The following is a 47437-nucleotide window of genomic DNA, read 5'->3' on the forward strand; positions in this document are numbered from 1 at the left end:
GTTGTGCCGACGACACCACACCTACAAGGGCCACGGCATCCTGCACTGGACCACAAGACTCGAAGCGTCAACCCCAGACTTGTCATGCGCGTGACAAGTTGTTGAGCCGACGGGCGCCTTCACCGTCCGATGTCTTGTGCGATCCGCTGACGGTCCACCATGCTGCGGGTAACTCTCGGCTGAAAGGCACTGGCATGGCTCAGCGTTCGCTCTTCCAGATGGTTTCACGGAGCATTCTCCCGCCAGCCGTAGCCGTGGTGCTCGTCGTGGGGAGTCTCCTTGCAGGCGCGGCCTCGGCCTCCGGCGAGGAGGCGGCTGCTGGCCACTACGGTTCGGTTGCCGACCTGGACGAGGTCTCAGCAAAGGCCAACGTTGACGTGCAGCTGCAGGCGGTCTGGTGTAGCGGAGGCTCGTGCAACTGGCGGACGGTGGACACCAAGAGCGACAACGTCTACGCCGGTGGGGGCAGTGGAAATCGCGCGGCTGTTCGGGAGAATTGCGCTGGTAGCACGACCGTCGGGTGGAGGCTGCGCGTCGACGTAGATCTGATCGGGGTAGCTGATCCTTCCGGGTGGACCAACAGCGCCGGAAAGGACCTCGCGTGCTACCCCTCCTCATAGGAACGGAAGCGGAATGAGCCACATGGCGCCAGGAACGAGCGACGCGAGGCGAGTCGTCGGCCTCGGCGCAGTCTGCGATCTCGTGGAGACCCTCGATGGCGGGCGGACGGTCCAGTTCAGCGTGGGCGAGTTCGTCGATCTGGCTGACGGTACGCAGGTCACGCTGCACGACGACCGCGGATTCTCATCCAGCTGGCGAGGATTGGGCCCAGACGATGTGATCGGTCGTGACGGTCTGCACGAGAGCGAGACGACCTTGATAGCCAACGTGCTGACAGTCGTGCTGCCCGATGGCGACAACGAAGAAGAGCACCCATGGAACTGGTTGACCCGGCTGGCCCGCGCCCGGGGGCTGGACGTCACAGAGTCCGAGCTGCGTGCGCTGCCGTACCGTGTCGTCCTCTCGCCAGCTGTCATGGCGCTGACTCGACAGGGCTGAGCGCAGTCAGCACGGCCACGGGGATCGTGAGCCACAACGACCCCAACGCGGCAGAGTGGTAGACGTCGCGCCCCGTCGAGGCGTGCGCAGCGAAGAGAATCGCCGTCGCGGCGACCATGTAGAGCGCCGCCGGCCCGTAGGTGCGGACGGGGTGCCGCACCGGGCTCCACATCCTGCGGTCGCGGAACCTACCCTGTCACCCCTGACGTCGGCCGGCCGCGAAGTAGACGAGCGGGCCGATCGGCTGGACGAACAGCGCAAGTGCCCAGACGGCCTTCGGCCCGCGCACCTGAGGGGACGGGCGACGAGCGAGGTCGCGCAGCGCTGCCGCCGTGAGCGCTGCCTCGACCGCCCCGACGACGCTGATCGCCCTTCGCTGGTTGACGGGCAGATCGGACCACTTCTTCTGTGCCATGGCCTGACGTTAGCTGAACTGCTCGCGCAGGCTCCGCTTCAGCAGCTTGCCGCTGGCGTTCAGGGGCAGGGCGTCCACGAACGCGACGGCCGTCGGGCACTTGTAGTGGGCCAGGCGCTCACGGGCCCACGAGATCAGCTCGGCCTCGGTCACCTCGGCGCCGGGCGCGGGGACGACGACGGCCAGCGGCGACTCGCCCCACTTGGCCGACGGGACGCCGACCACGGCGACCTGGGCGACGGCCGGGTGCTCGGTCAGCAGGCTCTCGACCTCGGCGGGGAAGATGTTCTCGCCGCCCGAGACGATCATGTCCTTGATCCGGTCGTGCAGGTAGAGGTAGCCGTCGGCGTCGATCGAGCCGCCGTCGCCGGAGCGCAGCCAGCCGTCCGGGGTGATCGTCGCGGTGGTCGCCTCCTCGTTGCGCCAGTAGCGCTTCATGACGTGGGCGCCGCCGATCCACACCTCGCCGCGCTCGCCGACCGGCTTGTCCTCGAGCGTCACGGGGTCGACGATGCGGATCGGGATGTTCGGCATCGGACGCCCGACCGACCGCAGCCGCTGCGCCGTCTCGGGCGTCGGACGGTGGTCGTCGGGCGACAGCATCGTGACGCCGCCGGTCGACTCCGTCAGCCCGTAGCTCTGCAGGAACTTGCAGCCCAGCAGGGCCGTCGCCTCGCGCAGGACGGGCTCGGGCATCGGTGACGAGCCGTAGACCATGTACCTGAGCGCCGACCAGTCCGCGGTCTGCGCCTCGGGGATCGCGATCAGGAACTGGATGACGGTCGGCACCGCGACGGCGTGCGTGACCTTCTCCTCCTGCAGGATCTGGCACAGGTCGGCCGGCGACGTCGGGTTGCGCAGCAGCAGCGCGCTGCCGTTGACGTTGCTGACCAGGGCCAGCCCGAGACCCGAGACGTGGAAGAACGGCACCGGCGCCAGCGCGATCGACGTCGTGTCGAGCTCGAGCACGTAGTGCATCGCCGCGATGGCCTTGCCGAGGTTCGGCCCCGTCAGCTCGATGCCCTTGGGGCGTCCGGTCGTGCCGGACGTGTAGAACATCAGCGCCGTCTCGTCGGGCCCGCGCGAGTAGCCCGGGTCGTCGTCCGAGACGCCCTCGAGCCAGGCGTCGTACGCGACGCTGTGCGGCCCGGCCTCGACCGTCACGACGGTGCGGACGCTCGGGACGGCGGCAGCGGCCTCGGCGAGGCGCTCCTCGCCGCGGCCCAGCACCACGACCGACGGCTCGCCGTTGCCGAGGATGTACTCGATCTCGGCCACCGCCAGGCGGAAGTTCAGTGCCGTCGGCACGGCGCCCATCTTCGAGGCGCCGTAGAGGACGGCGAGGAACGACGGCGCGTTCTCGCCGATGTAGGCCACCCGGTCGCCGGCCTGCACGCCGTCGCGCAGCAGCGCCTGCGCCACGCGGCTCGCGTGCCGGTCGAGCTCTGCGAACGACGTCACGCCGGACGGCTGGATGATCGCGGGCAGGTCGGGGGTCGCCGCGGCACGACGTCGCGGGACGTCCTCGAGCCGCTCGACCCGCGAGCCGTCCGCGTGCAGCGCGTACTCGGGATCGCGGTACTCCGGCGGGACGGGGGTCAGGACGTGGGAACCCAGCTGCGTGCTCATCGTGCCTCCATCTGGAACGGTGCGAACACCGGCGGTTCGAAGATCCCGGCCGGCGCCTCGACGACCGGACGGATCGCGCGCAGGGCGGGGCCGGCGGTGACGTACTGGCCGGCGGTGGTGCGGCTGCCGGGCTCGTCCGGCTCGACCATGTTGAGCGTCACGACCATCTCGGGCTTGCCGTAGAAGTGGATCGTCCACTCGTCGCGACCCGCGTACTCGGGCAGGTCGGGCTCCATCGTCCAGATGATCGCGAGGGTCAGGAACGGCTTGCCGCCGACCATCGCGTGCCAGCGCCACTCGGTGCTGCCGACCGTGCCGGCGGGGATGTGACCGGCGGCGACCTCGAGGTCGCGGCTCGCGGGGACGACCCGGTGGTCGGGCTTGACCTCGTCGTACGTGACGCCCATGCGCTCGCACATGAACGCGATCGTCTCGAGGTACAGCGATGCGTAGAGCGTGGGCAGCGGTCCCGACCCGTCGAGCTTGGCGGGGTCGGAGCCCATGCCCATGACGGTGAACGCGAAGTCGGGGTCGGGCATCTTGCGGGCGTCGAGCACCTCGTCGATCGTGATGGCGTCGAGCTCGTACGACGCGCCCGTCAGGCCCAGCGCCAGGCGCTCGCCGATGATGCCGGGGCTGACGCCGATGCCGAACAGCGTGCTGTCGCCCTCGGTGCACGCGTCGAGGAACATGCGCTCGCGCTCGCTGCCGTGCGCGCGGGGGAAGTGCTGGCCCGCCGTCGTGATGACGTTGATGCCGGCGCGCAGCAGCTTCAGCAGGTCGGCGTCGTGCTTCTCGTACGGCACCTGCAGGCGCGGCGCGTGCATCAGGACGTCCGGACGGGTGGCGATCAGCTCGTCGACGTCGCGGGTCGCGATGACGCCGGTGGTGTCGCGGCGGGCGATGTCGCCGGCGTCGCGGCCGACCTTCTTGTCGCCGTAGACGTACAGGCCCACGAGCTCGAGGTCGGGACGGTCGATGACGCCGCGCAGGATCGTCTTGCCGACCGCGCCGGTCGCCCACTGGGCCACGCGGATCGGGGCGCTCATGCCTTGGTCCGCAGCTCGGTCGCGAACAGCAGCTTGCCGAGGCCGCGCTCGTAGCGGACGGGGTCCATCGCCAGGCGTGCCCGCGACTCGACGGCCATGCGGTCGGTGTCGGTGGTCCACTCGCCGCGCGACATGGCCTTCAGGCCGGCCTTCGCGATGTCGCGAGGGTCCTCCTTGTCGCCGTCGACGTGCGCCGCCATGCGGGTGTCGACCGAGCCGACGATCAGCGACGTGACGGTGATGCCGTCGGGCTCGAGCTCGGCGCGGGCGATGCCGCCCAGGTAGAGCGTCGCGGCCTTGGCGGGGGAGTAGCCACCCATGAACGCGGTCGGCGCGATCGCCGCGACCGACAGGACGTTGACGATCGAGCCGCCGCCGTTGCCGGCGATGACCGGCGCGAACGCGCGGATCGCGGCCAGGGGGGCGAAGTAGTTGACCTCCATCTCGCGGCGGGCCGCGTCGGGGTCGGCGGCCTTCACGAGGCGGTCCTGCGCGTGCAGGCCGGCGTTGTTGACCAGCACCGTCGCGTCGCTGCAGTGGGCGGCGGCCGCGGCGACGTCGTCGGCGCTCGTGACCTCGAGCTGGACGATCTCGGCACCCGTGGCCCTCAGCTCGTCGGTGACGTCGGACGTGTCGCGCACGCCGGCGTAGACCTTGGCCGCGCCCTGGGCGAGGGCCTCCTGCACGAAGGCCAGACCGATGCCGCGATTGGCCCCGGTGACGACGAGGACGGCTCCCTCGACAGGTGCTCCGCGCAGCGTGCTCATGGATGTGGTCCTTCCGGTTGTGGGGCGCAAGCATGGTTGACGACTCGCTCCGTTTACTGTAGTAATCTGTATCACACTGTTAACTGAAGTGTCACGCACAGAGAGGTCCCCGGTGTCCCCACACACAAGCGTCCTGACCCTCGACGAGGTGTCGATCGAGTTCGGCGGCATCACCGCGCTCGACGGCGTCACGTTCGACGTCAGGGCCGGCCAGATCTGCGGCCTGATCGGTCCCAACGGCGCCGGGAAGACCACGCTGTTCAACTGCATCACCCGCATCTACCAGCCCAGCGGCGGCCGCATCACGTGGAAGGGCGACGACCTGCTGAAGGTGCGCCCGCACGCGCTGGCGTCCGCCGGCATCGCCCGGACGTTCCAGAACCTCGCGCTGTTCGGCGGCATGACGGTCTTCGAGAACACGATGGCCGGCGGCTCGTCCGTCAAGGGCGGCAAGCGTCAGATGCGCGACCGCGCCTGGGCGCTGATCGAGCGCCTCGAGCTCGTCGACGTCGCCGACCACCACGCCGCCGGCCTGCCGTTCGGCACGCTCAAGCGCGTCGAGCTGGCCCGCGCCCTCATGTCGGAGCCGCAGCTGCTGCTGCTCGACGAGCCCGCCGGCGGGCTGACGCACAGCGAGGTCAAGGAGCTCGGCGACCTGATCGTGTCGCTGCGCGACGAGTTCGGCTTCGCGGCCCTGCTCGTCGAGCACCACATGGGTCTCGTGCTGGGCATCTCCGACCACGTCGTCGCGCTCGACTTCGGCCACAAGATCTTCGAGGGCACGCCCGCCGAGGTCAAGGACAACCCCGCGGTCGTCGCGGCCTACCTGGGACGTGCCGCATGACCCTCCTGACCATCGAGGACCTGCACGCGGGCTACGGGCCCAGCGACGTCCTGCACGGGCTGTCGATGACGGTCGAGGCCGGCGAGGTCGTCGTCGTGCTCGGCGCCAACGGTGCCGGCAAGACCACGACGATGCGCGCCATCGCGGGCCTGATCGGCCGCCGCGGCACGATCGAGCTCGACGGCGTCCCGCTGGGCCGCCGCCCCGAGCAGGTCGTCGGCAGCGGCATCAGCCTCGTGCCCCAGGGCCGCGGGACGCTCGGCCAGCTCAGCGTGCTCGACAACCTGCTCGTCGGCGCCGCGCTGCGCACCGACAAGGACGGCGTCCAGGCCGACATCGACCGCTGGTGCGAGGTCTTCCCCGTCCTCGGACGGCGGCAGGGCCAGCTCGCCGGGTCGCTGTCGGGAGGCGAGCAGCAGATGCTGGCCGTCGCCCGTGCGCTCATGTCGCGTCCGCGCCTGCTGCTGTGCGACGAGCCGAGCCTCGGTCTCGCGCCGATCGTCGTGCAGGAGCTGTTCGCGACGCTGTCGGAGATCAACAAGACCGACGGCACCGCGCTGATGATCGTCGAGCAGAACGCCGAGCTCGCGATGGACCTGGCCAGCCGCGTCTACCTGCTGGACGTCGGCACGATCGCCGCGACCGGCACCCCCGCCGACTTCCGGGCCGACGACGCCGTGCGCGCCGCCTACCTGGGCTACTAGGAGACAAGAGATGGAACTCTTCCTCGAACGACTCATCTCGGGTCTCACGAACGGCTCGATCTACGCCCTGCTCGCGCTGGCGCTGGTCGTGGTGTTCCGTGGCACCGGGACGCTCAACTTCGCGCAGGGCGAGCTGGCGCTGTTCACGACGTTCGTCGCGTGGTGGCTCACGACCCAGTCGATCCCCGTGTGGATCGCGATCGTCGCGGCCCTCGTGCTCGGCTTCGTCATGGGGGCGCTGATCGAGCGGACGCTCATCAGGCCCGTGCAGAGACGCAACGACATGGCGGTGCTGATCGTCGCGCTGGGCCTCTTCACGGGGCTCAACTCGCTGGCCGGCCTGCTGTGGGGCTCGGAGACCAAGATCATGCCGAGCCCGTTCCCCAACGGCCTGGACGACTACGTGTCGATCGGCGGCGCCCGGCTCTACTTCGACGCCCTCGGCGTCTGGGGTGCGCTCATCGTCCTGATGTTCCTCATGACGCTGCTGTTCAAGAAGACCAAGATCGGCCTGCACATGCGGGCCGTGGCCGACAACCCCGAGTCGGCGACGCTCGCCGGCGTCCGCACGAGCCGCGTCCTCGCGATCGGCTGGGGCCTGTCGGGAGCGATCGGAGCGCTGGCCGGCGTCCTCGTGACGCCCCTGGCGCCGCAGCAGCTGGGCCTGACGACGATGTTCTCGATCTTCATCGCCGCCTCGGCCGCAGCCCTGTTCGGCGGGCTCGACAGCCTCGTCGGCGCGATCGTCGGCGGGCTCGTGATCGGCGTGCTCGAGGCGATGCTGACCGGCTACATCTCGGTCATCGGCGGCTCGCTGCAGCAGACGTCCGCGCTCATCATCATCGTCGCGATCCTCTTCGTGCGACCCAACGGCCTGTTCGGCACCCAGAAGCTGGTGAGGGTATGACGACCATCGACACCCCCAAGAAGACCGCCGCTCGGCGTCCCTCGGGGACGCCCAAGGCCCGGCGACGCATCGTCGTCGAGGGGTCCGCCAAGCACCGCGGCATCCAGGCGGTGTCGGCGCTGCTGGTCGTGCTGTTCCTGCTGTGGGCGGCCTCGCAGCCGCTGTTCCGCGTCGGCCAGTTCACCAACGTGTTCATCATCGCGATCGCGATCGTCGGGCTGAACCTCGTGACGGGCTACACCGGCCTGCTGTCGATCGGCCACTCGGCGTTCTTCGGCCTCGGCGCCTACACGACCGGCATCCTCATCACGAAGTACGAGTTCGCGCCGATGAGCACGATCCCCGTCGCGGTCGCGCTGAGCTTCGTGGTCGGCCTCGCGGTCGGTCTGCCGTCGCTTCGCATCAAGGGGCTCTACCTCGCCCTCGTGACGTTGGCCGTCGGCGTGTCGTTCCCCGAGATCGTGCGCCGCGCCGAGGACCTGACGGGCGGGGCGACCGGCCTGGTCATCCGCTCGCGGTTCCTCGCGCCCCCGGAGTGGACGGGCCTGGTGCGCGCCGAGCGGGGCATCTGGATGTTCTGGCTGTCGGCCGTGACGCTGATGCTCGTCATGCTGCTGGCGCGCTTCCTGGTCCGCAGCCGGTTCGGCCTGGCGATGATGGCCTCGCGCGACCACGAGATCGCGGCGGCCGCCAACGGCGTCAACGTCGCCCGCACCAAGATCCTCGCGTTCGGCATCTCCGGCGCCATCACGGGTCTGGCCGGCTCGCTGTTCGCGCAGTACATCGGCGCGCTGTCGCCCGACGGCTCGTTCACGCTGCTCAAGTCGATCGAGCTCGTCACGGGCCTCGTGCTCGGCGGCATCGCGACGCAGATCGGGCCCATCGTCGGCGCATTCGCGGTCGTGTTCCTGCCGTACTACACGGCGTCGTTCACGTCCGGTCCGCTCTCGGGCGTCGTCTTCGGCGCCCTGCTCATCGCGATCGTCTTCGTGATGCCGGAGGGGATCGTCGGACGCCTGACGCTGCTCAGCCGCAAGGTCGTCACGTTCCTGCCGGCCGACCACCCGTCACGCCGGAAGGGGGAGCGGCCACCCGAAGAACCCACCTGACCTCATCTCTCTCGGGACACCGCACCACCCACCAGCACCACCACCCCTTCACAGAAATTGGGAACACATGAAGCGACTCGCACAGATGGTCTCGGCCGTGGCCGTGTCCACGCTCGTCCTGACGGCCTGCGGCTCCAACTCGGGCGGCTCCGACGGCGGAGGAAGCGGAGGCGGTGACGCCTCCGAGGTCGTCTCGGCCGACGACTGCGCCGACCCGGACGCGGCGACCGAGGAGATCACCAAGACGCTCAAGGTCGGTTGGACCGCCGCGACGTCCGGCCCCCTGGCCGACGCCGTCGGCAACGTCATCGAGGGCATGGAGGCCCGCTTCGCGGTCGAGAACGAGGCCGGCGGCATCGACGGCGTGCAGCTCGAGGTCGTCGTCAAGGACGACGCCTTCAACCCCGAGCGCGCCAAGGCCAACGTCGGCGAGCTGATCCAGAAGGACAAGGTCCACGTCATCGACACGTTCGGCTCGGGCCAGCTCGACGCGATCGCCGACGACCAGAACGACGCCTGCGTGCCGCTGCTGTTCGCGCAGGCCAGCGTGCCGGCGTACCGCGACATCGAGAACTTCCCGTGGACGACGGAGTACCTGCCGTCGGCCGACGTCGAGATGGGCGTCGTCGTCGAGAGCCTGAAGAAGAAGTACCCGGACGGTGCCACCGTCGCGATGGCGGTCAACCAGACCGAGTCGGGCCAGGGCGTCGCCGACGGCTTCACCAAGGCCGTCGAGGGCACCAACCTCAAGATCGTCGCCGAGGAGCCGCTGACCGACCCGAAGACCGCGGCCTCGACGCTCAAGGCCAGCAACGCCGACATCCTCGTCGACGCCGGCGTCACGACCGACTGCCTCGCGCTGAGCCAGGCCATCGGCCGCGTCGGCTGGAAGCCCGACACCGTCATCCAGCCGTCCAACTGCGCCGACGGCGCGACGCTGTACGAGCCCGCCGGCGACGCCGCCGACGGCCAGCAGATCCTGCGCTGGCTCAAGGACCCGAACAACGTCGAGTTCAAGGACGACGCGGCGGTCAAGGAGTACATCGAGCAGGCCGGCGCCAACGGGGCCGACTCGCCGCTGAACAGCTACACGGTCAACGGCTGGGCGATCGCCGACCTCATGGTCGACAACTTCAAGCGCGCCGCCGCGTCCGACGACGGTCTGTCGCGCCTGTCGATCATGCAGGCCGCCCGCACGCAGGATTACCAGCCGCCGATGTTCATCGACGGCGTCAAGTTCACGATGACGCCGACGCAGGCGCTCGGCATCCTCGCGTTCAAGCCGTACACGTGGGACGCGGCGGGCAAGACGTTCGTCGCCGCCGGGGACGTCATCGACATCTCCGACGACTACGACAAGTAGGGAGTGACGATGACGCGAGGACTGCACCCCCAGGACAAGGTCGACGACTACACCGCCAAGGGATGGTGGGCCGACGAGACCGTCGACCAGCTGTTCCGGCAGCAGGTCGCCACCAGGGGAGGTGACCTCGCGGTCGTCGACCCGGCCAACCGGCCGGCGCTCCTCGGCACCGAGCCGCGTCGTCTGACGTGGGCCGAGCTCGACGGCGAGACGACGCACCTGGCGTCTCGCCTGCTCGAGCTCGGCCTGCGGCGCGGCGACGTGCTCGGGGTGCAGGTGCCCAACACCGTCGAGCTCGTCGAGGTCTACCTCGCCGCCTGGACGGTCGGCGTCATCGTCTCGCCCCTGCCGATGCAGTACCGGGAGGGTGAGATCGTCGGCATGGCCAACCAGGCCGAGTTCGCCGCCTTCCTCTCGGTGCCCCACTTCGGCGGCCGGTCCCCGGTCGCCGAGGTGGCGGCGGTCCGCGCCGAGCTGCCGAGCGTCCGGGCCGTCATCGCGTACGCCCCCGACGTCGAGGTGGTCGGCGGCCTGCCCGCGGACGTCCTGCACGTCGCGCCCCGCGCGGCGACCGACGACGAGGCCGAGGCCGTGCAGGTGCACGTCGCGCTCGACCCCAACGATCCCAACGACTGCCTGACGATCTGCTGGACGTCGGGCACCGAGAGCGAGCCCAAGGGCGTGCCACGCTGCCACTACGACTGGCTCGCGATCAGCTGGGCGACGGTCGACGCGCCGTCGGTCGTCCCCGAGGACGTGCTGCTCAACCCGTTCCCGATGGTCAACATGGCCGGCATCAACGGCATGTTCCTGCCGTGGCTGCGCGTCGGCTGCGTGCTGGTGCAGCACCACCCCTTCGACCTGCCGACGTTCCTCGGCCAGATCGCGACCGAACGCGTCACCTACACCGTCGCGCCGCCCGCGCTGCTGTGGATGCTGCTGCACGACGACGAGCTGCTGGCCTCGGTCGACCTCAGCAGCCTGACGCGCATCGGCTCGGGCTCGGTGCCGCTGCAGCCCGTCATGGTGCGGGGCTGGCAGGAGCGGTTCGGCATCGGCGTCATCAACTTCTTCGGCTCAAACGAGGGCATCGGCCTGCTGTCGAGCCCCGACGACTTCCCCGACCCGGACGACCGCGCGCAGTACTTCCCGCGGTACGGCGCCGAGGGCATCACGTGGTCGTCGCGCGTCGCGGAGTGGGTCGGCGTCAAGCTCGTCGACGTCACGACGGGCGCCGAGATCACCGAGCCCGGCGTCAGCGGCGAGCTGCGCATCAGCGGGCCGACGGTGTTCGCGGGCTACCTCAACGGCGACCGGCGTCCGACCCCGTTCGACGACGAGGGCTACCTCATGACCGGCGACCTGTTCGAGATCGCGGGCGACCGCGGCCAGTTCCTGCACTACCTCGACCGGGCCAAGGACCTCGTGATCCGCGGCGGCATGAACATCGCCCCGGCCGAGCTCGAGGGGCTCATCGCCGACCACCCGGACGTCGTCGACGTCGCCGTGATCGGCGACCCGGACGAGCTGCTGGGCGAGCGCGTCGCGGCCGTCGTGACGCTCACGCCGGGCGCCGAGCTGACGCTCGACGAGCTCGTGACGTTCCTCAAGGGCAAGCGCATCGCCTCGTACAAGCTGCCCGAGCGGCTCGACGTGCGCGGCGAGCTGCCCCGCAACCCCGTCGGCAAGATCCTCAAGCGCGAGCTGCGCGTCACCTCGACCCAAGGAGTCACCGCATGACCGACGACGAGAAGCTGGCCCTCGCCCGCGAGATGTTCGCCGCCTGGGACGAGCTCGACTGGGACCGGGTCGTCGACCTGTTCGCCGACGACGGCGTGCTGCACAGCGTCATGCAGGAGCCCGTCGTCGGACGCGACGCGATCGCCGGACGCATGGCGATCCTCGGCAGCAAGTGCGAGCGGCTGACCCTGCACGTCAAGGCCCTCGGCATCATCGACGGACGCGTGTTCGTCGAGCGCGTCGACGACTTCGACTTCGACGGCCACCACGGCGAGGTGCCGGTCGTCGGCGTCCTGCGCATGGCCGACGGCCGCGTGACCGAGTGGCTGGAGTACTACGACCGTCCCACCCTGCTCGCCGGGATGGGCATCTCCGACGACTTCGGCCACTGATGGGGGCGGGCACGTGGGCGTCCGACGTCGTCGCGGCGATGACGCGGGCGGGGGACGCCACGGCGTTCCGTGGTCACGGGGTCGTCCGCTCGCACCGCGAGTCGCGTGACCGGGCCGTTCGGCTCGCCCACGCGCTGCGCGAGCGCGGCGTCGGGCCCGGCGACCGGGTCGCGCTCGTGGTCGAGGACCGCGCCGACTCGGTCGAGGCCTACCTCGCGGTGGGCCTGACCGGCGCGACGGCCGTGCAGGTCAACGACCGGCTGCAGACGTCCGAGATCGCCGAGATCCTCGACCTGAGCGCGCCGCGACTCGTGATCCACACCGCGGGGCACGGCGACCGGCTCGCCGACCTGCTGGCCGGTGCCGGCGTGGGCGTGGTCGGCATCGGGTGGGACGGGTACGAGGACGTCGTCACGTCCGGCTCGACGGTCGACCCGGGCGTGCAGGTCGGGCCCGACGCGGCCGGGATCGTCGGCTTCACCAGCGGCACGACGGGGCTGCCCAAGGGGGTCGTGCACACGCACCGCAACCTCGAGCGGATTGTGCGGCACATGCCCGCGCACGACGGGCTGCGGTGGGGGAGCCGGTGCGCCTTCACCGGCACGCTCGCGTTCGCGGCCGGCATCTGGGGCGTCGTGCTGCCACACCTGTACGTCGGCGGCGAGCTGTCGTGGATGGCCGGCGTCGCGCCCGACGAGTGGGTCGACCGCATGGTCTCCGAGCGCACCAGCTTCACGTACGCGCCGACCCCGCTCATGACGGCGTTCGCCGCCTCGGTGCGGGCGCGCCCCGAGGTGCTCGACCACCTCGACGGCGTGCTGCACTCCGGCTCGTCCGCGCCGCGCGAGGCGGTCGCCGACCTCGTCGACGCGATCGGCCACCGCTACGTCGAGACGTACGGCATGACCGAGACCGGCGCGCCCGTCACGGCGACCGTCCCCGACGACTGGCGACCCGGCTCGACGGCGACCGACGCGTTCAGCTCGGCGGGGCGGCCGACCGCGATCTCGTCGATCGCGATCCTCGGGCCGGACGGGTCCGAGCTGCCCACCGGCGAGGTCGGCGAGATCGTCGTCGAGAGCGAGACGCTGTTCGCCGGGTACCTCGACGCGCCGGGGCTGACGGCCGAGGCGATGCCCGACGGACGGCTGCGCACCGGCGACCTCGGATCGGTCGACCAGGGCGGGCACCTCTACGTCCGGGGCCGGGCCAAGGACATGATCGTGACGGGCGGGATGAACGTGTACCCGGCCGAGGTCGAGCGGGTGCTCGCGCTGGCCGACGGGGTCGGCGAGGTCGCGGTGTTCGGCGTGGCCGACGCGCGCTGGGGCGAGACCGTCACCGCCGTGGTCGTCGCGCGCCCGGGCCGGTCGGTCGACGTCGACGCCGTGACGGCGTTCGCCCGCGAGCGGCTCGCGGGCTACAAGAAGCCCACGTCGATCCACGTCGTCGACGAGCTGCCGCGCAACGCGAGCCTCAAGGTCAAGAAGGACGTCCTGCGACACCGGTTCGAGCGCGTCGATGGCTGACGTGCTCCCGCCGCCGCTCGCCGGGCTGCGGCTGCCCGTCGTGGCGGCGCCGATGTTCCTCGTGTCGGGGCCCGACCTCGTGATCGCGGCGTCGACGGCCGGCATCGTCGGTTCGTTCCCCGCGCCCAACTGCCGCACGCTCGACGAGCTCGACACGTGGATGGGCACGATCGTCGACGGCGTCGCTGGCGCCCCGTGGGCCGTCAACCTCGTGACGCACCGCACCAACGAGCGTCTCGCCGACGACCTGCGGCTCGTCGCCGAGCACCGCCCGCCCGTCGTCATCACCGCGCTCGGCTCGCCCCGGCCCGTCATGGACGTCGTGCACGGCTACGGCGGGCTCGTCATCGCCGACGTCATCGACCTGGCGCTGGCGCGCAAGGCGATCGCGGCCGGCGTCGACGGGCTCGCGTGCGTGTCGGCGGGCGCCGGCGGGCACACGGGGCACCTGTCGCCGTTCGCGTTCGTGTCGGCGGTGCGCGAGGAGTTCGACGGCATCGTGACGATCGGCGGCGGCATCACCGACGGCTTCGGCGTCGCGGGCGCGATCGCCGCCGGGGCCGACCTCGTCTACATGGGCACGCGGTTCCTCGCGACCTCCGAGAGCATGGCGCAGGCCGAGTACAAGCAGATGGTCGTCGACCACGCCTCGGGCGACCTGGTCGTCAGCGCGGGCATCACGGGCACGCCGGCGTCGTGGCTTCGGCCGAGCCTCGCCGCGAACGGGCTCGACCCGGACGCGCTGGTGCACGAGGGCGGGCGCACGTACAACTCGTCCGACGCCCCGCAGAAGAAGTGGAAGGACCTGTGGGCCGCGGGCCAGGGCCTGCAGACCATCCACGAGGTGCAGCCCGTCGCCGACGTCGTCGCCGAGCTGGAGAAGGACATGAGGCGGGCCGCGGCCCGCCTCACCCCCTGGGTCAGTTGACCTGGCGGTCGTGGCCCTTCCAGAACTCCTCGCGCAGCTTGAACTTCTGCAGCTTGCCGGTCGCGGTGCGGGCGAGCTCGTCGCGGAAGTCGATGCGCTTGGGGCACTTGTAGCCCGCCAGGTGCTCGCGGCAGTGGGCGATCAGGCCCGCCTGGTCGACGGCGTCCTCGTCGGGGTCGAGCACGACGAGCGCCGTGATGAGCTCGCCCCACTTCTCGTCGGGGATGCCGATGACCGCGACCTCCTTGACCGACGGGTGCGACATGAGGGCGTCCTCGACCTCGATCGACGACACGTTCTCGCCGCCCGTGATGATGACGTCCTTCTTGCGGTCGGCGATCGTGACGTAGCCGTCCTCGATCGTGCCGCCGTCGCCGGTGTGGAACCAGTTGCCGGCCTGCGCGTCGGCCGTCGCCTCGGGGTTCTCCCAGTACGACGCGAGGTTGTGGTTCGACTGCGCCAGCACCTCGCCGGAGTCGTCGATGCGCATGCGCACGCCGACGGCCGGGGCGCCGGCACGTCCGAGGTTGACGGCCTGCTGGTGCGGGTCGAGGTCGTCCCACTCGGCGCGCATGCGGCTCATGGTCAGCAGCGGCGACGTCTCGGTGAGGCCGTAGATCTGGATGAACTCCCAGCCGAGCTCGTCGCGCACCCGCTCGATCGTGCGCGTCGGAGGCGGGGCACCGGCCACGATGATGCGGACGCGGTCGCGTCCGGGGATCTCGCCCTCCCACGTCTTCGCGGCGTCGAGCGCCGAGGCGACGACGGCCGGCGCGGCGCACATGTAGGTGACGCCGTGGCGCTCGATGCGGCGCAGGATCTCGGTGCCGTCGATCTGCCGGATCACGACGTGCGTCGCGCCCATGCCGGTGGCCGTGAACGGGTGGCCCCAGCCGTTGGCGTGGAACATCGGCAGCGTGTGCAGGTAGACGTCGCGGTCGGACACCGACGCCTGCCACCCGAACACCGTCGCGTTGAGCCACAGGTTGCGGTGCGTCAGCTGCACGCCCTTGGGTCGGGCGGTCGTGCCGGACGTGTAGTTGATCGTGGCGGTCGCGTTCTCGTCGCCGTCCCACGGCTGCGGCTCGGCCGACGAGGCCCAGATCTGGTCGTCGTCCTCGCCCAGGACGAAGGCGCGGACCCCGTCGATCTCGTCGACGAGGTGGCGCAGGTCGGGGTCGACCAGCATGACCTCGGATCCGGAGTGCTCGATGATGTAGCGGATCTCGGCGACCGCGAGCCGGAAGTTGACCGGCACCAGCACGCGTCCCCAGCCCGAGACGCCGTAGAACGAGGTCAGCAGCCGGGCCGAGTTGTGCGACACGATCGCGACGCGACCACCGACCGGCACGCCCATCTCGTCGAGCGTCGCGGCCTGCGAGCGGGCGCGGCGGCCGAGCTCGGCGTACGTGATCTCGCCCCACGAGTCGGCGGGCTGCTCGGGCTCGTCGATCACGGCGACGCGGTCGGGGTAGACCGTGGTCGCGCGATCGAGGAAGTCCATGACGGTCAGCGGGTAGTGCACGGTGGCCTCCTGTGGCGTGGGTCACCCCATTGTGCCCATGTCGCCTAGGCTCGGTCGCATGGGTCCGTCGGTGTCACGTGAGATCGCCAGTCCGCCCGAGGTGGCGTGGCGCCTGCTGACGCACGTCGACGACTGGCCACGGTGGGGGCCGACGGTCGCCGGTGGCACGGTGCCCGGTGGCGTCATCGGGCCCGGCGCCACGGGCACCGTCCGCACCGCCGTGGGGGTCAGCCTGCCGTTCACGATCACCGAGTTCGAGGACGGACGCTCGTGGGCGTGGTCGGTCGCCGGCGTCCCCGCGACGAAGCACCGCGTCACGCCGACGGACGGCGGGTGCGTCGTGTCGTTCGAGGTGCCGTGGTGGGCGCCGGGATACCTCGTGGTGTGCGCGCTGGCGCTGGTGCGGATCGAGCGGCTGGCCGCTGCGTCGTAGGGTGGGCCGCATGGCCATCATCGCGACGCTCGACCTCCGCTTCGACCCCACCCAGCTGGACGAGGCACGGACTGTGATCAACCGCGTGCTCACCGAGACGCGTGCCTTCGACGGCAACCTCGGCGTCGACGTCCTGGTGGACGCCAACGACCCCTCGCACTGGATCGCGTACGAGACGTGGGAGTCGCCCGAGGCCGACGCCGCCTACCGCGAGTTCCGGGCCGGACCGGGTGCCGTCACCGACATGCCGCCGCTGCTGGCCGCCGCCCCGGTGCTGACGTGGTTCGAGGTCGACGACTCGCTCTGAGCCGTCAGTCGTCCTCGGGGGTCGAGACCCGCACGGCCTCGCCCTCCGGGTCCTGGACGCCGCGGAACCGGCGGTAGCTGTAGACGATCGTCGCGAGAGCGATGACGCACGAGCCGATGAGCGTCGCGCCGGTGCCCCACCCGCCGACGAGCCACCACTTGTCGGCCACGGGCCACCAGCCGGGTGCGTCGGGCCGGATGCCCCAGAAGACGCCGATCGCGGCGAGCGCGAGCGCACCGGCGACGCTGCCGAGGATGCGCGGCCACGTCTGGACGCTCTGCGCGGCCGACTTCAGCGCCACGACCTCGATGGGACGCACGCGCCGCTCGGCCCACTCGTACTGCTGCGACAGGATCGCGAGGCCGGCGAAGACGCCCAGCAGGCCGGGGCCGGGGAGGATCAGGGCGGCGATGCCGGCGACCAGGAGGAGCCAGCCGAGGGCCTCGAAGGCGATGCGGCGTGCCGTGCTCGTCGTCGTCATGCGAAGACGCTACAGGGCAGCGCGAGCCTGCGCCGAGCGGAATGCGGGGCGTGATGGGATGGCCCCATGCGATTCGCGGCGGTGGCACTCCTGCTCGTCCTGGGGGCGTGCAGCGGCGGATCGTCGGAGCCTGCCGGCCAGGCGACCACACCTGCGCCGGCCGCGGGCGCGCCGACCAATCCGCCGCCGACCGGCACCCCCGTGCCGGAGGCGCTGTCGGACTTCCGCTGCGAGGCCGACGGCACCGGCACCTACACCGCGACGGGCGCGCTGGCCAACGACACCAAGGCGCCCGTGACGTTCCAGGTGACGGTCAACGTCGGCCTGCCGGCCGCGACACCGCAGGCCGCCGTGACGAAGCAGGTGCCGAAGGTCAAGGCGGGCGGGTCGACGACGTTCGAGATCGTCAAGATCCCCGTCGCCGCCGAGGGCGGCACGTGCCACGTGCAGGTCGTCACGACGAAGTAGCTGCCGGCGTCGAGGTCACGATCGCGAGCTGGACGGCCCCGAGCAGCTCGTTGCGGTCCCCGAACGTGCTGTCGCGGATCGTGAGGTCCTGCCAGTGGCCGACACGGAAGAATCTGGCCACGCCCGACCGGAGGCCTTCGAGGAAGCTGTCGCACGTCGTCTCGTCGAAGCCGTTGACGACGATCTGCGACGGCGACAGCAGGCACACCGTGGAGGCGAGGGCCTTGCCCAGGGCGAAGCCGGCGTCGTTGACGGCTCGGCGGGCACCGACGTCGCCGCGGTCGAGCAGGTGGACGAGCCCTGCAAGGTCATGCAGTCCCGGGTGGGCAGCGGTCAGGTCGTCGACGATGGAAGGGATCGCGACGACGGTCTCGAGGCAGCCGCGGTTGCCGCACCGGCACACCCGACCGTCGGGGCGCACCGAGAGGTGACCGAGCTCTCCAGCCGTACCGGAGAACCCGTGCACGAGTCGACCGTTCGAGATGACCCCGGCGCCGATGCCCGAGCCGACCTTGACGTAGACGAGGTCGTCACCGGCACCCGACGCGGCGAAACGCTGCTCGGCGAGCGCACCCAGGTTGGCGTCGTTCTCGATCGTCACCCCGACCCCGAGGCACGCCTCGAACGTCTCGACGATGTCGATGCCGTTCCATCGCTCCATCACGATCCCCTCGGTGACGGTGCGGGCGTCGGGTGCGATGGGTGCGGGGACGCCCACCGCCGCACCGACGAGGTCGCCGAGTCCGCGTCCACACCGCTCGAGCGCCACGGAGACGAGTGAGACGCACCGCATGATCGTGTCGTGCGGCGAGGTGTCGACCGGGAACGAGCTGGTCTCCTCGGCGATGACGGCCGCGTCGACCGTCGCGATCGCGACCGTGACGTGGCTGTGCCCCACGTCGATGCCGGCCACGAGGCCGGCGTCCTCCGACCATCGCAGGACGGCGGGCGCCCGTCCCCGACCGCCCGATTCGGGACGCTCGCGCGTCTCGAGCACCAGCCCCTCCGCCACGAGGTCGGAGACGACCAGGCCCACGGTCGCCCGCGACAGACCCGAGCGCTCGACCAGCTGGGCGCGGCTGCACGGAGAGATCTGCCCAAGTGCGGCCACGACCCGCCGGCGGCTCGCCGGGTGAGTGCCCGATGTGGCACGTCCCGCCATCGAGCCCCCCTCCCGATCGATGATTCGGCCTGAACCTGACAGAAGTCTCGCTGTGCGTTCACTTCTCACACTTCAGTTGACAGAGTGTCACGAGGTGACGACGATCACATGAACGACTCGCCGGTTCGGTGGGCCCTGAGGGGTGGAGAAGCGCATGGACAGTCAGATCACGAGACGACGCAGGGCGACGGGGGTGACGTTCGCGGCGGCCGTGAGCGTCGTCGTCGGACTGCTCGGAGCGGCTCCGGCGTCGGCCGTGGAGGCCGTCGGACCGACCGTCACCTACACCGGCGACGGGCCGACCGGCTACTCGGCCACGTTCCGCTACGACGCTCCCGACGACGTCACGTCGGTGCAGGTCTACGGCGAGTGGCTGTTCTCGAAGCCGTCGTCGATCGTCTCGCAGACGACGGCCGACCTGCGAACCGGCAAGGACTGGCAGCCGGGGGACGTGCTCGCCGGCTACAGCAACGCCTGGCGGACGATCGAGATGACCAAGGACACGGACGGCATCTGGACGTACACGACACCGCTGCCGTCCGGCACGTTCTCGTACTCGTTCACGCACGGGTGCACGACCCCGAACGCGTCGGGCTGCACCAAGTATCCGGATCCGGAGAACCTACCGCTGTCGGCCGACCTGCCGGGCGCCACGCAGCAGACGCTGAGCCAGGTGTACGTGCCGCAGAGCTCCAAGTTCCCGACGTACGACAACGACTACCAGGCACCGACCTCGCCCGCCCGCACCGGCATGTTGGTCAACAGCAGCTACGCCTCGCCCCTGCCGACGGACGCCGCGGCGACCCGGCGAGTCACGGTCTACCTGCCCGCCGGGTACGACAAGAACCGGGCCGCGGCCTACCCGACGCTCTACCTCAGCCACGGTGGCGGCGGCAACGAGACCGACTGGGCGACGCAGGGCGTGGCGCAGTACATCCTCGAGAACGCCGTGAAGGACGGTGAGGCCCAGCCGGCCGTCCTGGTCATGACGAACTTCAACGGCCTGTCGGGCAACCAGGCCTACGCGAACGACCTGAGGAACAATGTCATCCCCTTCGTCGAAGCCGGCTACAACGTCTCGAAGAAGTCCGACGATCGAGCCTTCGCCGGTCTGTCGGCGGGCGGTGCCCGAGGTCTGACCCTGCTGTACGACAACACGGACCTCTTCGGCTACTACGGCCTGTGGAGCTCCGCCGCGGCCTACACGGCGCCGACCGCCGAGCAGCTGCAGCGCATGAAGTCGGTCAAGGGCAGCATCCACAGCGGTGCGGGCAAGCAGGACTTCCTGATCGACATCAATGCCAGCTCGATCGCCCGTGCCAACGGCCTGCGCGCCCTCGGGGTCGACGTCACGTCGTTCGACGTCGACGGCATCCACTCGTGGGACGTGTGGCGTCAGCTGCTCGACAACTTCGTGCGGACCAGCGCGTTCAAGACGACCGACACCTCGATCGTCCCGGCCGCCGTCGCGACCCCCGGTCGGTTGACGTCGCTCGTGGCCAGCGTCTCCGCGGTGACGACGACAGGCGCGACGCCTACCGGCCGGGTCGCCTTCTACGCCGGCGGCACGGCTGAGAGCAACCGCCTCGGCAGTGCCGCTCTGGGTGTCGATGGTCGGGCGACGCTGAGCACGACGTTCGCGTCCGCCGGCAGCGTGCCGGTCGTCGCGGTCTACGAGGGCGACGACCTGTTCGAGGGCTCCACCGCGCCGCAGGTCACGCAGGTCGTCTCGGCGGGACTCGGGTCCGCGTCCGTGTCGTTCAAGATCTCGCCCAGCTCGGTCAAGGTCGGTCGCAACGCCAAGGCCACCGTGGTCGTGTCGGCGCGCGGCGGCGGCTCTCCGACCGGCACCTTCGCGATCAAGAAGGGGTCGAAGACCCTCAAGACCGTGACGCTGCGGGCCGGCGACAAGGGCAGGCGGACCGTGACGGTGCCGAAGCTGCCGAAGGGCAAGCACACGCTGGTCGTCGTGTACTCCGGCAACGACACGCTGAAGGGCAAGACGTCGACGAAGCGGGTGCTGCGCGTCAGGTAGCGCGGGACCGCGCCCACGCGTCGACGTCCGCCGGGACGTCGATGCGTGGGCGTTCGGCCGCCTCGGCTGCCAGCCCTGCCACCCACGGGTCGAGTGGCTCGTCGGTCGTGCCCAGGCGTTGCCGGTAGTCGTCCGCGAGGGCGGCGGCGACCTGTGCGGGGGTCAGGTCGGACCGCACGTCCCTCAGACCACCGATCGTCGACTCCTGCAGCTCGTAGCCCAGGGCCTCCGAGACCGCGACGATCACGTCGTGCACCCGGTCGGACGTCGCGACCTGCACGACGGTGCTGAACAGCGAGCCGGTCGGCGTGATGCGCTGGGCCGAGCCGACGACCTTGAACCGTCCGCCGACGTTGACGCTGAACTCACCGGGGCAGTACTCGCCCTCGACCTCGCCGACGCGCGCGTCGACGCCGAGCGACCTCAGCACCCGGGCGTGGTGGTCGGCGTTGAGGGCGAACGAGTCGCGGCCGTTGACGTGGTCGACCACGACGGCGCCCTCGTCGTACGCGACCATCCGGCCGCCGGGGGAGCGGACGGCGGTCGCGAAGCCCGCGGCGTGCGCGATCGCCGCAGCGCGCGCGATGCCCGGCGAGCGGGTGTCGCGGCGGGTGAACGCGACGGTCGGCCCGTGGGGGACGTACACGTGCACGAGCTCGCCCCACGGGGCGTCCGTCGTGCGCAGCAGCAGGGCCGGCACGGTCAGCTCGGCGACCGCCGGCCACGTCGCGTCGGCGGGGTGGCCGACGACCAGGTGTGCGGTCAGGACGCGGGGACGTCGGCGTCGGGACCGCGGGCGATGCGGCCGAGGATGTCGACCAGCACGGCCCGGTCGCCGGCGCTGACGCCGTCGAGGGCACGGGCCTCGGCCTCGTCGCGGGCGACCGCGAACGTCGCGTAGACGCGTCGGCCGGCATCGGTGATCTGCGGGATGCGGACGCGGCGGTCGGACGGATCGACCGTGCGGACGACGAGCTCCTGCTTCTCGAGGCGGTCGAGCACCGTGATCAGGGTCGTCTTGTCGACGCACACCACACGGCTCAGCTCGAGCTGCGTGCGCTGCTGGCCGTCGTCGAGGGCCGCCAGCACGAGCCAGTCACGGGCGTCGTTGAGACCCATCTCGACGGCTGCGCGGTCGAGGTAGATCGTGACCTGGTTGACGGCCGCGTGCAGCAGGATCGTGAGGTCGTTCGGGAAGCTCTCGCACGCCGTCATTGGCTTGGTCGTCGTCCGATCGGTCTGCACTGCTCCCATGCCCGGACGATATCCCCTCGCGACAACGTGGTCAACGTCGGATTAGTCACACTCAGATCATCTCGACTCGGACGATCTCGAATCGTACGGTGTGGACATGACCTCTCCTCTCTCCACGACGTCCACGGACGTCGACCCGCGGCGATGGCTGGCGCTCGTCGTCATCGCGGTCGCGCAGCTGATGGTGGTGCTGGACGCCAGCATCGTGAACATCGCCCTCCCGTCCGCCCAGGAGGCGCTCGGGATCTCCGACGCCAACCGCCAGTGGGTCGTGACGGCCTACGCCCTGGCGTTCGGCGGACTGCTCCTGCTCGGCGGTCGCGTCGCCGACTTCGTCGGCCGCAAGCGCGCCTTCATCATCGGCCTGGTGGGCTTCGGCATCGCCTCGGCGGTCGGCGGCCTCGCACAGAACCAGATCGAGCTGTTCGGCGCCCGCGCGCTGCAGGGTGCGTTCGCCGCGCTCATGGCTCCCGCTGCCCTGTCGCTCATCACCGTCACGTTCACCGAGCCGAAGGAGCGTGCCAAGGCGTTCGGCGTCTACGGCGGCATCTCCGGTGGTGGCGCCGCGCTCGGCCTGATCCTCGGCGGCGTGCTGACCGAGTACGCGTCGTGGCGCTGGACGCTGCTCGTCAACACCCCCATCGCGATCGCGACGGCCGTCGCCGCCTACCTGCTCGTGCGCGAGAGCCGCGCCGAGGGCAAGGCCCGCTACGACATCCCCGGCGTCGTCACGAGCACCCTGGGTCTCGGCGCCCTCGTCTATGGGTTCACCATGGCGTCCGAGGACGGCTGGTCCTCGGCCGGCACGATCTCGCTGCTCGTCGCGGCGGCAGTCCTGCTGGTCGCCTTCGTCGTCATCGAGATGAACACCGCCGAGCCGCTGCTGCCGCCACGCGTGTTCACCGAGCGCAACCGCGCCGCCGCGTTCCTCGTCTCGCTGCTGCTGGGCCTCGCGCTGTTCGGGATGTTCCTGTTCCTCGTCTACTACATGCAGGGCACGCTCCAGTACTCCGCCGTGAAGTCGGGGCTCGCGTTCCTGCCGTTCAGCGTCGGCGTCGTGATCGGCGCCGGCGTGGCGAGCGGCTTCCTGCCCCGCGTCGGACCGCGTCCGCTGATGGTCGGCGGCACGGTCATGGCCGCGATCGGCATGGCGCTGTTCACGCAGATCACGGTCGACGACAGCTACCTCACCGTCGTCCTGCCCGCGCAGATCGTCATGAGCATCGGCATGGGCCTGGCGTTCGTCGCCCTCTCGAGCACCGCGCTCGTGGGCGTCGAGGACCACGACGCCGGCGTCGCCAGCGCGCTGGTCAACACGACCCAGCAGGTGGGCGGATCGCTCGGCACGGCGCTGCTCAACACCATCGCGGCGTCGGCCACGGCCGGCTACATCACCGCCAACGGCGTGGCGCAGACGCCCGAGGGTCTCGTGCACGGCTACACCGTCGCGTTCACCTGGGGCCTCGGCGCACTGATCCTGGCCGCCGTACTCTCGCTGGTGCTCGTGACGAAGCAGCGTCCCGCCGCGACCGACGAGGGCGACGAGACGCCGTTCGAGCACGCCGAGGAGCTCGTCGTCATCTGACGACGCAGGGGTGCCCCGTCCTAGGGCTGGACCAGGATGCGGACGGGGCTCCCCTCGCGCTCGTGCAGGATGCGGATGCCCTCGGCGACGTCCTCGAGCGGGACGATGCCGCTGATCGAGCGGCTCAGGTCGAGGCGTCCGGTCGAGACCAGGCGGGCCAGCGTGCCGATGTCGGCGGGCTCGTAGCCCAGGTGGCCGAGCACCTGCTTGCGGCTCAGGTTGAACCACATGCTGGCGCCCAGGCCCCACTCCTCGCCGCTCATGCCGACGCCGACGAGACGTCCGCCGTTGCCGAGCGAGGCCATCGCCTGGTCGAAGGTGACCTTGAGGCCGACGGCGTCGAAGGCCACGTCGAGGCCCACCCCACCCGTGATCTCGAGGATCTTCGCCGCGAGGTCGGGGTCGCGCGAGTCGAGGGCCAGGTCGGCCCCCAGGTCGAGCGCCCGCTGGCGCACGGTCTCGTCGAGGTCGACCGCGACGATCGGGCTCGCGCCGACCAGGCGGGCCAGCTGGACGACGTGGGTGCCGACGCCGCCGGCTCCCCAGACGCCGACCGACTCGCCGACCCGCACCTGCCCGGTGTGCACGACCGCGCCGTACGGCGTCGACACGGCGTCGGCGAGGATCGCGGCCTGCTCCATCGAGACGTTGTCGGGGATGCGGGTCAGGCCCGGCGCCTGCGCGACGGTGTACTCGGCCCACGCCCCGTCGTACGCGAACGCCATGAGCTGCAGCGCCGTGCAGTGCCCGTAGTCGGCCCGCAGGCAGAAGTGGCACTGCCCGCACGGACGCCCGGCGGCCGGCACGACCCGGTCGCCGACCGACCAGCCGACGACGTCCGGCCCGAGCTCGGCGATCGTGCCCGAGGCCTCGTGGCCCTGCGTGATGACCTGGGGGCCCATCGCCGGGAACGTGCCGTCGAGCAGCGACAGGTCGGAGTGGCAGATGCCGCAGAACGCGACCTTGATCAGCACCTCGCCCGGTCCCGGGGTGGGGATCGGGACGTCGGTGACCTCGAACGTCAGCGTCGCGGTGTCGAGGCGCTGCGCGCGCATCGTGCCGGTGCTCACGAGGCCACCTTCTCGGCGCGCGCCGGCGTGACGGGCTTCAGCGTCCTGGCCAGGTCGGTGCGCATCGTGGTCAGCGAGTCGAGCACGTAGTTCTGGCGGACGCGCCACGGTCCGCTGTCGCCCTGCCGCGGGAACGCGTCGATCGAGCGCTGGACGTACCCGGCCGCGAGGTCGAGCAGGGGACGCTCGGTCAGCGGGCGGTCGGGGCTCGGCGCGACGGCGGGGTAGCCCTTCTCGTCCATCCAGCCCAGCACCTTGCACACCAGGCGGTGCGACAGGTCGGCGCGCAGCGTCCACGACGCGTTGGTGTAGCCGATGCAGACCGCGAAGTTCGGCACGCCGGTCATCATGGCGCCCTGCCACACGAACTGCTCCGACAGCGGGACGGTCACGCCGTCGACCTGCGGCTTGATGCCGCCGAAGGCCAGCAGCTTGAGGCCCGTCGCGGTGACGACGACGTCCGCCTCGAGCACGCGGCCCGACGTCAGGCGGATGCCCTCGGGGACGAACGAGTCGATCGTGTCGGTCACGATCTCGGCGTCGCCGCTCTTGAGGCTCTTGAACAGGTCGCCGCTCGGGACGGCGCACAGGCGCTGGTCCCACGGGTCGTACGACGGCGTGAAGTGGTCGGCGACCATCTGCTCGTCCTTGAGGATCTTGGTCGTCAGGCCCAGCAGGATCTTGCGCGCCTGCTGCGGACGGCGGCGGCAGAACTGGTAGAACGCCGTGCCGAACGCGATGTTCTTCGAGCGGATCAACGTGTGTGCGACGTCGGCGGGCAGGTGGTCGCGCAGCCAGTCGGCCTTCTTGTCGCGGCTCGGGACGGCGCTGATCCACGTGGGGCTGCGCTGCAGCATCGTGACGTGCGCGGCGCGGCCCGACTGCTCGCCGTCCTTCGTCATGGACGGGATGAGCGTCACGGCCGTCGCGCCGCTGCCGATCACGACGACGCGCTTGCCGGCGTAGTCGAGCTCCTCGGGCCAGTACTGCGGGTGCACGACCTCGCCGGCGAAGTCGTCGATGCCCGGGAACTCGGGGCGGTACGTGTCGTCGTAGTCGTAGTAGCCGGCGCACGAGTAGAGGAAGCCGCACGTCATGGTCGTCTCGACACCGTCGCGCGACAGCGTCAGCGTCCACCGCGAGTCGGTGGTCGAGAAGTCGGCCGACACGACCTTGGTGCCGTAGCGGATGTGCTCGTCGATGCCGAACTCGTCGGCGGTCTCGCGGATGTACTCGAGGATCGTCGGCCCGTCGGCGATCGACTTGGCGTCGCGCCACGGCTTGAACTGGTAGCCGAGCGTGAACATGTCGCTGTCGGAGCGCACGCCCGGGTAGCGGAAGAGGTCCCACGTGCCACCCATCGTGTCGCGCGACTCGAGGATCAGGTAGCTCTTCTCGGGGCACTCGGTCTGGAGCCGGTAGCCGGCCCCGATGCCGGACAGGCCGGCGCCGACGACGACGACGTCGACGTGCTGGGGCAGCGGCAGGGCGGTGGCGTCGGAAGAAGTCATGCGTCCAGTCTGCTCCTGCGACCCGCGCGAAACTTGACTTCGCACGACAACTGTTTGATCTTTGACGACATGCCCGTCATCCGTTCCGCCGGCATCCGGGGGTTCCGCGACGTGGTCGAGGAGCTCGGTGGCGACCCCGCCGACATCGCGCGACGAGCCGGTGTGCCCGTCGCCGCGCTCGACGCCGACGACGTGCTGGTCGAGGACGTCGCCCTCGCCCGGGTGCTCGAGATCGCCGCCGCCGAGCTGCACTGCCCCGACCTCGGTCTGCGGATCGCGGGACGGCAGGACGTCTCGCTGCTGGGCCCGCTGGCCCTCGCGATCCAGAACGCGCCATCGGTCGGCGACGCGCTGGAGGCGACCTCGCGCTACCTGTTCGTGCACGCGCCGGGCATGCGCATCTGGCTGCAGCCCGATCCCGACGGGGTCCGCGGCGTCGAGGCGCTGCGGTACGACGTCACGCCGGCGGGGATCGACCCGCCGCGGCAGGGCACCGACGTCAGCCTCGGCTCGCTGCACCGCGCGATCGTCTCGCTGGTGGGCGGCTCGTACGGGCTGCGCACGGTCGACCTGCCGCACCAGCCGCTCGCGCCGCGCGCCGTCTACGAGGAGTTCTTCGGCGTGCAGGTGCGGTTCGGGCGTCCGGCTGCCCTGCTGCGGCTGCCGTCGAGCCTCGGCGACCTGCCGCTCGCGGTGCGCGACGAGACCGTGCGGCAGATGGCCCTCGACTTCCTGGCCCGCCAGTCGCCCGCCGGCGACGTGCTGCTGACGTCGCGGACGCGCGGCGCCCTGCAGCAGCTGCTCGGCACGAGTGCCCCCGGCATCGACGCGGTGGCGCGGCTGCTCGACCTGCACCCGCGCACCCTGCAGCGCCGGCTCGCCGGCGAGGGGACGACGTTCGCGGCCGTCCTCGACGACGTGCGCCGCGACGCCGCGCGCCGCTACCTCGTCACGACCGACCTGCCGCTCAGCCAGGTCGCGGGCCTGCTGGGCTTCTCGGAGCAGGCGGTGCTGAGCCGGGCCTGCCGGCGGTGGTGGGGCCTCACGCCCCGGGACGTCCGTCGCGGCGGCTGACCCGTGTGACAAGGGTGACGTCGTGCGCCGCTCGGGCTGCGGGACGCGGCGGGTCCGTGTTGCATGGAGAGGGCGGACGCCACCGCGTCCCGCCTCCCCGACACCGAAGGACGACCTCCATGCGCGTCAACGCCTATGCCGCCCCCGCCGCCGGCGAGCCCCTCGCCCCCCTCGAGATCGAGCGCCGCGACGTCGGTGCCAACGACGTCCTGATCGAGATCGCGTTCGCCGGCATCTGCCACTCCGACATCCACACCGTGCAGGGTGACTGGGGCCCGCAGCAGTACCCGCTGGCCCCCGGCCACGAGATCGTCGGCACCGTCACCGAGATCGGCTCGGACGTCACCCGTCACGCCGTCGGCGACCACGTCGGCGTCGGCTGCATGGTCAACTCGTGCGGCGAGTGCGCCAGCTGCACGGGTGGCGACGAGCAGTTCTGCGTCAAGGGCATGATCGGCACGTACGGCGCGACCGACGTCGACGGCACCATCACGCAGGGCGGCTACTCGACCCACGTCGTCGTCGACGCCGACTACGTCCTCTCGGTGCCGGACGGCATCGACCTCGCCGCCGCCGCGCCGCTGCTGTGCGCCGGCATCACGACGTACTCGCCGCTGCGGCACTGGGGCGCCGGCCCCGGCAAGAAGGTCGCGGTCGTCGGCCTCGGCGGCCTCGGCCACATGGCCGTCAAGATCGCCCACGCGCTCGGCGCCGAGGTCACGGTGCTGTCGCAGTCGCTCAAGAAGCAGGAGGACGGTCTGCGTCTCGGTGCCGACAGCTACTTCGCGACGAGCGACCCCGACACGTTCGACCAGCTCGCGGCCCGCTTCGACCTGATCGTCAACACCGTCAGCGCCTCGGTCGACTTCAACGACTACCTGGGCCTGCTGGCCGTCGGCGGGACGCTCGTCAACGTCGGCGCCCCGCCGAAGCCCATCGAGATCAGCGCGATGTCGCTGATCCAGGGCCGCAAGTCGGTCGCGGGCTCCATGATCGGCGGCATCGCCGAGACGCAGGAGATGCTCGACTTCTGCGGCGAGCACGGCATCGGCTCCGAGATCGAGGTCATCGACGCCTCCGCGATCAACGAGGCGTACGAGCGCGTGCTCGCCTCGGACGTCCGCTACCGCTTCGTCATCGACGCGTCGACGTTCGGCGCCGCCTGACGGTCGGTCAGCGCCGCTCCTCGGCCAGCAGGGCGTAGACGTACTCGTCCTGCCAGCCGAGGTCGCGGTGCATCGAGTCGAGGACGTGGTGGGCCTCGCGGCGCATCCCGATGCGCTCCATGAGGCGCCACGACGGCTCGTTGTCGGCGAAGCACTCGGCGACGACGCGTCGCACCCCGACGTCGTCGAAGGCGTGCCGCACGAGCTCGCGCACCGCCTCGGTCGCGAGCCCGCGGCCGCCGGCGTCGGGGTGCATCGCCCAGCCGAGCAGGCCCACCGAGGCGCGGGCCTGCTCGACGGCCTCGCGCTGCGACCACGCGTCCTGCACGATCAGCATCAGGTCGCCGACGACGTCGCCGTCGTGCAGCACGACCAGCAGGGTGCGGCGGTCCTCGGGCTCGAGGAAGCGCTGTCGCACCTCGTCGCGGTCGAGCGAGCCGCCCAGCCAGCGCCGGACGTCCGGGCGGCTGCGGTACGACCAGATCGCGTCGAAGTCGTCCGGCTCGACGGGACGCAGCGCGAGCCGCTCGGTGGTCAGGGGCCAGGTCGCGGGCATGTCGCGAGCCTAGGACAGACTCGGGGCATGACAGTCGAGACGGTGGGACAGCTGGACGACGGCCGCGACGTGCAGGTCGTGACGATCGGCAGGGCGCCGGGCGTCGAGCTGCAGGTGCTCGACCTGGGCGCGACGGTGCACCGCCTCGACGTGACGGGCGGCGACGGCGTGCGCCGCAACGTCGTGCTGGGCCACCCGACGCCCCAGGAGCACCTCGACTCCACCTTCTACATCGGCGGCACGATCGGCCGCTACGCCAACCGCATCGCCGACGGCCGCTTCGAGCTCGACGGTGTCGGGCACGAGGTCGGCACGAACGACCGCGGCCACTCCCTGCACGGCGGTCCCGACGGCTTCGACCGCCGCACCTGGAGCGTCGAGCGTCACGACGACACGTCGGTCGAGCTCGCGCTGACGAGCCCCGACGGAGACCAGGGGTTCCCGGGCGAGGTGCGCGCGACCGTGACGTTCACGGTGGTCGACGACCGTGTCGACGTCGTCATGACCGCCACCACCTCGGCGCCGACCGTCGTCAACATGACGAGCCACGTCTACTTCAACCTCGCCGGCGAGGGCGCCGGCACCGCCGACGAGCACCTGCTGCGCGTCGCCGCCGAGCGGTACACACCGGTCGACGCCGCCGGCATCCCCGAGGGCGACCACGCGGCGGTCGAGGGCACGCCGTTCGACCTGCGCGAGCCCACCGTCGTCGGCGAGGCCGTGCGGTCGGCCCACCCGCAGGTCGTGGCGGCGTCGGGCATCGACCACAACTACGTGCTCGACGGATCGGGCTCGCGGGTCGTCGCGCAGCTCGACTGCCCGACGACCCGCACCCGGCTCGAGCTGACGTCCGACCAGCCGGGCCTGCAGGTCTACACCGGCAACTTCCTCGACGGGCAGCGCCGGTCGACGTCCGGGGTCCTGCTCCGCCAGGGCGACGGCATCGCGCTCGAGCCGCAGACGTTCCCCGACTCGCCGAACCACCCCGAGTGGCCCTCGGCGGAGCTCCGGCCCGGGCAGACCTACACGTCCCACCTGTCGTGGACGGTGTCGGCCACGGCCTAGCCGAGCGCCACGGCGATCTCGTTGGGGACGGCGTCGAGCTGCGTGGTCGCGGTGACCTCGCCGGTCGTCAGGTCGACGGCGTGCACCGAGCTCGTCGCCGGCTCGGTCACGTAGGCGACGTCACCATCGACGCTGATCGCCGGGTGGGCGTCCTGCCACTCGACGGGACCCTCCCACGGCTGGACCACCGGGAACTCGTCGACGATCTCGCCGGTCGTCGGCTCCAGCACGTGGACGTTGCCGTCGGTCGAGAGGATGTACGCGCGGTCGCCGGGCCCACGGGCGACGTCGCGGAACGTGTACTGGACCTCGTCGGGCAGGTCGACGACGTCTAGCGACTTCTCCTGCGTGTCGATCAGCGCGACCGAGTTGAGCAGGTAGCCCTCGGCGTCGGGGTCGGTCTTGTAGTCGCCGACGACGATCGGGCTGGTCTCGGAGACGTACGCGTTGCCCATGCGGCCGAACTCGTCCGGCGCGTCGAGCTTCTCGAACGCGCCGCCCGAGTAGAGCAGGGCCCCGTCCTCGCAGCCGAAGACGACGGCCTCGCCCTGCGTGGTGCCCTCGCCGTGGATGCCGGGGCACTGGTTGCTCGTGGCGGTCTCGGTCCAGTCGCCGTCCTCCTCCCGCATCGCGACGGCTCCGGACCGCGCGGTCTCGTCGCCCTTGGTGGTCAGCAGCGTGCCGTCCTCGAGCACGATCGACACGCCGTGGTGGGCGGCCGGTGCGGTGTGGGTGCCGACGGTCTTCGTGAGGTCGTCGGTCTCGAGGACCGTCGTCGTGCCGGTGCCGTCGTCGAACAGCACCGTCTTGTCGGCGTGCCGGACGACGTGGCCCGCGGTCGTGGCCGGCACCGTCGTGTCGGTCAGCTCGGGAGCCGCGGTGTCGAGCACCTGGAAGCCCTTCGACGTGGTGACGAAGACGTGGCGGCCGTCGCCGGCGGCGTTGAGGCGGGTGAACTCCTCGGTCGTGAACGTGTCGACGACGTCGAGCGTCGTCGGGTCGAGGACGGCGATGCCGCCGGGCGTCGAGACGGCGACGCGTCCGGTGGTGGCCGCCTCCCGCTTCTCGCCGGACGCCTCCTTGGTCGACTCCTCCGATCCTGTCGAGCAGCCCGTGACGAGCAGGGCGAGCCCCGCGACGGCGGTGAGGGTGGTGCGTCGGAACATGTGTGACCTCTTTCTGGGTGGTGGGTTCTGGTGGTTCAGCCGGTGAGTCCGGCGGAGATCCGATCGGTGTTGGCGCGCATCATCTGCAGGTACGTCGCGGCGCCGCCGCCCTTCTCGGTCAGTGACTCGGTGAAGAGCTCGACGACGTCGACGTCGATGCGCGCCTCGTCGGCCAGCACCTGCACGAGCCGGTCGGGCTGCGACGACTCGGCGAAGATCGTCGACACGCCGGCGGTCGAGATGGCCTCGCCGAGGTCGCGCAGGTCGGCGGCGCTGGGGGCGGCGAGCGTCGTCCCGCCGGGGATGACGGCGCCCACGACGCGGAAGTCGAAGCGTTCGGCGAGGTAGCCGAAGACGTGGTGGTTCGTCACGAGGGCGCGCCGGGCGGGCGGGATCGCGGCGAAGGCGGACGTCATGTCGGCGTCGAGCTCGGCGAGCTCGGTGCGGTAGGCGGTCGCGTCGCGCTCCAGACGATCGAGGTCGATGCCGTCGATGCCGGCGGCCTTCTCCTCGAGTGCGTCGACGACGTCGACCATCGCGGCGGGGTCGGTCCAGAAGTGCGGATCGGGAGTGCCCTCGTCGTCGCCGGACGCGTAGGGGACGACGTCGACCTCGTCACCCGCCACGAGCATCGGGGCACCGGCGTCGGCAGCCCGGTCGAGGTGCTGCTGCAGCCCCTCCTCGAGGCCGAGACCGTTCGAGACGACAAGGTCGGCGTCGCCCATCGCCGCGGCCTGCCGCGCCGAGATCTCGGACGAGTGCGGATCGGAGTTCGGCGGCATCAGCACCGTGACGTCGACCTGGTCGCCCAGCACCTGCTCGACGACGTCGCCGAGGATGTTCGTCGTGACCACGACCTGCGGACGGTCGGAGCCGCCGACCGCGGCGCACGCCGACAGGGCCAGGGCCGCCGCGATCGCGGCCGCCACGCGCCTCATCGGCCGGTCTCCGCGACGTGCACCGGACGCGTGGACGTCCTCAGCGAGCGGGCCACCCGTGCCCCGTCGGCGTAGTCGATCTCGTGGACGACGCCGTCGGCGGCGGCGTTGACGTAGGCGCGCTGGGCGTCGACCGACAGCGACACCCCGGGCTCGAGGGCCGGATCGACCAGCGTCGACGCGAGGACCGGGTCGCTCGTGGCGAGCTGCCCGCCCGACGTCGCGTCGTACACCTGCACGGTCCCGTCGTCGCCCACGGCGACGACGTGGGTGTCGGCGTCGTCCACGGCCGAGGCCGCGACGACCGGCGTGGCGGTCTCGATCCACTGCCACGACCGCTCGCGGGTGTCGAGCAGCCAGATGCCCGACCCGTCGCCGAGGCCCGCGACGGTCGGGCGTCCCTTGCGGGCGGCGAACGTCGTCGCGGGTGCGGCGGCGCCGGCCGGGTAGGCGATGCGCTCGAGCACGGGGTCGTCGCCGTCGAGCGTCGCGAGCACGGCACCGTCCTCGCAGCCGACGACGAGACCGACCCGGGTCGTGATGGTGCCGGACGCCCCGGTGCACGCGGTGCCGCCGATCGTCGTGCCCTGCGCGTCGACGACGCGCAGTCGGCCGTCCGGCTCGCTGACGACGGCGCCGTCGCCCAGCGGCGCGACCAGCCCGTCGTGCGCCCCGACCTCGAGCCGGAACGTCTCCTCCACCCGGCCGCGGGCCAGCGCCGCGTTGTCGAGCAGCACCGCCTCGCCGGACGCGGGGAAGAACAGGCCCGTGCCGCCGGCGGTCGACAGCATGCCGGTCGACACCGCGGCGGTGCCCGCGCCGTCGACCCGTCCGACGGCGCGCGGCTCGGCCCGGTAGTAGTGGAAGTGATCGGCGTGGTCCCACGTCCAGACGCCGCTGTCGACGACGTCGACCCCGGAGTCGTCGACCGAGAAGACGTAGCGCCCGTCGCTCGCCACCGTGGCCGCCGGGCGGACGGGCTCGAGGCCGGTGCGCTCGTCGGTCAGCAGGTCGAGCATCGACGCGGAGCCGTCGGCGTCGATCGCCACGAGGTGCAGCTGGGGCTCGGCGACCTCGGCCGCGCCCTCGACCGCCCCGTGACCGGCAGGGTCGGACGGCTCCCGGGGTTCGGAGGACGTCGAGCACGCGGCGAGCGTCGCGAGCGCGATCGCCGCCGCGGCGAGACGCGTCGGGTGGACGGGGGAGTGGCGTGTCATGAGGGCCTTCCTGGGCGGGCGAGGGTCTGCGCGGCGACGGACGAGAGGGCCGCGAGGGCGATCGCGGCGGCGGCGATCGACGCTCCCGCCGCGGTGTCGGCGTGCCACGAGCACAGGAGCCCGATCAGCACCGCGAGCCAGCCGAAGCCGACGGCGACGACCATGCGGGTGGGGATGCTGGTCGTCCACGGCGTGGCGGCGACGGACGGCGCGAGCAGCAGGCCGACGACCAGCAGCGAGCCCACGGCCTGGTAGGAGGAGACGACGGCCAGGGTCACCAGCGCCACGAGGGCGAGCTGGGCCAGCTGGGGCCGCAGCCCGAGGGTCGCGGCGACGCGACGGTCGAACGCCGCCGCGACGAACGAGCGGTGCAGCGTCGCCGTCACGACCACCGCGACCGCTGCCGCGACCAGCAGGGCCACGAGATCGTCCTCGTCGATCGCGAGGACGTCGCCGAACAGGATCGCCGTCGCGTCGGTGGCGTAGCTGCGGGAGTGCGACACGATGATGACGCCCAGCGAGAGCATCGCGACGAACAGCAGGCCGATGCTGGTGTCGTACGACAGCCGTCCGCGGCGCTGCAGCACGCCGACCAGGCCGCTCATCGCGACGGCGCTGACGGCGCCGCCGAGCATCACGGGTGCTCCGACGACGGTCGCGAGTGCGACGCCGGGGAGCATGCCGTGGCCGATCGCCTCGCCGAGGAACGCCATGCCGCGGACCACGACCCACGTCCCGACGACGCCGCAGATGACCGCGGCGAGCCCCCCGCCCACGAGGGCGCGCAGCACGAAGTCGGCGGTGAAGGGTTCTGTCAGCCAGGGCACGCCGAGGACCGTATACGGAAGTGAGAATCATTATCAAATCGGCTAGGGTGATCGGCATGACGAGCTCACCGGCCCTGCGCGCACGCGGTCTCCGCGTCTCGTTCGGCGCCCACACCGTGCTGCACGACGTCGACGTCGACCTGTCATGGGGCGCCGTGACCGCCATCGCGGGGCCCAACGGAGCCGGCAAGTCGACGCTCGTCGAGGTGCTCGCGGGCGTCCGCACGCCTCAGCGGGGGACGGTCGAGCGCGCCGACGACGTCGCCCTCGTCGTGCAGAGGCCGGAGGTGCCCGACTCCCTGCCCGTCACGGTGCGCGACGTCGTCGCGATGGGCACCTGGCGGACCCGCTCGGGACGCCGGGAGCGACGGTCGCGGGTCGAGTCGGCGCTGCACGAGGTCGACCTGGCCGACCTCGCGGCGCGGCCGTTCTCGACGCTCTCGGGCGGTCAGCGCCAGCGGGCGCTCCTGGCGCAGGGGATCGCCCGCGAGGCGCGCATCCTCCTGCTCGACGAGCCCGCCGCCGGGCTCGACGCAGCCAGCCGCGATCGCACCCGGCAGCTGCTCGCCGCCGCCGCACGCTCGGGGGCAGCGGTCGCGTGCGTCACGCACGACGACACCGCGATCGAGGCGGCCGACGTCGTCGTCAGGCTCGAAGGCGGCCGTCGGGTGCGGTGACGGCGTCCCACTCCGCGCGCAGCTCCGCGAGCGTCCGGATCTCGAGGCGGATCGCGTCGAGGTCGTGACGGCACGCCATCCGCTCGACCGCTGCGCGGTGGGCGGCGCGCTCGGTCGCGAGCTCGTCGGCGGCCTGACGCAGCGCGGCCAGCGCTCCCACGACGCCGGGGGAGCCCAGCCACTCGCGACCCGCCCACAGCACGTGACGCAGCGGGTCGGCCACGAGACCGGCCATCTCGTCGTCGGTGCGGCACAGCCGCGCGACGGCCTGCGCTGCGACGAGCCACGAGTCGTGGGCGTCGGCGCGCGTGCGCAACAGCTCCTCGTGGTCGAGGACGTGGACGCGGCCGGGACCCATCGGCCGGCGAGGCCACGCCGGCGCGAGACGGCCGGTGCGCACCAGGCGGTGGTGCTCACGCAGCGCCTCGGCGTCACCCGGACGGACGAGCGTGACGCGTCGCGGCGAGCAGCCGGACAGCTCGAGCGAGCCGAAGCCGGTCGTCTCGCCGACGTAGCCCAGCCACTGCCGGCGCGCGCCGAAGACGGGCGCGGCCGACCCCAGGGACTCGAGGTGCTGCGACCGTGTCAGATTGCTGATGGTCATGGAGCCTCCTCGCGCCGCAGGGGTAGGACGACTTTACGTCCGCTGCGGCCGTTCCGCTCCCCGCGGATCGGCGAGGACGTCGCGCCACGAGTGCTGCGGGTCGAAGCCGAGCAGGTCGCGCGCCTTGTCGATCGCGTAGAACGTCTCGTCGCGCCCCATCTCGCGGCGCACCTCGACGCCCTCGTAGAACTCGTCGATGACCTCCTGCGTCGTCGCGGCGACCGACATGTCGGCGTTCGCGACGTTGAAGACCTCGTAGCCCAGGCCGTCGGTCTCGAGGCAGCGCTGGACCATCTGGCCCAGGTCGCGGGTGTCGATGTACGCGAACACGTTGCGCCGGCGCTGCGACGGGTCCTCGAGGAACGGCGGGAACAGCTCGGCGTACTCGTGGGGCTCGATGACGTTGTTGATGCGCAGGCCGTAGACGTCGGAGCCGGTGCGGGCCTGGAACGAGCGGGCCGTCGTCTCGCTCGCGACCTTCGACATCGCGTACGAGTCCTCGGGGACGGTCGGGTGCTCCTCGTCGACCGGCACGTACAGCGGCTTGCGCTCGCCCTGCGCGAAGCAGATGCCGTAGGTCGTCTCGGACGACGCGAACACGATCTTGGGGATGCCGAGGCGGGTCGCGGCCTCGAGCACGTGGTAGGTGCTGAGGATGTTGGTGGCGTAGGTGGCGGCGTCGGTCTTGAGCCCGATGCGCGGGATCGCGGCGAAGTGCACGACGGCGTCGTACGACGGCACGGCGTCGAGCTCGAGCTCGTCGAGGTTCGCCAGTCCCGCGAGGGCCGAGTAGACGTCGCCCGCGTCGGTGAGGTCGACCGTGAGGTCGGAGACGCCCGCGTGGCCCAGCGGGGTCAGGTCGGCGTTGAGGACCTGGTGGCCCTGCTCGGCGAGGTGGGAGACGACGTGTCGGCCGGCCTTGCCGCTGCCGCCCGTGAAGAAGATGCGCATGACGTCATGAGTACCCCGTTCGCGTGGGGGGCAACGGACCGGGTCAGATGAGGTCGCGGCGGACGGCCCACACGACCGCCTCGATCGGCGTGCCGACGCCGAGGCGGTCGCACAACAGACGTGTGCGCCGCCTCAGCGTCCGCTCGGACAGGTTCAGCGTCCGGGCGATGGCCTCGCTCGTCATGCCCTCGCTGTGCAGGCGCAGCAGCTGACGGTCGTCGACGGTGAGGTGGGTGTCGGACGGCACGGGCTACCTGACGCGCAGGCTCACCGAGGCCCGATCGGGCCTCACGCCCGACGACCCGCGGTAGGCGATCGTGAGGGTGTGCCGCCCCCGCACCTGCGGCCTGAAGCTCGTCGACAGCCGCCCGTCGACGAGCTTGACGCCGGAGCGCACCCGCTTGCCGCGGTAGTAGACGTCGACGCGGCCGTACGGGGTGACGCCGCTCGCCCGCACCAGCACGCGGAGCGTCGTGCGTCCGCCGGACCGCACGGTGGTGCGGCTGAGCGAGCGACTGACTCGGCTCGTGGCCCGCTCGACGCGGCGAGTGGGCCCCGAGGTCGCCGATCCGGTGGCGCGTCCCGCGGCGTTGCCGGTCGCGACGACCTCCAGCCGGGTGCCCGCGTCGGCCGCGCCGACGCGGTAGGTGCCTCCGGTGGCGCCGTCGATCGGCACACCGTTGCGCGTCCACCGGAGCGTCGTCGCGACGCCGTCGACGTCCCACGACGGCGCCGACGCCGTCAGCACCCGACCCACGACGGCGCTGCCCGAGATCGACGGACCGGCCGTGGCCACGGGGGCCCGACCCTCGAGGTTCACGACGCCCTCGCGCGCCACGTTGCCCGCGACGTCCGTGGCGCGGTAGCGCACGGTGTGCGACGCATCGTCCACGGCGACCGGTGACGTGTACGGGCCCCACTCGCCGTCGTCGACGCGCTGCTCGACCGAGGCGACGCCCGACCCCGCGTCGGTCGCGGAGATCGACACGGTGCGTCCCGAGACCGCGTGGGTGACGGTCGGTGCCGTGCCGTCGACCCGCGCCGTCAGCCGTCCCGAGTCGAGCACGTCGTCGTCGAGTCGCACGCGGTACTCGACCGCGACGTCGCCGTCGGCGAGGTCGACCGGGGCGGTGTACGTCGTCCACGCCCCGGCGTCCGTCCGGTACTCGGTGACGGCTCCGTCGGGGGCCGTCGCTGTCAGCACCAGGCGGGTGCCTGCGCCGTACCAGTCGGCGGTGGAGGTGCCGGTCAGCTCGCCCGAGACCGTCCCTGTGGGAGTCGCCGGCTGCTCGCCGGGACCGAACGTCCAGCTGCCCGCGGGGGCCGTGAACGTCGCGAACGTGCCGCCCGGGAGGTTCGTCCTGCCCTCGTACGTGACCTGCTGGGCGTGCGCCGGGACGAAGGTGTCGTCGGCGCCCTCCGGGAGCGGGACGTGGACCGTGGCCGTCGTGTTGCCCGGCACCGACACCGCGAGCTCCATGCGGCCCTGGGCGTCGTGGTCGAACGACGTGCCGATCGTGCCCTTGACGGTCGGCACCGTGATCGACGCCTTCGCGAGGTCGCCCGGCTGGGGCAGGACGCGGAAGGTCTCGTACCCCGGGGTGAGCGGCTGGATGCCGAACAGCCCCGACGGCACGTTGAACGCCGGCGACGCCGCCCACGGGTGGGAGTACGTCAGGTTGCTCTTGAGGCTGGGGTCCCAGGCCTCGGCGGTCGAGCCGGCACCCAGCTCGATCATGTTCATCCAGCTGCGGGTGCCGGTCGCAGTCATCAGGTCGAGGGCGGTCTGGCCGTCCCCGCCGTCGTACAGCGCCTTGACGAGGAACGCCGCGCAGTAGACGCTGCAGGCCATCCCGCGGCTCTTGATGAACGACGCGACGTCGGCCGAGTCCTTCTCCTCGGGCACACCGAAGGCCAGCGCGAAGGCGCTCGCGTGGACGGAGTAGTGCCCCGACCGGGTCTGCGACGCGTCCATGCCGTCGTCGTAGCGTCCGCCCTCGGCGTCGTAGAGCTTGACGTTGATCGCGGTGCGCAGGCGGTCGGCGATCGCGGTGTACTCGGCGGCGTCGGAGTCCTTGCCGATCGCGGCCGCGATGGCCGCCATGTCGCGGTAGGCGCGGTAGGAGATCGCGTTGACGACGGTGTTGTACTGGCGGAACTGGAAGCCGTCACGCTCGCTGGTGGGCCAGTCGACGATGTCGCAGTCGGTCTGGCTGCTGCAGCTCACGCCCGTCGTCTTGCGGATCAGCCCGGTGGACGCCTCGAGCCACTTGGTCGGCAGCTTGGCCTGCAGGTTCTCGTAGTAGTCGGCGAGCTGTCCCGTGTCTCCGGTCTGCCGCCAGGCGTCGTGGACGGCCAGGACGACGTAGATCGGCCACTCGGTCGGCCACGTGCGGTTGCCCTTGAAGTAGTTCATCGAGTAGCGGCCGAGCGAGAGGTCGTCCATGACGTACAGCGTCGAGAGCTGCTGGAGGTAGGCGTCGGCCTCGTAGTTGGTGCGCTCGCGGGTCCACGAGTCGGTGTAGAAGTTGACGTTCAGTGACTCGATGCTGTTCTTGGACAGCTGGTAGACCTGCTCGAGGTTGTCGTTCGACGCCGAGAACGTCGACGCCTCGCGGTCGAACGGGTAGACCAGCGCGAGGGCCTGCAGGTTCTCGGCCGTCACGGGCTCGGGGGCGCCGACGATCTCGACGTACCGGAAGACCCGCATGCCCCACGTGTCGAGCGTCTGCCGGCCGTCCCGCAGCGTGACGACGTCCTGGTAGGTGTTGCCGGTGTTGAGCTGGTACTTGACGGTGTCGGTGCCCGACGGGACCTCGCCGAAGCGCAGGTCGACCTTCGAGCCGGCCTTCCCGGAGTCGACGCGGTAGCGGACGCCGCCGATCCAGGTGCGCCCGAAGTCGACGAAGTAGGTGCCGTTGCCCTTGTCGACGATCCTGACCGGGTCGTGCAGCTGCTGCTCGACCTTGTCGGTCGGGGTCGCCACGAGCGTGCCGATCGACGACTTGACGACCGCCGGCTTCCACGAGGAGTCGTCGAAGCCGGGGCGGTCGTAGCCCGTCGGGTACGCGCGCGCGTCGAGGTTCTCCTTGGGGGCCACGAAGTAGCTCGTGCCGATCGACCCGGCGGCCGGGTAGACGTCGTCGCCGGTGCGGGCCGTCCAGTCCTTGCCGGTGCCGAACGTGTCACGCGTGCCGTCGGCGTACTGCACCACGAGCTGGGCCTGGAACTTCTGGTCGTTGGTCGTGTAGGCCAGCGCGCCGAGCGTGTTGGTCGTGCCCCGCTCGAGCCGGTCGGTGACGTCGAAGCCGTCGTAGCGTGCCTCGGAGGCGACCGGCTGGGTCGGTCCGAGGCCCACGAACGTGCCGTTGACGTAGGCCTTGTAGACGTACTGCTTGGCGGTCTTGGGGTTCGAACCGGTGGCGTACAGCGTCGCCCATGCGATGTCCTCGTCCTTCAGCGCGATGTCGCTGCGCAGGAAGGCCCAGTTCGCGGTCAGGCCGTTGAGCAGGCAGACCTCGCCCTTGCCGACCGTGATCGTGCCGCCGCCCACGGTGCCGCACGCGAACGTGCGGTCGGCAGCGGTGAACGTCGGCTCGAGCAGCGTGCCGCCGAGCGGGTTGGCGTCGGTGACGGTGTAGTCGGAGAAGGTACCGGCCTCGGTGAGGCCGTTGCGGAAGCCGACGGCGCCGCGGCGGAACGTCGTGTCGGTCGTGGTGTCGACGAGGACGTCGTCGATCCAGGTCTTGATCGTGGTGCCGACGGCCTCGATGCGGACCGACACGGTCTTGCCCACGGCGAGCGTGCCCGCGGGCAGCGTGACGGTCTTCAGCGCTGCGTAGGTGCCGTTGACCTGACGGTGCGGCTTGAGCTGATTGTCGGCGGCGCGCAGCTGCCACATGTAGGAGTTGGAGCCGTCGGAGGCGCGGAAGCTGATGCCGGTCGCGACGTCGGAGACCTGCACCTTCGTGCGGATCGTGTAGTTCGACCACGAGCCGGGCACGAAGTCGTTCTTGCTGGCGCCGACGACGAGCCTGCCGTCCGTCACGGCCAGGGTCGGCAGCTCGGGGGCGGGCGCCGAGAAGTCGTTGGCGTAGAGGGTCTCGCCGTCGCCGTCCTTGACGACCAGGTTGTCGAAGGTGGCCTGCTCGGTGCTGCCGGTGCGGAAGCCGAAGCCGCCGGAGGGGAAGCTCGTGTGGTTGGGCGCGGTGCGCACCAGGACGTCGTCGATCCACGTCCTGATCGTCGTTCCCCGCACCTCGACCCGGAGGTGGTGGGTCTCGCCGGCCTTGATCGTCAGGCCCTTGTCGGCCAGCGGGGTGTCGTCGATCAGCGTCGTGCCCGTGTGGGTGCGCAGCGAGTTGGTGTCGGCGCGGACCTGCCAGAGGTAGAACGAGCTCGCCGACGTCGTGCGGAACGTCAGCGACGCGGCGTTCTGGACGACCGTGAAGTCGGTGTCGACCGTGTAGTCGGTCCAGTTCGTGAACGCCGTGGGCGCCCAGATCGGCGAGGAGTCGGTCCAGTCGCTGCCGGGGCCGGTGCCGAAGGTGGCGACGGAGGACCAGTCGGAGGCCGTCCCCTTCGCGTCCCACGTCCGCACGCTCCAGAAGTACCGGCCCGACGGTGCCAGCGGTGGTCCGTCGTAGGCGATGCCGGTCTGCGTGCTTGAGGTGACCGTGCCGGACTTCCACACGTCGCCGTCGTGGTCGGCGGAGCGGCCCCGGGTGCTCGAGACCTCGATCTCGTACGCGGTCTGGCGGCCTGCGTTCACGTGCCACCCGAGCTGCGGCGTGCCCTCGACGTCCACGGGAGCGGCGATGCCGTTGACCGACAGGCTGGTCGGGGCCGACGGGGCCGACGGGGCCGACGCGGCGGTGCCGGGCGAGGCGAGCACGACGAGCGCGAGCGCGCTGGCCGTGACGATCGCCAGGAGTCGACGGGTGGCGGGGGTACGTGGACGGGTCATCGGGGCCCTCTCGCGGTATGGCACAGGTCACATGGACGTGACCCCGAGAGAATAGTGAAACGATTCAATCAACGGAAGGCGGGGCGCCCGATGTGGCCGGAACCGGCCGTGTCGCTCAGGACGACTGGGACGAGCGGCGGACGACGAGCTCGGGCATCAAGGTGATGTGGCGGACCGTCGACGCCGCTGGATCGGCGATGACGTCGACCAGCATCGTCGCGGCGGTCGAGCCCATCTGGTGGGCGGGCTGGCGCACGGACGTGAGGGGGATCGCCGCCGACGAGGCGAAGTCGATGTCGTCGTAGCCGACGATCGCGATGTCGTCGGGGACGCGGACGCCGCGCAGCGTGAGGGCCTGCAGCACCCCGAGGGCCACGAGGTCGTTGGCCGCGAAGACCGCGTCGGGGCGTTGCGAGGGCGGCAGGTCGAGCAGTCGGTCGACGCCGGTCCGGCCGGCCTCGGCATTCATGGCATCGGTCTCGGTGTAGATGATCTCGCCGCTGCCGTGCTCCTCGGCCGCCGCGCGGGCCGCGGACAGGCGGTTGGCGACCTGGGCGAGGCCGGCGGGCCCGCCGATGAAGGCGATGCGCCGTCGTCCGGTCTCGAGGAGGTGCTCGGTGGCGATCCGGCCCCCCGTCGCGTCGTCGATCGAGACCGACGAGAACTCGGTGGCGCGCGTCATGCGATCGACCAGCACGACGCTCGTGCCCCGGTCGCGCAGGCGACGCAGGCGGTCGAGCACGTCGCCGGTCGGCGTGATGAGCACCCCGTCCATGCGCTGCTGCTCGAACAGGTCGAGGTAGTTCGCCTCGCGGTGCTCCTCCTGCGAGGAGTTGCCCATGATGAGCGGACGCTGCTGGCCCAGCAGGACGTCCTCGACGCCGCTGGCGACGTCGGTGAAGAAGGGGTTCGCGATGTCGAGCACGATCATGCCGATGGCCCGGTTGGTGCCGGCCCGCAGCTGGCGCGCCGCGTCGTTGCGGATGTAGCCCAGCTCGTCGATGGCGGCCTGGATGCGGGCCAGCGTCGCGGGGGACACCTTGGTCGGATGGTTCAGCGCATTGGACACGGTGGCGGGCGAGACACCGGCTCGCGCCGCGACGTCGCGCACCTGGGCCACTGGCATGACGAGCAGATTAACACGATCCAACATCGAGGGTTGACGAATCTGTGACCCTCGTCATACAGTCTCCCGGGTCGTATTAAAACGATTCAAATCGAGACTCGGAGAACGTATGAACGCGAACGGTGCCGTCGCCCTGCAGCTCGTGCAGGTGCGCAAGTCGTTCGGGCCGGTGATGGCCCTGAGGTCGGGGAGCCTGACGGTCTGCTCGGGCTCGATCCACGCCCTCGTGGGGGAGAACGGCGCCGGCAAGTCGACGCTCGTCAAGATCGTCGCCGGCCTGTACCAGCGCGACGGCGGTGACTTCCTCCTGCACGGCGAGAGCGTCGACTTCTCGTCGACCGCGGCCTCCAAGGACGCGGGCATCGCCGTGATCTACCAGGAGCCGACCCTCTTCCCCGACCTGTCGGTCACCGAGAACCTGTTCATGGGACGCCAGCCCATCGGCGCCGGACGCCGCATCGACCGCAAGGCGATGCACGAGGAGGCCACGGCGCTGTTCTCGCGTCTCGGGGTCAACCTCGACCCCCGCCGCCTCGCCGAGGGCCTGTCGATCGCCGACCAGCAGATCATCGAGATCGCCAAGGCCATCTCGCTGGACGCCAGCGTCCTGATCATGGACGAGCCGACGGCGGCCCTGAGCGGCGTCGAGGTCGACCGGCTGTTCGCGGTCGCGCGCAGCCTGCGCGACGAGGGTCGCGCCCTGGTGTTCATCTCGCACCGCTTCGAGGAGGTCTTCGACCTCTGCGACACGGTCACGGTCATGCGGGACGGCGAGTACGTCTCGACCGACGCGATCGCCGAGACCACGCCGGCCGCGATCGTCTCCAAGATGGTGGGTCGCGAGGTCGCCGAGCTGTTCCCCAAGACGCCCGCGACGATCGGCGAGCCGGTCCTGCAGGTCGCGGGCCTGGAGTCCGCCGGCGTCTTCCACGACGTGAGCTTCGAGGTGCGCTCCGGCGAGATCGTGGCCCTCGCGGGCCTCGTCGGAGCCGGCCGCAGCGAGATCGCCCGCGCGGTCTTCGGGGTCGACGGCTACGACGCGGGCACCGTGACACTGAACGGCACCGCCGTCCGGCCCAAGAGCCCGCGCGCCGCGATCCGGGCCGGCATGGGCTTCGTCCCCGAGGACCGACGCCAGCAGGGGCTCGTCACGGAGGCCTCGGTGGCGCACAACGTCGCCGCGGTCATCAGGACCAAGCTGTCGAGGCTCGGCCTGATCACCCGGTCGGCCGAGAACAGGGCGGCCGGCCCATGGTCGGGACGCCTCGAGGTCAAGACCAACGCCCTCGACATGCACGCCACGACGATGAGCGGCGGCAACCAGCAGAAGGTCGTCATCGCCAAGTGGCTCGCGACCAACCCCTCGCTGCTGATCATCGACGAGCCGACCCGCGGCATCGACGTCGGCACGAAGTCCGAGGTCCACCGCCTGATCTCCGAGCTCGCGGGCCAGGGCATGGCGATCCTGATGATCTCGTCGGAGCTGCCCGAGGTCCTGGGCATGGCCGACCGCGTCCTCGTCGTCTGCGAGGGCCGCATCACCGCCGACATCGACCGTGCGGACGCGACGCCCGAGAGCGTCATGACCGCCGCCACGAACACCATCGGAGCCGCTTCATGAGCACCACGACCCTCGTCGAGCCGAGCCGCCGCAGCGCGGCGCAGCGCGCGGTCTCGACGATCCTGACCTCGCGCGAGTCGGCGATCGCCCTGGTGCTGGTCGTCGTCGTCCTGGCCGCCACGAGCCAGCGCAGCAGCTTCCTGTTCAGCAGCGACAGCTGGCGCGACCTGCTCCTGGCGCCGTCGATCCTGCTGCTGCTCGCGGTCGGCCAGGCCGTCGTGATCATCACCCGCAGCGTCGACCTGTCGGTCGGCTCGACCCTGGCCCTCACGGCCTACCTGACCGGGCGGCTGTTCGTCGACAACCCGGGCATCCCGGTCGTCGTGGTGTTCCTGATCGGCATCGCCGCCGGCGCCCTGCTGGGTCTGGTCAACGGGCTGCTCGTCGCGCTCGGCAAGGTGCCCGCCCTGGTCATCACGCTCGGCACGATGTACATCTACCGCGGCATCGTGCTCGAGTGGGCCGGCAGCGACCGCATCAACGCCTCCGACATGCCCAGCGGCTTCCTGGCGCTCGGCACCAAGACGATCCTGACGATCCCGGTCCTGACGATCATCGCCGTCGTGGTCCTGGTGGCGGTCGGCTACTACCTGCGCACCGCGAGGGGTGGGCGCGAGCTGTACGCGATCGGGTCCGACCCGGACGCCGCCCACCTCTACGGACTGAACGTGCGCAAGCGGGTCATCGGGGCCTTCGTGCTGTGCGGTGCCCTGGCGGGCCTGGCCGGCGTCGTCTACGCGGCCCGCTACGGCACGATCAGCTCGAGCGCCGGCACGGGCATCGAGCTGCAGGCCGTGGGAGCGGCCGTCATCGGCGGCGTCGCGATCTTCGGTGGCAGCGGCACCGTCTGGGGCGCCGCGATCGGCGCCTGGCTCCTCATCACCATCAACCGCGCGCTCCCGATCCTCGGGGTGCAGGACTTCTGGCAGCGAGCCGTCGTCGGCGCGCTCATCATCGCCGCGATCGTCCTGGACCGGGTGCTCGCGATCCGACGATCACGCAAGCTCATCGAGGCGAGGGACGACTCATGACCACCACCGACACCCCCCGCGCCCAGGCGGACCGGACCTACCCGTCCTACGCCAAGGCCCTGTGGCAGCGCGTGCTGCTGACGCGCGAGTTCGCCGTCATCGCCCTGCTGCTGATCGTGTTCTTCTACTCGCGCAGCGAGATCCCGAACTTCGACGGTCCGCTGACGATCTACTACCTGCTGCTCGACGTCGCGCCGATCCTGCTCATCGCGCTGCCCATGACGCTGGTCATCATCACCGGCGAGATCGACCTGTCGGTCGCCAGCGTGGTCGGACTCAGCAGCGTCCTGGTCGGCGACCTGCACCAGGGCGGCATGTCGATCCCGATGGCAGCGCTGGTCGCGATCCTCGTGGGCGTCCTGTGCGGGGCCTTCAACGGCTTCCTCATCGCGTACGTCGGCCTGCCCTCGCTGGCGGTGACGATCGGCACGCTCGCGCTCTACCGCGGACTCGCCGTCGGGCTGCTCGGCACCACCGCGATCACCGACTTCCCCGAGAAGTGGACCGACCTGGCCAAGGACCGCATCGGCGACAGCAGCTACCCCGTGATCGTCATCCCGATCCTGGTGCTCGTCATCCTGTTCGTCCTGCTGCTGCACTTCACGCCGTTCGGCCGCGGTGTCTTCGACATCGGCCTGAACGACGAGGCGGCGCACTTCTCGGGCGTCAACGTCGCCCGCACCAAGTTCTGGCTGTTCGTCATGGCCGGTGCGGTCTCGGCGTTCGCCGGCATCTACTTCACCCTCCGGTTCGGCAGCTCCCGCGGCGACAACGCCACGGGCATGGAGCTGCAGGTCATCGCGGCCGTGCTGCTCGGCGGGGTGTCGATCTTCGGAGGCCGTGGCGCACTGCACGGCGTCCTCGCAGGCGTCCTGCTGATCGGTGTCCTCCAGAGCGCGCTGCGCCTGGACGACGTCTCGGCGAACGTCATCAACATCATCATCGGCATCCTCCTGATCGCCTCGGTGATGTCCACCAGCTTCCTGACCTTCGTAGCTCGGACGACGGCTGGGATGAAGAGAAGGGCCAGCGACGGCTCTCCTGAACGTCGGCAGCGGCAGGCGTCAGCACACCACGAAGGGAACAACTCATGAAGTTCAGCAACAAGAAGGCGACCGCCCTCGCGGCCCTCGCCGTCAGCGCTGCGCTCGTCCTGTCGGCCTGCGGTGGCGGTTCGGACAGCGACGGAGGCGGCTCGAGCGGCGGCAAGGGTGACGTGTCCGTCACCTTCCTGCCCAAGAACCTCGGCAACCCGTACTTCGACACCAGCGACAAGGGTGGCAAGGCCGCCGTCGAGGAGTTCGGCGGAAAGTTCTCCGAGGTCGGCCCGCAGGAGGCGACCCCGGACGGACAGGTGCCCTTCATCAACACCGCCGCCCAGCAGGGCATCGGCGCGCTCGTCGTGTCCGCGAACGACCCCAAGGCCATCGGTGACGCCCTCAACGAGGCGCGCGACGCCGGCACCAAGGTCGTCACGTTCGACTCCGACACCGACCCCGAGTACCGCGACCTGTTCATCAACCAGGCCAGCGCCGAGGGCATCGCCAAGGTGCAGGTCAAGATGATCGCCGAGCAGATCGGCGACGCGGGTGACATCGCGATCCTGTCGGCCGCGGCCAACGCGACGAACCAGAACGAGTGGATCGACCTCATGAAGAAGGAGATCGCGGCGAGCCACCCGAACATCAAGGTCGTCGACACGGTCTACGGCGACGACGACGACCAGACGTCGTTCGACAAGACGTCGGCGCTGCTGCAGAAGTACCCGAACCTCAAGGGCATCGTCTCGCCCACCACGGTCGGCATCGCCGCCGCGGCGCGCTACGTGTCCGACTCGGACTTCAAGGGCAAGGTCAAGGTCACGGGCCTCGGCACGCCCAACCAGATGCGTGAGTACGTCGAGAACGGGACCGTCGACGCGTTCGCGCTGTGGAACCCCGAGGACCTCGGCTACCTGGCCGCCTTCGCCGCCAAGGCGCTGGTCGACGGCGACATCACCGGCAAGGAGGGTGACACGTTCACCGCCGGCAAGCTCGGTGACTACACGGTCGGCGCCGACAGCACCGTCCTGCTGGGTGACCCGTTCGAGTTCACGAAGGACAACATCGGCGACTTCGACTTCTGAGTCGAGCCCGCCGGGCATCCCCCTGCGTCCGGTCGGCGGACTTCACTCCGCCGACCGGACG

Annotated in this window: 45 protein-coding genes; 24 read left to right on the forward strand and 21 right to left on the reverse strand. The window is 71.0% G+C overall.

Going from position 1 to position 47437, the window contains the following annotated elements:
• The first annotated feature begins 194 nt into the window (after positions 1-194).
• Positions 195-620, forward strand: a complete 426-nt coding sequence (locus IFT73_RS17920) for a hypothetical protein (protein ID WP_192168804.1) — start codon at positions 195-197, stop codon at positions 618-620.
• A gap of 82 nt (positions 621-702) precedes the next feature.
• A complete protein-coding gene (locus IFT73_RS17925; RefSeq protein WP_192168805.1) occupies positions 703-1059 on the forward strand; it encodes a hypothetical protein in 357 nt (118 codons plus the stop codon).
• A gap of 196 nt (positions 1060-1255) precedes the next feature.
• Here IFT73_RS17925 and IFT73_RS17930 read toward each other — a convergent pair whose 3' ends face one another.
• The 4 genes from IFT73_RS17930 to IFT73_RS17945 are packed head-to-tail and all read right to left on the reverse strand — an operon-like array spanning position 1256 to position 4919.
• The gene (locus IFT73_RS17930) at positions 1256-1474 is read right to left on the reverse strand and encodes a PLDc N-terminal domain-containing protein (RefSeq protein ID WP_192168806.1); all 219 of its coding nucleotides are present in this window, start codon (positions 1472-1474) and stop codon (positions 1256-1258) included.
• Positions 1475-1483: 9 nt separating this feature from the next.
• Positions 1484-3103 carry a long-chain-fatty-acid--CoA ligase gene (locus IFT73_RS17935; protein ID WP_192168807.1) on the reverse strand — a complete coding sequence of 540 codons (1620 nt, stop codon included), beginning with the start codon at positions 3101-3103 and terminating at the stop codon, positions 1484-1486.
• On the reverse strand, positions 3100-4152 hold the full coding sequence (locus IFT73_RS17940; protein ID WP_192168808.1) for a dihydrodipicolinate reductase: 1053 nt from the start codon (positions 4150-4152) through the stop codon (positions 3100-3102). Before IFT73_RS17940 ends, IFT73_RS17935 begins: the two co-directional genes overlap by 4 nt.
• Positions 4149-4919 (reverse strand): SDR family oxidoreductase, encoded by a 771-nt coding sequence (locus IFT73_RS17945; protein ID WP_192168809.1) that lies wholly within the window; start codon positions 4917-4919, stop codon positions 4149-4151. The genes IFT73_RS17940 and IFT73_RS17945 overlap by 4 nt, the downstream gene beginning before the upstream one ends.
• A 112-nt stretch (positions 4920-5031) precedes the next feature.
• On the opposite strand from IFT73_RS17945, the gene IFT73_RS17950 reads away from it, so the two are divergent.
• The 9 genes from IFT73_RS17950 (at position 5032) to IFT73_RS17990 (ending at position 14435) form a co-directional block, all read left to right on the forward strand.
• Entirely contained in the window at positions 5032-5763 is a 732-nt protein-coding gene (locus IFT73_RS17950; RefSeq protein WP_056605105.1) for an ABC transporter ATP-binding protein, read from the forward strand.
• Entirely contained in the window at positions 5760-6467 is a 708-nt protein-coding gene (locus tag IFT73_RS17955; RefSeq protein ID WP_056605108.1) for an ABC transporter ATP-binding protein, read from the forward strand. Before IFT73_RS17950 ends, IFT73_RS17955 begins: the two co-directional genes overlap by 4 nt.
• Positions 6468-6477: 10 nt before the next feature.
• Positions 6478-7374 carry a branched-chain amino acid ABC transporter permease gene (locus IFT73_RS17960; protein WP_192168810.1) on the forward strand — a complete coding sequence of 299 codons (897 nt, stop codon included), beginning with the start codon at positions 6478-6480 and terminating at the stop codon, positions 7372-7374.
• Complete coding sequence (locus IFT73_RS17965; RefSeq protein ID WP_192168811.1) at positions 7371-8483, forward strand: branched-chain amino acid ABC transporter permease; 1113 nt, start codon at positions 7371-7373, stop codon at positions 8481-8483. The genes IFT73_RS17960 and IFT73_RS17965 overlap by 4 nt, the downstream gene beginning before the upstream one ends.
• A 67-nt stretch (positions 8484-8550) precedes the next feature.
• Positions 8551-9846, forward strand: coding sequence for an ABC transporter substrate-binding protein (locus IFT73_RS17970; protein ID WP_056605117.1), 1296 nt, complete (start codon positions 8551-8553; stop codon positions 9844-9846).
• A gap of 9 nt (positions 9847-9855) precedes the next feature.
• A complete protein-coding gene (locus IFT73_RS17975) occupies positions 9856-11586 on the forward strand; it encodes a class I adenylate-forming enzyme family protein (RefSeq protein WP_192168812.1) in 1731 nt (576 codons plus the stop codon).
• Positions 11583-11978 (forward strand): nuclear transport factor 2 family protein, encoded by a 396-nt coding sequence (locus IFT73_RS17980; protein WP_192168813.1) that lies wholly within the window; start codon positions 11583-11585, stop codon positions 11976-11978. Before IFT73_RS17975 ends, IFT73_RS17980 begins: the two co-directional genes overlap by 4 nt.
• Positions 11978-13507 (forward strand): class I adenylate-forming enzyme family protein, encoded by a 1530-nt coding sequence (locus IFT73_RS17985; RefSeq protein WP_192168814.1) that lies wholly within the window; start codon positions 11978-11980, stop codon positions 13505-13507. The genes IFT73_RS17980 and IFT73_RS17985 overlap by 1 nt, the downstream gene beginning before the upstream one ends.
• On the forward strand, positions 13500-14435 hold the full coding sequence (locus IFT73_RS17990; RefSeq protein ID WP_192168815.1) for a nitronate monooxygenase family protein: 936 nt from the start codon (positions 13500-13502) through the stop codon (positions 14433-14435). Before IFT73_RS17985 ends, IFT73_RS17990 begins: the two co-directional genes overlap by 8 nt.
• Here the strand turns inward: IFT73_RS17990 and IFT73_RS17995 are convergent.
• Positions 14428-15960, reverse strand: coding sequence for an AMP-binding protein (locus IFT73_RS17995; RefSeq protein WP_192168816.1), 1533 nt, complete (start codon positions 15958-15960; stop codon positions 14428-14430). The two genes, IFT73_RS17990 and IFT73_RS17995, sit on opposite strands and share 8 nt — an antisense overlap.
• Positions 15961-16018: 58 nt before the next feature.
• Between IFT73_RS17995 and IFT73_RS18000 the strand changes: the two genes are divergently transcribed.
• Both IFT73_RS18000 and IFT73_RS18005 read left to right on the forward strand, forming a co-directional pair.
• Positions 16019-16393 (forward strand): SRPBCC family protein, encoded by a 375-nt coding sequence (locus tag IFT73_RS18000; protein WP_056605130.1) that lies wholly within the window; start codon positions 16019-16021, stop codon positions 16391-16393.
• 10 nt (positions 16394-16403) lie between these two features.
• Entirely contained in the window at positions 16404-16700 is a 297-nt protein-coding gene (locus IFT73_RS18005) for a putative quinol monooxygenase (RefSeq protein WP_192168817.1), read from the forward strand.
• Between the two features lie 4 nt (positions 16701-16704).
• Here the strand turns inward: IFT73_RS18005 and IFT73_RS18010 are convergent, their stop codons facing one another.
• Positions 16705-17181: a PGPGW domain-containing protein gene (locus IFT73_RS18010; protein ID WP_192168818.1), complete on the reverse strand. Its 477-nt coding sequence runs from the start codon at positions 17179-17181 to the stop codon at positions 16705-16707.
• A gap of 66 nt (positions 17182-17247) precedes the next feature.
• Between IFT73_RS18010 and IFT73_RS18015 the strand changes: the two genes are divergently transcribed.
• A complete protein-coding gene (locus IFT73_RS18015; protein ID WP_192168819.1) occupies positions 17248-17649 on the forward strand; it encodes a hypothetical protein in 402 nt (133 codons plus the stop codon).
• On the opposite strand, the gene IFT73_RS18020 is transcribed toward IFT73_RS18015, so the two are convergent.
• Positions 17636-18760, reverse strand: a complete 1125-nt coding sequence (locus tag IFT73_RS18020) for an ROK family transcriptional regulator (protein WP_192168820.1) — start codon at positions 18758-18760, stop codon at positions 17636-17638. The two genes, IFT73_RS18015 and IFT73_RS18020, sit on opposite strands and share 14 nt — an antisense overlap.
• A gap of 205 nt (positions 18761-18965) precedes the next feature.
• On the opposite strand from IFT73_RS18020, the gene IFT73_RS18025 reads away from it, so the two are divergent.
• Positions 18966-20846 (forward strand): Ig-like domain repeat protein, encoded by a 1881-nt coding sequence (locus IFT73_RS18025; RefSeq protein WP_192168821.1) that lies wholly within the window; start codon positions 18966-18968, stop codon positions 20844-20846.
• Here IFT73_RS18025 and IFT73_RS18030 read toward each other — a convergent pair.
• The gene (locus tag IFT73_RS18030) at positions 20839-21546 is read right to left on the reverse strand and encodes a lipoate--protein ligase family protein (protein ID WP_192168822.1); all 708 of its coding nucleotides are present in this window, start codon (positions 21544-21546) and stop codon (positions 20839-20841) included. The two genes, IFT73_RS18025 and IFT73_RS18030, sit on opposite strands and share 8 nt — an antisense overlap.
• Positions 21547-21608: 62 nt before the next feature.
• Complete coding sequence (locus IFT73_RS18035) at positions 21609-22100, reverse strand: MarR family winged helix-turn-helix transcriptional regulator (RefSeq protein WP_192168823.1); 492 nt, start codon at positions 22098-22100, stop codon at positions 21609-21611.
• A gap of 97 nt (positions 22101-22197) precedes the next feature.
• Between IFT73_RS18035 and IFT73_RS18040 the strand changes: the two genes are divergently transcribed.
• Positions 22198-23685 (forward strand): MFS transporter, encoded by a 1488-nt coding sequence (locus IFT73_RS18040; RefSeq protein ID WP_192168824.1) that lies wholly within the window; start codon positions 22198-22200, stop codon positions 23683-23685.
• Positions 23686-23705: 20 nt separating this feature from the next.
• Here IFT73_RS18040 and IFT73_RS18045 read toward each other — a convergent pair whose 3' ends face one another.
• On the reverse strand, positions 23706-24740 hold the full coding sequence (locus IFT73_RS18045; RefSeq protein ID WP_192168841.1) for a zinc-binding dehydrogenase: 1035 nt from the start codon (positions 24738-24740) through the stop codon (positions 23706-23708).
• Positions 24741-24751: 11 nt separating this feature from the next.
• Positions 24752-26266 (reverse strand): NAD(P)/FAD-dependent oxidoreductase, encoded by a 1515-nt coding sequence (locus tag IFT73_RS18050; protein ID WP_192168825.1) that lies wholly within the window; start codon positions 26264-26266, stop codon positions 24752-24754.
• 69 nt (positions 26267-26335) lie between these two features.
• On the opposite strand from IFT73_RS18050, the gene IFT73_RS18055 reads away from it, so the two are divergent.
• Complete coding sequence (locus tag IFT73_RS18055; protein ID WP_056605143.1) at positions 26336-27340, forward strand: AraC family transcriptional regulator; 1005 nt, start codon at positions 26336-26338, stop codon at positions 27338-27340.
• Between the two features lie 119 nt (positions 27341-27459).
• Positions 27460-28506 (forward strand): NAD(P)-dependent alcohol dehydrogenase, encoded by a 1047-nt coding sequence (locus IFT73_RS18060; RefSeq protein WP_056605146.1) that lies wholly within the window; start codon positions 27460-27462, stop codon positions 28504-28506.
• 7 nt (positions 28507-28513) lie between these two features.
• Here the strand turns inward: IFT73_RS18060 and IFT73_RS18065 are convergent, their stop codons facing one another.
• Positions 28514-29062 (reverse strand): GNAT family N-acetyltransferase, encoded by a 549-nt coding sequence (locus IFT73_RS18065; RefSeq protein WP_192168826.1) that lies wholly within the window; start codon positions 29060-29062, stop codon positions 28514-28516.
• 27 nt (positions 29063-29089) lie between these two features.
• On the opposite strand from IFT73_RS18065, the gene IFT73_RS18070 reads away from it, so the two are divergent.
• A complete protein-coding gene (locus IFT73_RS18070) occupies positions 29090-30127 on the forward strand; it encodes an aldose epimerase family protein (protein WP_192168827.1) in 1038 nt (345 codons plus the stop codon).
• Here the strand turns inward: IFT73_RS18070 and aztD are convergent.
• Genes aztD through aztB form a run of 4 tightly spaced genes read right to left on the reverse strand, consistent with a single transcriptional unit; the run spans position 30124 to position 34275 of the window.
• Positions 30124-31293 carry a zinc metallochaperone AztD gene (gene aztD / locus IFT73_RS18075; RefSeq protein WP_192168828.1) on the reverse strand — a complete coding sequence of 390 codons (1170 nt, stop codon included), beginning with the start codon at positions 31291-31293 and terminating at the stop codon, positions 30124-30126. The two genes, IFT73_RS18070 and aztD, sit on opposite strands and share 4 nt — an antisense overlap.
• Before the next feature lie 35 nt (positions 31294-31328).
• Positions 31329-32231 (reverse strand): zinc ABC transporter substrate-binding protein AztC, encoded by a 903-nt coding sequence (gene aztC / locus IFT73_RS18080; RefSeq protein ID WP_192168829.1) that lies wholly within the window; start codon positions 32229-32231, stop codon positions 31329-31331.
• Positions 32228-33448: an ABC transporter gene (locus tag IFT73_RS18085; RefSeq protein ID WP_192168830.1), complete on the reverse strand. Its 1221-nt coding sequence runs from the start codon at positions 33446-33448 to the stop codon at positions 32228-32230. Before IFT73_RS18085 ends, aztC begins: the two co-directional genes overlap by 4 nt.
• A complete protein-coding gene (aztB, locus tag IFT73_RS18090) occupies positions 33445-34275 on the reverse strand; it encodes a zinc ABC transporter permease AztB (RefSeq protein WP_192168831.1) in 831 nt (276 codons plus the stop codon). Before aztB ends, IFT73_RS18085 begins: the two co-directional genes overlap by 4 nt.
• Before the next feature lie 56 nt (positions 34276-34331).
• Between aztB and aztA the strand changes: the two genes are divergently transcribed.
• Positions 34332-34952, forward strand: a complete 621-nt coding sequence (gene aztA / locus IFT73_RS18095) for a zinc ABC transporter ATP-binding protein AztA (protein WP_192168832.1) — start codon at positions 34332-34334, stop codon at positions 34950-34952.
• Here aztA and IFT73_RS18100 read toward each other — a convergent pair.
• The 5 genes from IFT73_RS18100 to IFT73_RS18120 all read right to left on the reverse strand — a co-directional run bounded on the left by IFT73_RS18100 (position 34921) and on the right by IFT73_RS18120 (position 42599).
• The gene (locus tag IFT73_RS18100; RefSeq protein ID WP_192168833.1) at positions 34921-35556 is read right to left on the reverse strand and encodes a hypothetical protein; all 636 of its coding nucleotides are present in this window, start codon (positions 35554-35556) and stop codon (positions 34921-34923) included. The genes aztA and IFT73_RS18100 overlap by 32 nt on opposite strands.
• A gap of 33 nt (positions 35557-35589) precedes the next feature.
• The gene (locus IFT73_RS18105; RefSeq protein ID WP_192168834.1) at positions 35590-36507 is read right to left on the reverse strand and encodes an NAD(P)-dependent oxidoreductase; all 918 of its coding nucleotides are present in this window, start codon (positions 36505-36507) and stop codon (positions 35590-35592) included.
• A 43-nt stretch (positions 36508-36550) separates the two neighbouring features.
• Positions 36551-36754, reverse strand: coding sequence for a LuxR C-terminal-related transcriptional regulator (locus IFT73_RS18110; RefSeq protein WP_192168835.1), 204 nt, complete (start codon positions 36752-36754; stop codon positions 36551-36553).
• Positions 36755-36757: 3 nt separating this feature from the next.
• Positions 36758-41473 (reverse strand): family 78 glycoside hydrolase catalytic domain, encoded by a 4716-nt coding sequence (locus IFT73_RS18115; protein WP_192168836.1) that lies wholly within the window; start codon positions 41471-41473, stop codon positions 36758-36760.
• A gap of 115 nt (positions 41474-41588) precedes the next feature.
• Entirely contained in the window at positions 41589-42599 is a 1011-nt protein-coding gene (locus tag IFT73_RS18120) for a LacI family DNA-binding transcriptional regulator (RefSeq protein ID WP_192168837.1), read from the reverse strand.
• A 109-nt stretch (positions 42600-42708) separates the two neighbouring features.
• On the opposite strand from IFT73_RS18120, the gene IFT73_RS18125 reads away from it, so the two are divergent.
• From IFT73_RS18125 to rhaS, 4 genes are read left to right on the forward strand one after another with little or no spacing between them, the layout of a single operon-like run.
• A complete protein-coding gene (locus IFT73_RS18125; protein WP_192168838.1) occupies positions 42709-44220 on the forward strand; it encodes a sugar ABC transporter ATP-binding protein in 1512 nt (503 codons plus the stop codon).
• Positions 44217-45251: an ABC transporter permease gene (locus IFT73_RS18130; protein WP_056605184.1), complete on the forward strand. Its 1035-nt coding sequence runs from the start codon at positions 44217-44219 to the stop codon at positions 45249-45251. Before IFT73_RS18125 ends, IFT73_RS18130 begins: the two co-directional genes overlap by 4 nt.
• On the forward strand, positions 45248-46345 hold the full coding sequence (locus tag IFT73_RS18135) for an ABC transporter permease (protein ID WP_192168839.1): 1098 nt from the start codon (positions 45248-45250) through the stop codon (positions 46343-46345). The genes IFT73_RS18130 and IFT73_RS18135 overlap by 4 nt, the downstream gene beginning before the upstream one ends.
• Positions 46342-47376: a rhamnose ABC transporter substrate-binding protein gene (gene rhaS / locus IFT73_RS18140; RefSeq protein WP_192168840.1), complete on the forward strand. Its 1035-nt coding sequence runs from the start codon at positions 46342-46344 to the stop codon at positions 47374-47376. The genes IFT73_RS18135 and rhaS overlap by 4 nt, the downstream gene beginning before the upstream one ends.
• Positions 47377-47437 lie beyond the last annotated feature (61 nt).

Origin of the sequence: Aeromicrobium sp. CFBP 8757 (genome assembly GCF_014841755.1) — a bacterium.
GTDB lineage: Bacteria > Actinomycetota > Actinomycetes > Propionibacteriales > Nocardioidaceae > Aeromicrobium.

Coding starts and splice junctions, on each gene's coding strand:
- IFT73_RS17920 (WP_192168804.1), top strand. CDS start 195: ATGGCTCAGCGTTCGCTCTTCCAGATGGTTTCACGGAGCATTCTCCCG.
- IFT73_RS17930 (WP_192168806.1), bottom strand. CDS start 1,474: ATGGCACAGAAGAAGTGGTCCGATCTGCCCGTCAACCAGCGAAGGGCG.
- IFT73_RS17935 (WP_192168807.1), bottom strand. CDS start 3,103: ATGAGCACGCAGCTGGGTTCCCACGTCCTGACCCCCGTCCCGCCGGAG.
- IFT73_RS17940 (WP_192168808.1), bottom strand. CDS start 4,152: ATGAGCGCCCCGATCCGCGTGGCCCAGTGGGCGACCGGCGCGGTCGGC.
- IFT73_RS17945 (WP_192168809.1), bottom strand. CDS start 4,919: ATGAGCACGCTGCGCGGAGCACCTGTCGAGGGAGCCGTCCTCGTCGTC.
- IFT73_RS17955 (WP_056605108.1), top strand. CDS start 5,760: ATGACCCTCCTGACCATCGAGGACCTGCACGCGGGCTACGGGCCCAGC.
- IFT73_RS17960 (WP_192168810.1), top strand. CDS start 6,478: ATGGAACTCTTCCTCGAACGACTCATCTCGGGTCTCACGAACGGCTCG.
- IFT73_RS17965 (WP_192168811.1), top strand. CDS start 7,371: ATGACGACCATCGACACCCCCAAGAAGACCGCCGCTCGGCGTCCCTCG.
- IFT73_RS17970 (WP_056605117.1), top strand. CDS start 8,551: ATGAAGCGACTCGCACAGATGGTCTCGGCCGTGGCCGTGTCCACGCTC.
- IFT73_RS17975 (WP_192168812.1), top strand. CDS start 9,856: ATGACGCGAGGACTGCACCCCCAGGACAAGGTCGACGACTACACCGCC.
- IFT73_RS17980 (WP_192168813.1), top strand. CDS start 11,583: ATGACCGACGACGAGAAGCTGGCCCTCGCCCGCGAGATGTTCGCCGCC.
- IFT73_RS17985 (WP_192168814.1), top strand. CDS start 11,978: ATGGGGGCGGGCACGTGGGCGTCCGACGTCGTCGCGGCGATGACGCGG.
- IFT73_RS17990 (WP_192168815.1), top strand. CDS start 13,500: ATGGCTGACGTGCTCCCGCCGCCGCTCGCCGGGCTGCGGCTGCCCGTC.
- IFT73_RS18000 (WP_056605130.1), top strand. CDS start 16,019: ATGGGTCCGTCGGTGTCACGTGAGATCGCCAGTCCGCCCGAGGTGGCG.
- IFT73_RS18005 (WP_192168817.1), top strand. CDS start 16,404: ATGGCCATCATCGCGACGCTCGACCTCCGCTTCGACCCCACCCAGCTG.
- IFT73_RS18010 (WP_192168818.1), bottom strand. CDS start 17,181: ATGACGACGACGAGCACGGCACGCCGCATCGCCTTCGAGGCCCTCGGC.
- IFT73_RS18015 (WP_192168819.1), top strand. CDS start 17,248: ATGCGATTCGCGGCGGTGGCACTCCTGCTCGTCCTGGGGGCGTGCAGC.
- IFT73_RS18025 (WP_192168821.1), top strand. CDS start 18,966: ATGGACAGTCAGATCACGAGACGACGCAGGGCGACGGGGGTGACGTTC.
- IFT73_RS18035 (WP_192168823.1), bottom strand. CDS start 22,100: ATGGGAGCAGTGCAGACCGATCGGACGACGACCAAGCCAATGACGGCG.
- IFT73_RS18040 (WP_192168824.1), top strand. CDS start 22,198: ATGACCTCTCCTCTCTCCACGACGTCCACGGACGTCGACCCGCGGCGA.
- IFT73_RS18045 (WP_192168841.1), bottom strand. CDS start 24,740: ATGCGCGCGCAGCGCCTCGACACCGCGACGCTGACGTTCGAGGTCACC.
- IFT73_RS18050 (WP_192168825.1), bottom strand. CDS start 26,266: ATGACTTCTTCCGACGCCACCGCCCTGCCGCTGCCCCAGCACGTCGAC.
- IFT73_RS18055 (WP_056605143.1), top strand. CDS start 26,336: ATGCCCGTCATCCGTTCCGCCGGCATCCGGGGGTTCCGCGACGTGGTC.
- IFT73_RS18060 (WP_056605146.1), top strand. CDS start 27,460: ATGCGCGTCAACGCCTATGCCGCCCCCGCCGCCGGCGAGCCCCTCGCC.
- IFT73_RS18065 (WP_192168826.1), bottom strand. CDS start 29,062: ATGCCCGCGACCTGGCCCCTGACCACCGAGCGGCTCGCGCTGCGTCCC.
- IFT73_RS18070 (WP_192168827.1), top strand. CDS start 29,090: ATGACAGTCGAGACGGTGGGACAGCTGGACGACGGCCGCGACGTGCAG.
- aztD (WP_192168828.1), bottom strand. CDS start 31,293: ATGTTCCGACGCACCACCCTCACCGCCGTCGCGGGGCTCGCCCTGCTC.
- aztC (WP_192168829.1), bottom strand. CDS start 32,231: ATGAGGCGCGTGGCGGCCGCGATCGCGGCGGCCCTGGCCCTGTCGGCG.
- IFT73_RS18085 (WP_192168830.1), bottom strand. CDS start 33,448: ATGACACGCCACTCCCCCGTCCACCCGACGCGTCTCGCCGCGGCGGCG.
- aztA (WP_192168832.1), top strand. CDS start 34,332: ATGACGAGCTCACCGGCCCTGCGCGCACGCGGTCTCCGCGTCTCGTTC.
- IFT73_RS18100 (WP_192168833.1), bottom strand. CDS start 35,556: ATGACCATCAGCAATCTGACACGGTCGCAGCACCTCGAGTCCCTGGGG.
- IFT73_RS18105 (WP_192168834.1), bottom strand. CDS start 36,507: ATGCGCATCTTCTTCACGGGCGGCAGCGGCAAGGCCGGCCGACACGTC.
- IFT73_RS18115 (WP_192168836.1), bottom strand. CDS start 41,473: ATGACCCGTCCACGTACCCCCGCCACCCGTCGACTCCTGGCGATCGTC.
- IFT73_RS18120 (WP_192168837.1), bottom strand. CDS start 42,599: ATGCCAGTGGCCCAGGTGCGCGACGTCGCGGCGCGAGCCGGTGTCTCG.
- IFT73_RS18125 (WP_192168838.1), top strand. CDS start 42,709: ATGAACGCGAACGGTGCCGTCGCCCTGCAGCTCGTGCAGGTGCGCAAG.
- IFT73_RS18130 (WP_056605184.1), top strand. CDS start 44,217: ATGAGCACCACGACCCTCGTCGAGCCGAGCCGCCGCAGCGCGGCGCAG.
- IFT73_RS18135 (WP_192168839.1), top strand. CDS start 45,248: ATGACCACCACCGACACCCCCCGCGCCCAGGCGGACCGGACCTACCCG.
- rhaS (WP_192168840.1), top strand. CDS start 46,342: ATGAAGTTCAGCAACAAGAAGGCGACCGCCCTCGCGGCCCTCGCCGTC.